This is a genomic window from Pseudomonas sp. FeS53a, assembly GCF_000931385.1.
In the GTDB taxonomy this organism is placed as follows: Bacteria; Pseudomonadota; Gammaproteobacteria; order Pseudomonadales; family Pseudomonadaceae; genus Metapseudomonas; species Metapseudomonas otitidis.
Window position 1 is genome coordinate 57672 of sequence record NZ_JYFT01000002.1, and the last position, 55241, is coordinate 112912.

The 55241-nt window shown below is 68.3% G+C and carries 53 protein-coding genes (2 of these 53 cut by a window edge); 11 read left to right on the plus strand and 42 right to left on the minus strand.

Going from position 1 to position 55241, the window contains the following annotated elements:
- The 4 genes in view from SZ55_RS00150 to SZ55_RS00165 are tightly spaced (at most 4 nt apart) and all read right to left on the minus strand, a layout consistent with a single transcriptional unit that may run on beyond the window.
- Positions 1-724: the 5' end (the start) of an EAL domain-containing protein gene (locus tag SZ55_RS00150; protein WP_044399424.1), read on the minus strand. It extends 920 nt beyond the left edge of the window; only the first 724 of its 1644 coding nucleotides appear in the window; it begins with the start codon at positions 722-724; its stop codon lies beyond the left edge, outside the window.
- Entirely contained in the window at positions 724-1266 is a 543-nt protein-coding gene (locus tag SZ55_RS00155; RefSeq protein ID WP_044399431.1) for a response regulator, read from the minus strand. Before SZ55_RS00155 ends, SZ55_RS00150 begins: the two co-directional genes overlap by 1 nt.
- A gap of 4 nt (positions 1267-1270) precedes the next feature.
- Positions 1271-2620, minus strand: a complete 1350-nt coding sequence (locus SZ55_RS00160) for an HD domain-containing phosphohydrolase (protein ID WP_152644403.1) — start codon at positions 2618-2620, stop codon at positions 1271-1273.
- Entirely contained in the window at positions 2613-3899 is a 1287-nt protein-coding gene (locus tag SZ55_RS00165; protein ID WP_236692368.1) for an ATP-binding protein, read from the minus strand. The genes SZ55_RS00160 and SZ55_RS00165 overlap by 8 nt, the downstream gene beginning before the upstream one ends.
- A 120-nt stretch (positions 3900-4019) precedes the next feature.
- Here SZ55_RS00165 and SZ55_RS00170 point away from each other — a divergent pair, with 120 nt between their 5' ends.
- Positions 4020-4697 carry a DUF6901 family protein gene (locus SZ55_RS00170; protein WP_052807490.1) on the plus strand — a complete coding sequence of 226 codons (678 nt, stop codon included), beginning with the start codon at positions 4020-4022 and terminating at the stop codon, positions 4695-4697.
- Here SZ55_RS00170 and SZ55_RS00175 read toward each other — a convergent pair.
- From SZ55_RS00175 to SZ55_RS00195, 5 genes are all read right to left on the minus strand, one after another.
- Positions 4682-6016 carry an ATP-binding protein gene (locus SZ55_RS00175; protein ID WP_044399442.1) on the minus strand — a complete coding sequence of 445 codons (1335 nt, stop codon included), beginning with the start codon at positions 6014-6016 and terminating at the stop codon, positions 4682-4684. The two genes, SZ55_RS00170 and SZ55_RS00175, sit on opposite strands and share 16 nt — an antisense overlap.
- Before the next feature lies 1 nt (position 6017).
- Positions 6018-6620: a chemotaxis protein CheC gene (locus SZ55_RS00180; protein ID WP_201774854.1), complete on the minus strand. Its 603-nt coding sequence runs from the start codon at positions 6618-6620 to the stop codon at positions 6018-6020.
- Positions 6620-6979, minus strand: a complete 360-nt coding sequence (locus SZ55_RS00185; protein ID WP_044399448.1) for a response regulator — start codon at positions 6977-6979, stop codon at positions 6620-6622. The genes SZ55_RS00180 and SZ55_RS00185 overlap by 1 nt, the downstream gene beginning before the upstream one ends.
- Before the next feature lie 143 nt (positions 6980-7122).
- A complete protein-coding gene (locus SZ55_RS00190; RefSeq protein ID WP_044399456.1) occupies positions 7123-7512 on the minus strand; it encodes a nuclear transport factor 2 family protein in 390 nt (129 codons plus the stop codon).
- 10 nt (positions 7513-7522) lie between these two features.
- Positions 7523-8224 carry a DsbA family protein gene (locus SZ55_RS00195; RefSeq protein WP_044399462.1) on the minus strand — a complete coding sequence of 234 codons (702 nt, stop codon included), beginning with the start codon at positions 8222-8224 and terminating at the stop codon, positions 7523-7525.
- 232 nt (positions 8225-8456) lie between these two features.
- Here SZ55_RS00195 and SZ55_RS00200 point away from each other — a divergent pair, with 232 nt between their 5' ends.
- Positions 8457-9011 (plus strand): hypothetical protein, encoded by a 555-nt coding sequence (locus SZ55_RS00200; protein ID WP_044399465.1) that lies wholly within the window; start codon positions 8457-8459, stop codon positions 9009-9011.
- A 69-nt stretch (positions 9012-9080) separates the two neighbouring features.
- Here the strand turns inward: SZ55_RS00200 and SZ55_RS00205 are convergent, their stop codons facing one another.
- The 4 genes from SZ55_RS00205 to SZ55_RS00220 form a co-directional block, all read right to left on the minus strand.
- Complete coding sequence (locus tag SZ55_RS00205; protein ID WP_044399468.1) at positions 9081-9389, minus strand: YgaP family membrane protein; 309 nt, start codon at positions 9387-9389, stop codon at positions 9081-9083.
- 131 nt (positions 9390-9520) lie between these two features.
- Positions 9521-9772 carry a hypothetical protein gene (locus tag SZ55_RS00210; RefSeq protein WP_044399471.1) on the minus strand — a complete coding sequence of 84 codons (252 nt, stop codon included), beginning with the start codon at positions 9770-9772 and terminating at the stop codon, positions 9521-9523.
- A gap of 151 nt (positions 9773-9923) precedes the next feature.
- Positions 9924-12002, minus strand: coding sequence for an LTA synthase family protein (locus tag SZ55_RS00215; protein ID WP_044399475.1), 2079 nt, complete (start codon positions 12000-12002; stop codon positions 9924-9926).
- 249 nt (positions 12003-12251) lie between these two features.
- Positions 12252-12959: a lipoate--protein ligase family protein gene (locus SZ55_RS00220; RefSeq protein ID WP_044399478.1), complete on the minus strand. Its 708-nt coding sequence runs from the start codon at positions 12957-12959 to the stop codon at positions 12252-12254.
- 239 nt (positions 12960-13198) lie between these two features.
- Here SZ55_RS00220 and SZ55_RS00225 point away from each other — a divergent pair, with 239 nt between their 5' ends.
- Both SZ55_RS00225 and SZ55_RS00230 read left to right on the plus strand, forming a co-directional pair.
- Positions 13199-14377: an HPP family protein gene (locus SZ55_RS00225; RefSeq protein ID WP_044399480.1), complete on the plus strand. Its 1179-nt coding sequence runs from the start codon at positions 13199-13201 to the stop codon at positions 14375-14377.
- A gap of 97 nt (positions 14378-14474) precedes the next feature.
- Positions 14475-16421 carry an isoleucyl-tRNA synthetase gene (locus tag SZ55_RS00230; protein ID WP_044399482.1) on the plus strand — a complete coding sequence of 649 codons (1947 nt, stop codon included), beginning with the start codon at positions 14475-14477 and terminating at the stop codon, positions 16419-16421.
- A gap of 9 nt (positions 16422-16430) precedes the next feature.
- Here SZ55_RS00230 and SZ55_RS00235 read toward each other — a convergent pair whose 3' ends face one another.
- From SZ55_RS00235 to SZ55_RS00255, 6 genes are all read right to left on the minus strand, one after another.
- Positions 16431-17294 carry a LysR family transcriptional regulator gene (locus tag SZ55_RS00235; RefSeq protein WP_044399492.1) on the minus strand — a complete coding sequence of 288 codons (864 nt, stop codon included), beginning with the start codon at positions 17292-17294 and terminating at the stop codon, positions 16431-16433.
- A gap of 331 nt (positions 17295-17625) precedes the next feature.
- On the minus strand, positions 17626-18063 hold the full coding sequence (locus SZ55_RS00240) for a hypothetical protein (protein ID WP_052807491.1): 438 nt from the start codon (positions 18061-18063) through the stop codon (positions 17626-17628).
- A 190-nt stretch (positions 18064-18253) separates the two neighbouring features.
- Positions 18254-18835: a hypothetical protein gene (locus SZ55_RS27815; RefSeq protein WP_152644405.1), complete on the minus strand. Its 582-nt coding sequence runs from the start codon at positions 18833-18835 to the stop codon at positions 18254-18256.
- 151 nt (positions 18836-18986) lie between these two features.
- Positions 18987-21245, minus strand: coding sequence for a bifunctional acylase PvdQ (pvdQ, locus tag SZ55_RS00245; RefSeq protein ID WP_082078084.1), 2259 nt, complete (start codon positions 21243-21245; stop codon positions 18987-18989).
- A gap of 54 nt (positions 21246-21299) precedes the next feature.
- A complete protein-coding gene (locus SZ55_RS00250) occupies positions 21300-22634 on the minus strand; it encodes a lysine N(6)-hydroxylase/L-ornithine N(5)-oxygenase family protein (protein WP_044399495.1) in 1335 nt (444 codons plus the stop codon).
- 112 nt (positions 22635-22746) lie between these two features.
- Positions 22747-23226, minus strand: a complete 480-nt coding sequence (locus SZ55_RS00255) for a sigma-70 family RNA polymerase sigma factor (RefSeq protein ID WP_044399498.1) — start codon at positions 23224-23226, stop codon at positions 22747-22749.
- 178 nt (positions 23227-23404) lie between these two features.
- On the opposite strand from SZ55_RS00255, the gene SZ55_RS00260 reads away from it, so the two are divergent.
- From SZ55_RS00260 to SZ55_RS00275, 4 genes are all read left to right on the plus strand, one after another.
- A complete protein-coding gene (locus tag SZ55_RS00260) occupies positions 23405-24427 on the plus strand; it encodes a FecR family protein (protein ID WP_044399503.1) in 1023 nt (340 codons plus the stop codon).
- Positions 24428-24547: 120 nt separating this feature from the next.
- A complete protein-coding gene (locus SZ55_RS00265) occupies positions 24548-25678 on the plus strand; it encodes an efflux RND transporter periplasmic adaptor subunit (protein ID WP_044399507.1) in 1131 nt (376 codons plus the stop codon).
- A complete protein-coding gene (locus tag SZ55_RS00270; protein ID WP_044399509.1) occupies positions 25675-27639 on the plus strand; it encodes a MacB family efflux pump subunit in 1965 nt (654 codons plus the stop codon). Before SZ55_RS00265 ends, SZ55_RS00270 begins: the two co-directional genes overlap by 4 nt.
- The gene (locus tag SZ55_RS00275) at positions 27636-29036 is read left to right on the plus strand and encodes an efflux transporter outer membrane subunit (protein ID WP_044399512.1); all 1401 of its coding nucleotides are present in this window, start codon (positions 27636-27638) and stop codon (positions 29034-29036) included. The genes SZ55_RS00270 and SZ55_RS00275 overlap by 4 nt, the downstream gene beginning before the upstream one ends.
- 5 nt (positions 29037-29041) lie before the next feature.
- On the opposite strand, the gene SZ55_RS00280 is transcribed toward SZ55_RS00275, so the two are convergent.
- The 23 genes from SZ55_RS00280 to SZ55_RS00390 all read right to left on the minus strand — a co-directional run bounded on the left by SZ55_RS00280 (position 29042) and on the right by SZ55_RS00390 (position 52596).
- Entirely contained in the window at positions 29042-30295 is a 1254-nt protein-coding gene (locus SZ55_RS00280; RefSeq protein WP_082078103.1) for an OprD family porin, read from the minus strand.
- Between the two features lie 109 nt (positions 30296-30404).
- Entirely contained in the window at positions 30405-31613 is a 1209-nt protein-coding gene (locus tag SZ55_RS00285; protein WP_044399515.1) for a benzoate/H(+) symporter BenE family transporter, read from the minus strand.
- A 36-nt stretch (positions 31614-31649) separates the two neighbouring features.
- Positions 31650-32975: an MFS transporter gene (locus tag SZ55_RS00290; protein WP_044399518.1), complete on the minus strand. Its 1326-nt coding sequence runs from the start codon at positions 32973-32975 to the stop codon at positions 31650-31652.
- A gap of 89 nt (positions 32976-33064) precedes the next feature.
- Positions 33065-33820 carry a 1,6-dihydroxycyclohexa-2,4-diene-1-carboxylate dehydrogenase gene (locus SZ55_RS00295; RefSeq protein ID WP_044399521.1) on the minus strand — a complete coding sequence of 252 codons (756 nt, stop codon included), beginning with the start codon at positions 33818-33820 and terminating at the stop codon, positions 33065-33067.
- A 99-nt stretch (positions 33821-33919) separates the two neighbouring features.
- Positions 33920-34933, minus strand: a complete 1014-nt coding sequence (benC, locus tag SZ55_RS00300) for a benzoate 1,2-dioxygenase electron transfer component BenC (protein ID WP_044399523.1) — start codon at positions 34931-34933, stop codon at positions 33920-33922.
- 24 nt (positions 34934-34957) lie between these two features.
- Positions 34958-35446: a benzoate 1,2-dioxygenase small subunit gene (gene benB / locus SZ55_RS00305; RefSeq protein ID WP_044399525.1), complete on the minus strand. Its 489-nt coding sequence runs from the start codon at positions 35444-35446 to the stop codon at positions 34958-34960.
- Entirely contained in the window at positions 35443-36801 is a 1359-nt protein-coding gene (gene benA, locus SZ55_RS00310) for a benzoate 1,2-dioxygenase large subunit (RefSeq protein WP_044399965.1), read from the minus strand. The genes benB and benA overlap by 4 nt, the downstream gene beginning before the upstream one ends.
- Before the next feature lie 211 nt (positions 36802-37012).
- Entirely contained in the window at positions 37013-37975 is a 963-nt protein-coding gene (locus SZ55_RS00315) for an AraC family transcriptional regulator (RefSeq protein WP_044399968.1), read from the minus strand.
- A 180-nt stretch (positions 37976-38155) separates the two neighbouring features.
- Entirely contained in the window at positions 38156-39505 is a 1350-nt protein-coding gene (locus SZ55_RS00320) for an MFS transporter (protein ID WP_044399527.1), read from the minus strand.
- A 272-nt stretch (positions 39506-39777) separates the two neighbouring features.
- Entirely contained in the window at positions 39778-40620 is an 843-nt protein-coding gene (locus SZ55_RS00325; RefSeq protein WP_044399529.1) for an IclR family transcriptional regulator domain-containing protein, read from the minus strand.
- A 245-nt stretch (positions 40621-40865) separates the two neighbouring features.
- A complete protein-coding gene (locus SZ55_RS00330) occupies positions 40866-41795 on the minus strand; it encodes an AEC family transporter (RefSeq protein ID WP_044399530.1) in 930 nt (309 codons plus the stop codon).
- A gap of 2 nt (positions 41796-41797) precedes the next feature.
- Entirely contained in the window at positions 41798-42865 is a 1068-nt protein-coding gene (zapE, locus tag SZ55_RS00335; protein WP_236692369.1) for a cell division protein ZapE, read from the minus strand.
- Between the two features lie 13 nt (positions 42866-42878).
- A complete protein-coding gene (gene pcaG, locus SZ55_RS00340; protein ID WP_044399537.1) occupies positions 42879-43484 on the minus strand; it encodes a protocatechuate 3,4-dioxygenase subunit alpha in 606 nt (201 codons plus the stop codon).
- A gap of 12 nt (positions 43485-43496) precedes the next feature.
- Positions 43497-44219: a protocatechuate 3,4-dioxygenase subunit beta gene (pcaH, locus tag SZ55_RS00345; protein ID WP_044399542.1), complete on the minus strand. Its 723-nt coding sequence runs from the start codon at positions 44217-44219 to the stop codon at positions 43497-43499.
- Positions 44220-44345: 126 nt separating this feature from the next.
- Positions 44346-45290 carry a pca operon transcription factor PcaQ gene (gene pcaQ / locus SZ55_RS00350; protein ID WP_044399544.1) on the minus strand — a complete coding sequence of 315 codons (945 nt, stop codon included), beginning with the start codon at positions 45288-45290 and terminating at the stop codon, positions 44346-44348.
- Between the two features lie 96 nt (positions 45291-45386).
- On the minus strand, positions 45387-46340 hold the full coding sequence (locus tag SZ55_RS00355) for a fimbrial protein (RefSeq protein WP_044399547.1): 954 nt from the start codon (positions 46338-46340) through the stop codon (positions 45387-45389).
- Positions 46341-46490: 150 nt separating this feature from the next.
- A complete protein-coding gene (locus SZ55_RS00360) occupies positions 46491-47090 on the minus strand; it encodes a LysE family translocator (protein ID WP_044399550.1) in 600 nt (199 codons plus the stop codon).
- A gap of 47 nt (positions 47091-47137) precedes the next feature.
- A complete protein-coding gene (locus SZ55_RS00365) occupies positions 47138-47974 on the minus strand; it encodes an AraC family transcriptional regulator (RefSeq protein WP_044399553.1) in 837 nt (278 codons plus the stop codon).
- Between the two features lie 99 nt (positions 47975-48073).
- Positions 48074-48997: a pyridoxal-phosphate dependent enzyme gene (locus SZ55_RS00370; protein WP_044399556.1), complete on the minus strand. Its 924-nt coding sequence runs from the start codon at positions 48995-48997 to the stop codon at positions 48074-48076.
- A 72-nt stretch (positions 48998-49069) separates the two neighbouring features.
- Positions 49070-49333, minus strand: a complete 264-nt coding sequence (locus SZ55_RS00375; RefSeq protein WP_044399558.1) for a hypothetical protein — start codon at positions 49331-49333, stop codon at positions 49070-49072.
- Positions 49334-49457: 124 nt separating this feature from the next.
- Positions 49458-50663, minus strand: a complete 1206-nt coding sequence (locus tag SZ55_RS00380; protein ID WP_044399561.1) for an MFS transporter — start codon at positions 50661-50663, stop codon at positions 49458-49460.
- A gap of 108 nt (positions 50664-50771) precedes the next feature.
- Positions 50772-51668 (minus strand): LysR family transcriptional regulator, encoded by an 897-nt coding sequence (locus SZ55_RS00385; RefSeq protein ID WP_044399564.1) that lies wholly within the window; start codon positions 51666-51668, stop codon positions 50772-50774.
- Between the two features lies 1 nt (position 51669).
- Complete coding sequence (locus tag SZ55_RS00390) at positions 51670-52596, minus strand: LysR family transcriptional regulator (RefSeq protein WP_044399567.1); 927 nt, start codon at positions 52594-52596, stop codon at positions 51670-51672.
- Between the two features lie 85 nt (positions 52597-52681).
- Between SZ55_RS00390 and SZ55_RS00395 the strand changes: the two genes are divergently transcribed.
- The 3 genes from SZ55_RS00395 to SZ55_RS00405 form a co-directional block, all read left to right on the plus strand.
- Positions 52682-53611, plus strand: a complete 930-nt coding sequence (locus tag SZ55_RS00395; protein WP_044399570.1) for a carbon-nitrogen hydrolase family protein — start codon at positions 52682-52684, stop codon at positions 53609-53611.
- Between the two features lie 78 nt (positions 53612-53689).
- Positions 53690-54187, plus strand: coding sequence for a methyltransferase family protein (locus tag SZ55_RS00400; protein WP_044399573.1), 498 nt, complete (start codon positions 53690-53692; stop codon positions 54185-54187).
- A gap of 85 nt (positions 54188-54272) precedes the next feature.
- Positions 54273-55241 carry the 5' portion of a GGDEF domain-containing protein gene (locus SZ55_RS00405; protein ID WP_044399576.1) on the plus strand. Its footprint extends 219 nt past the window's final position, so only the first 969 of its 1188 coding nucleotides appear in the window; the start codon lies at positions 54273-54275; its stop codon lies off the right edge, out of view.

A 55241-nucleotide genomic window follows, 5' to 3' on the forward strand; every position in this document is an offset into this window, starting at 1 on the left:
GGGCATCGGCGATGGCGCGCCCCAGCACCCATTGCCCGAGCCCCACCATCAGCCCCAGCCGCTCCGCCACCGGGATGAACTTGTCCGGCCCCAGCAGGCCGCGGGTGGGGTGCTGCCAGCGCACCAGGGCTTCGTAGCCGCAGACTTCGCCGGTCTGGCAATCGATCTGTGGCTGATAGTGCAGCACCAGCTGCTCTTCCCGCAGGGCGGCGCGCAGTTGGCCGCAGAGTTCGGCCTCGCGTCGGGCAGCCACCAGGCGGGCTTCGTCGAGGTAGCGGTAGCGCCCGCCGCCTTCGCGGCGTGCTTCGCGCTGGGCCAGCTCGGTGCGGCTGTAGAGGCTGGCGAAGGTGCGGTCGCGTACCCAGGCCACCGCCAGGCCGACGCTGGCACGCAGGTGGAACACCTGCCCGGCCAGTTCCAGCGGTGCTTCCACCAGGGCGCAGAGGGAGGCGCCGAGGCGGTCGGGGGTGTCGCGGCCATCCGGCACGCCCAGCAGGAAGCTGTCCGGGCCGTTGCGCCACAGCCATTCGCCATCGCGCAGGGCCTCTCGCAGGCGGTCCTCGAGGTGCAGCATCACCAGGTCGCCGGTTTCCAGGCCGTGGTGGGCATTGAGGATGTGGAAGTCGTCGAGGTCGATCAATGCCAGCAAGGCACCCGGGGCGCAGGGTCCCTGGGCGGCAATCCTGTCCGCCAGGGAGGCGGAAGCAGGCGTTTGGATGTCCATCAGCGAGGCTCCGGTTCGCTCTCGTCCTCGAGCAGGATGGCGCCGTCCTCGCTCCGGGCGACGGCGAAGATCTCGGGGTGTTCCTGGCGCATCTTCCGCAGGTGCGCCTCGTGGGCGTCGATGGCGTGTTGCTGTTGCCTGACCCGTTCGAGCAGCGCCTTGCGCTCGACCTGGCTGTGCTGCAGTTCGAGGCAGGTGTGCAGGGTGCTGCGCAGCTCGTAGGCGTCCCAGGGCTTGGAGATGAAGCGGTAGACCTCGGCCCGGTTGATGGCGCGCACCAGCGTTTCGCGGTCGCTATCGCCGCTGAGCAGCAGGCGCAGGGCGTCGGGCTGCAGCTGCTTGGCGAACTGAAGGAAGGCGATGCCGTCCAGCTCGGGCATGCGCAGGTCGGAGAGGATCAGCTCGTAGGTGTTCTGCGACAACGCCTCCAGGGCTACCTGGGGGTCGGTGAAGGCGTCGAGTTGCCAGCCCTCTCCGCGCAGTTCGCGGCAGATGGCATTGACCACGGCGGGCTCGTCATCCAGCAGCAGCAATCTGGACATGGCATCACTCCAGGTGAGCGCGGGGCTTGGCCGCTTCAGGCTCACGGACGAACAAGGTGTAGGAAGCCGATTCGATGCCTTCGAAGGCAATCAGCTTGCGGATCAGCAGGTCCGAGAGGACCTTGCCTTCGTTGAGCAGCAACATGCCGTTGTCGGCGTGGAGGTTGCGCGCCAGCACCATGCCGGGCTCCAGCTGCCGGGTGTCCACCGCCCGCACGCCCGGGTCGCCGATGGTGACGTCGGGCATGACCGTGGAGCAGATGGTGATGAAGCGTTCCACCAGCCCCGGGTCGTAGAGCCGCTCGGCGTACTTGCGGATGAACAGCAGGGCTTCGTCGCGGTTGAGGCGGCGCTCCAGCACCAGGCCGCATTGCAGTTCGACGAAGTCCACCGCCAGCTTGAGCATGCGCGAGCCCAGGGGGATGTCGTTGCCCCGCAGGTGGTCGGGGAAGCCGGAGCCGTCCCAGCGCTCCTGGTGGTGGCGGATCAGGCGGGCGGCGTCGTGCAGCGGCTCCAGGGCCATCAGCACCGATTCGCTCTGAGAGGGGTAGCGCCGGTAGAGGTCACGGTCCTTGCTGTGCATCAGGTCCGAGGGGCCGGTGATCAGCGCATCCGGCAGGCTCAGCTTGCCGATGTTGTAGAGGGCGGCGGCCATGCTCAGGTCGCGGGCCTGGTCCTCGGGCATGCCGAGGTCGGCGGCGAAGGCGCGGATCAGGGCGATGATCTGCTGGTTGGTCTGTTTCTCCCGGGGCAGGCGCTGGTTGACCAGCAGGGAGAACACTTCGGTGCTGAGCACGTAGCTGCGGCGCAGCTCCTCGTAGGCGAGGTCGAGCATGTCGGCCGTCTGCTGCAGCTCGGCGGTGCGCGCCTGGACGCGCTTCTCGAGGTTCTCGTTGAGGCTCTTGAGCTGCTGGTTCTGCTCCTGGGTCAGTCGCTGCAGGCGCTCGCGCTCACGCTCGGCGAACTGGTAGGCCAGGGCCTGGCGGATGGTCAGCAGCAGTTCTTCGTCGTTCCAGGGCTTGCTCAGGTAGCGGTAGATCTGCCCTTCGTTGATGGCGGTGATGATGGTGTTGATGTCGGCATAGCCGGTGAGCAGCACGCTCATGCAGCCCGGGTCACGCTTGTGGATCTCGGCCAGCAGCGTGGCGCCGTCCATGCCGGGCATGCGTGCGTCGGACACCACCAGGTCGATGGGCTGGGCCTCGAACAGCTGCAGTGCCTCGTCACCGCTGTGGGCCATGACCAGGTCGTAGGGCTGTCCCCGGAGCAACCGTCGGAGGCTGTTGAGGATGTTCTCCTCGTCGTCGACGAGCATGACGCGCGGGCGCGGCAGGCTGTCTTGTACGTCAGTCATGGTGTGCTCCTCCACGGGTTTCTCCCTGGTGGATCGGCAGGCGGATACGGAAGGTCGAGCCCTGGCCCACCTCGCTGGTGACGGTGAGGCTGCCGCCGTGCTTCTCCACGATGCTGAACGATAGCGCGAGTCCCAGCCCGGTGCCCTTGCCGACGGGTTTGGTGGTGAAGAACGGGTCGAAGATCTGCATCAGCTGACTCTCGGGGATGCCGCAACCGCTGTCGCTGACCTCGATCAGCACTTCGTCGCCGATGCGCTCGGTGTGGATGACGATGTGCCCGAAGCTCTCGATGGACTGGGCGGCGTTGACCAGCAGGTTCATCACCACCTGGTTGATCTGTGCGGGTATGCATTCCACCAGCGGCAGGTCGCCGAAGTCGCACACCACCTCGGCCTTGTACTTGATCTCGTTGTTGACCACGTTGAGGGTGCTGCGGATGCCATCGTGCAGGTCGGCGGGCACGAAGCGCTCGTCCCCGCTGTGGGAGAAGTCACGCAGCGAGGAGATGATGCGTTTGACCCGCTCCACGCCATCGGCGGACTCGCTCAGCAGCCCGTTGATGTCGTCGCGAATGAAGTCGTAGTCGAACTGGCTCTTCAAGCGCTCCAGCTCCAGGCCGCCCCACTCGCTCATCTGGTCCACCAGTTGCAGCAGTTGCTGCACATAGCCCACCAGGGTCTTGAGGTTGCTGGCGACGAAGCCCACCGGGTTGTTGATCTCGTGGGCCACACCGGCGGCGAGCTGGCCGATGGCGGCCATCTTCTCCGACTGCAGCAGCTGGCGATTGGCGGCCTGCAGCTTGATGCTCAGCTCGTGCAGCTCGCCATGCTTGCTGCGCAGTGCGATCAGGGCATGCTGCAGCGCCGGGTTGGCCGCCGCGCGGCTGCTGTCGAAGATCGCCAGGCCGTAGATCGCCTCGCCGGGGTCGGACTCGATGCGGTACAGCAGGGTGGCCTGGAGCATCGGCAGCGGTGTCGGCTCGTCATCGTCCGGCTGGGTGCTGAGCAGGATCAGGTAGGGCTGGTCGTGCCAGATGGTCTGCACCGGCTGGCCGCCCTGCCGGATCTGGTCGAAAAGACCGTGCCAGCGCGGCGTGTCGACTTCGGGGAAGGCCTCCACCAGGTGCATGCCGACGATGCCGGAGAGGTCACGCGAGCAGCGCTGGTGGATGAAGGGGTTGCAGTAGAGGACCCGTTGCGACCCGTCCAGCAGCAGGAAGCCGGCGGGGATCTGCTCCACCGCTGCGACCATCTGTTGCTGGAGAACCGTCGAGCTCATGGGAGAGCACCTGTTCACATCGGGCCTAAGCTGAGTATAGGCACGCGGATTGTAGATGATGGCAATTTGACGTCAGGCTACTGTCACTTCGTCGGAAACCGTTTCACGCCGGGAGGTCCCATGCACGCGACGAATTCCCTAGCGCACTACCACCTGACGTTCGAGGACGGTGCCGAAGTGTCGCTGGAGGCGCCCTCCCCCCAGCCGGACCCCGCCCCGGAATGGGCGCGGCTGGAACACTGCCAGTGTCGCAACTGCCCCCTGCGTGCCGAGGTCACTCCGTACTGCCCCTTTGCCCTGGCCCTGACGGCGCCCTTGCGTGCACTGGAGGGAAGGCGCTCGTTCGACATGGTGAGAGTGAGCATAGACTGGCACGGCCGCCACCTGGAGCAGGTGACCTCACTGCAGCGGGTGCTCAGCTCGCTGATCGGCCTGATCGGTGCAACCTCGGGATGCCCGCGCACCCGGCTGCTGGCCCCGATGGCGCACTTCCACCAGCCCTTCAGCGGTGCGGGGGAGACCCTGTTCCGGGCCTTGGGCACCTATTTCATCGGGCAGTACCTGCGTCAACGGCATGGAATGAGCGCGAACTACGACATCGACGGCCTTCTGGCGATGTACCGGGCCCTACGCGAGGTGAACCTGGGATTGGCCGAGCGCCTGCGCTCCGCCAGTCGCGCGGAACAGAGCGTCAATGGCCTGGTGCTGCTGGATGTGCTGGCAGCCGAAACCCTTGAGAACCTGCAATCACCGGAGGAGATGCTGGGCGAGCTGTTCGCGCCCTACCTGGAGACCTGAGGCGAGGCTGGCAGCTCGCCGGGGGGCTGGCGCACCGGTAGCACGACGCGGAAGCAGGCCCCGCCCTCGGCAGGCGACGTCACGCTGAGCGTGCCGTGGTGGCGCTCGATGATGTTGTAGGAAACCGACAACCCGAGCCCGGTGCCCTTCCCCACCGGCTTGGTGGTGAAGAAGGGTTCGAAGATGCGCCGCCGGAGGTCTTCCGGCACACCGGGTCCATCATCCTGGATGTCGATGAACACCGCGTCGCCCTGGGTGCCGGTGGTGAGGGTGATGGTGCCGTGATCGACGATGGCCTGGGCGGCATTGACGATCAGGTTGAGGAACACCTGGTTGATCTGCGAGGCGATGCATTGCACCGGCGGCAGCTGGCCGTAGTGCTTGACCACCTTGGCCTTGAACTTGATCTCGTTCCAGATGACGTTCAGCGTGCTGTCCAGCCCATGGTGCAGGTCGGCCATCTGCCACTCGCCGTTGTCCACGTGGGAGAAATCCCGCAGGTCCTTGACGATGCGCTTGACCCGCTCCAGCCCATCGCAGGACTCGTTGAGCAGGATCGGCGTGTCCTCGCGCAAGAAGTCGTAATCGGCGGCCTGCTTCAACGCCCGGCACTCGCTCACCAGGGCCGGATCGCCACAGGTCTCGATCTTCGCTTGCAAGCCGTCCACCAGCCCCATGAGCTGCTCCAGGTAACCGCGCAGGCTGTTGAGGTTGGAATAGACGAAGCCCACCGGGTTGTTGATCTCGTGGGCCACACCGGCGGCAAGCTGGCCGATGGCGGCCATCTTCTCCGATTGCAGCAGTTGCGCCTGGGCCTCTTCCAGGCGGCGGATCAACTGCGCCTGTTGCTCCTTCTCCACTTCCAGCAGGGCATTGAGGCGCTCCAGATCCTGCTGGCGGGCGGCGGTGTCGGTAGCATCGGCAACGGTGATGCACACCGCCGCCGGTTCGCCCTGCTCGTTCTCCAGGGGGAAGAAGGTGCAGTTCTGGTACATGCTCGACAGCTGGCTGGTGATCGGCCGGGTGCCACCGAAGGGGAACAGGTGCGGGCGCTGCTGCCAGGTGGTGAAGGCCAGGTTGCGCAGGGTCAGTACCCCGCGCACCTTCTGCCGCAACCAGCGCTCGGGCAGCTCGGGAAACAGCTCGAACAGCGAGCGTCCGACCGCATCCTCCGGCATGCGCCCACCGTGGATGACCATGAAGCGGTTCCAGAACAGCACGCGGCAATCCGCGTCCACCACCAGTACCCCCAGGTTGATGTTCTCCAGCACGGTTTCCAGCACCGAGGAGGACGGACCCGGGGAGCCTGGGGCGCTCATGTCACAGCTCGCTCAGCAACCGGTCGATGACCGCCAGCACGCTGCCCACCGTCTCCTCGGCGATGCACAGCAGCAGGTCACAGCTGAACTCGCAGGCCTCGACCTCGAAGCGGATCTCCATGATCAGCGCCCGATGGTCCTGCAGGGACTTGGCGCCCAAGGCGTCCTGAAAGGACGCGTGGCGAGAGAACACCGAGGGGGCGCCATAGCTCACCGGGATCTCGAACTGCTGTGCGAGGCTGTTGATGCAGGCGCCACTGAGGATGTTGGTGACGTCGAGCATCAATTCCTCGCGCTGCTGGGTGTCGTGCTCGTCATAGCCCATCAGGTCGGCAAGCTGATCCGCACCGTGGCAGCCGAAGCAGACGAACGCCTCGCCGCGCATCTGCCCGAGGAAGGACTGGCGGGTGACGTCCACGACACCATCGCCACCGAGCGCATCAGGAACCTGGGCATCGCTGAGGCTGAAGGCGCTGTGGATGCGGGGCACCGAGAGCACCACGAAGGTGTCGGTCAAGCGTGCCAACTGGTCGGCGGCCTGTCCCATGGCCACGTTCATCAGCTCCTGCAGCGCGTCGCGCTGGTCCTCGGTGAGCATGTCCATTACACGACTCCGATTTCATGGAGAACAGCCTGCATCGCTTCGCTGGTGATCGGCTTCTTAATGAAGGCCGCCGCGCCCAGCTCCATCACCCGCTGCCGGGCCAGGGGCTGGATGTCGGCGCTGACCACGATGATGATGGCCTCCGCCTCGGACTTGCGCAGGCGCTCCAGGGTTTCGAAACCGTCCATCACCGGCATGGTCAGGTCGAGGAAGATGATCTCCGCCTGGCCGGCCTCGTAGGCGGCGAGCACTTCCTGGCCATTGGCGGCCTGGCTCACCTCCTCCGTCAGCAGCTCGGGGAGGGCTTTGAGCACCAGCTTGCGGGAAAGGCTGGAATCATCGGCTATCAGGACTTTCATACACGTGCCTCCAGTGGAGAGAGGTCCCTGTGAGTGAGCGTAGTCCAGCGATGTCATTTTGATGGCGTCAATCGTCGGACAGTCAGACCAATCCTCGTTGCTACCAGTGTGGCCGGCTTCGACGAATGCGCCACCCCGAGGCGTCAGGCCATGGCCTGGGCCACCCGCAGGGTGTCGGTGAACTGCTCGAAGGCCGTGATGCGGCCGCCTTCGAGTTGCCAGTGGTGGGCCACACGCGCCGCCATGGCCTTGCCGGTGGTGCGGTGCACGCCCCGGTAGGTGCCGATGCCGACGATGCTGGCACCGCCATCCACCAGGGCATCCAGTTCGAAGCGGTAGCCTTCCCAGTCCCGCGCCAGCACGCTGAACACCTGGGCCACCACCTCCTCCGGGCCGACCCAGGTGCCGGCACAGGGGAAGCCGTCCATCTCGGTCCAGCGCACATTGGACGCGACCTCCGCCAGCATGCCGGTCAGGTCGCCGCGTGCCGAAGCCTCGTAGTGGTCGGCAATGATCTGCAGGTTGCTCTTCATCGTTCTCACCTCACACGCAACCGTCGAGCCCGCAGCTCGGGCCATCCACCGCCTCGGCGACCGAGGCAGCCCCCTGCGCCTGGAGACGCTGGGCCAGCCACGCACGCCACTGGGCCGGCTGGCCGAGGAAGGCCGAGGCGTCCACCCGCTCGAAGCGGCCGTGCACTTCCAGCAGGAAGGACGGGAATCCGCTCAACCCATGGCGCGCCATCTGGCGACGGGCTTCGCTGATGTGCCCGGCCACGTCATGGGCCAGCGCCTGGTCGAGGGCGCTGCGGAACGCTTCCGGCTCCAGGCCGAGTTCAGCCGCCAGGGCCACCAGCACCGCCGCCTCGGCAATGCGTCGTCCCTCGCCGTAGTGGGCCACTTGCAGCAGCGCGAGCATGTCCAGGCCCTTGCCGGCCAGGGTGTCCGCCGCCAGCACGGCAGCGATGGCCGGCAGCGAGTCGAACACCGCCTCCGGGTCCCGCAGCAGCCCGTCCAGGTAGGCGTCGCCGAATACCTGGCCGGTCATCTGGGCGATGTGGCGGTCATGGGGCAGCACATGGCCCCGCCATTGCTCGCCGCCGTGCTGGCGGGCCGGGCCGGCGAGCATGCCGCCGCCGTGGGCGCGCACCGGCAGCACCGCGCGGGCAGCCGCCACCAGGGGCGCGGCGCCGTAGCACCAGCCGCAGAACGGGTCATGGAAGTAATGCAGGGTGGCAGTGGCCATGGGCACCTCCGAAATCGGGAAAGACGGCCTTCTGGCCGGGGTGCGCCACTGTATTGGCTCTGCTTCGGTAGATAAAACCCGAAAGGATCAAATGATTGTTGCAGCCACCGAGCAGGTGCAGCCTCTGTTCCCGGTATCGGCGAGGCTGTCACAGCGCGTGCACCTGGCTGTCATGTGGCCGTCACAGGACTCGGGCAGATTCGCGTCTCACCATTACCGGGGAGGAACCGCAATGCCCAACACCAAGACCTTCATCCGCAGCTTCAGCCTGGCCCTGGTGGCCGCGGCGCTCGGCGCCTGCGCCACCCAGCCGGCCGCGCCGGCCAAGGTGGAGGCCCTGAACAACGAGGACTGGTACCAGATCCGTACCGAGAAGGAACTGTTCGTCTTCGACGACTACGCCACCTACCGCAACTACGTCGCCAACGGTGCCGCCCCCGTGCGCAAGGACACCGGCAAGCAGGACGGTTTCGGTCGCGAGATCATCCTGGTGCTCAAGGCCGAGGACCAGGGCAAGGAAGCCAAGACCAGCGCCCAGCGTTTCCTGGATGTCAGCCTGCCGCCGGCCCAGCCCTTCTACGGCGAGCTGCGCGACGAAGACGGCATCATCTACGTGTTCAGCCGCTACGGCGACATGATGGACATGTACAAGATCGGCGAGCCCACCTTCAGCTACGTCGACATCGGCGGCGGCCCCGATGGCCAGCGCGTGGTGTACGTGCTGATCAAGGAAGAGCCCAAGCCCGAGAAGCTGATCGCCCAGTTCCGTCGCAACTACGGCAAGTAAGCACCCACCAGAGGTGTAACGGCAGCGCCCTGGCGCTGCCGTTTTCGTTTCCGGCCCTGGAGGCCGCCATCACCCTTTCGCTTGTGCCTTCTCCCAGGCTGCCAGCTTGCCGGCGGCTTCCTCGATGCGAGCCCGCAGTGCCTCCAGCTCTGAATGGCGCTCGGCGATCACCCGCTTGACCGGGCAGTGACCGCTCAGACCCCGCGCCAGCACCACGGAGCCCAGGGCGGCGCGCAACCAGCCTGCCGGCCCACCCCGGTGCACGCCGGAACCCAGCATGGCCACGCCGGTGCCGATGCAGAACATCCGCTCCCAGCCCTGCACGTTGCCGGCATCAGGGGTGGCGGTATCACGGGATTGCGGCTCGAAAGCGACCATGGTCGATCCTCCTGGCCCGGGCAAAGTCATGCCGGGCGGTTGTCCAGACAGGCAGCACCGGCGAATCCGGCGCCCTCCTTCTCAACGACCGCCCGAAGCCCGTTCCGGTTCAGGCAACGGGACGAAGCGCCTCAGCCGAGGCGCATGCCCTGGTCCAGGCTGCGGTCCACCAGCCAGCGGCCGTGGGCGATGGATGCGCGGCGGGCGTTGTCCTCCTCGGCCAGGAAGGCGGCATCGGCGGGCAACGGGATACGTCGGGTGCGGTGGCCGTCCGGCGCGGTGATGTGCACCCCGCCGGCCCAGGGGGTAGGAATGCCGGGGTGCTCGATAAGGTGGGCGGTGATCACATGGTCACGGTAGGTGCAGTGGTTGCTGGCGTTCATGGCGCGGCCTCCTCTGGGGCGGAAGGCCCGGTGGAGCCTTCCCGGTGGGTCCGGCGCCGGGTGGACGCCGGACCTTCACCTTAGGCCCGCCCGCGCGCTGAACGCGCGGCAACCGACGAAGCGCACAGGCAGGTCGTTTGGCAACGGCCGGCTAGCGCTTCGGGTCCTCCAGGCCGGCGGTATTGCCCTGCAGGCTCTTGGTGGCCACTTGCAGGAAGGCTTCCAGGCGCTCGCTCAGGGCCTTGACCGCTGCCGGGTCCTCGATGCGGCCGGTGTTCTGGCCTTCGCTGTTGAGCTGATAGCGGAACAGCTGCGGCTCGCCACCACGGGGCTGCATCAGCACGCGGTCACCGCTGACGATGGCCACGGTCTGGTCGCTGCCGGAGGGCTTGATCACACCGAAGCCCTTGTCCTCCGGCGCCAGGCTGAGCAGGTCGCGGCCCCAGCACTGATGGCGGGTCTCGCCCCCCAGGCGGCCCATGATGGTGGGCACGATGTCGACCTGGCTGCCCACCACGTCGGTGCGCGCGCCGAATTTCTCCTGGATACCGGGGCCGATCAGCAGCAGCGGCACGTTGAAGCGGTACAAGTCCATATCGGTGAGCTGCTCGGGCGCGCCGAAACCATGGTCGCCCACCACCACGAACAGGGTGTCCTTGTAGTACGGCGACTGCTTGGCCTTCTCGAAGAACTGCCCCAGGGCCCAGTCGGAGTAGCGCATGGCCGTCAGGTGCTCGTCGCCGGAGCCGAAGCCGGTCACAGCCGGTACCGGCAGCGGGTTGGGCAGCGCATAGGGCGTGTGGTTGGAGAGGGTCTGCAGCAACGCGTAGAAGGGCTTCTTGCCGTAGTTGTCACGCAGCTCTTGGGCGGCGCGGTCGAACATGTCCTGATCGGAGGCGCCCCAGGTGGGGTCGAACACCACCGGGTTGACGAAGTCATTGCGCCCGATGAAGTTGCGCATGCCCTGGTTGCCGAAGAACCCCATCTGGTTGTCCCAGCCGAAATCACCGTTGTAGACGTACAGGTCGTCGTACTGGCGGGCGCTCAGCAGCTGCGGCAGGCCGGTGAACTTGTGGGTCCCCTCCTGCTGCTCCATCAGGTACTCGTAGCCCGGCAGGTTGGGGAAGCAGGCCATGGTGGCGAACATGCCCTGGTGGGTGTGGGTGCCGTTGGAGAAGAAACGGGTGAACAGCAGCCCTTCCTTGCTCAGGCGGTCGAAGTTCGGGGTGATGTCGCCCTTGCCACCCAGCGCGCCGACATAGTGGCCGGCGAAGCTCTCCATCAGGATCACCACCACGTTGCGGATCGGCAGGGTGCGCTCGGCCTCGGGCGTCAGCACACGGCGCACGGCAGCGGTGGCCGGATCCACCAGGCGATCCTGCGGGGTCAGCAGCATCTCGCGCACCACCGAGAGCGCCTGCTCATCCGGCAGGGTGGCCTTCCAGACGTTCTCGTTGGTCTCCGAGAAGCGCGCCTGGGCGGCGTTGACCAGCATCAGCGTGCCGTTCAGGCCCAACTGGTTGGCGAAGGCCGAATCCGTGGTATTGGCATCCCCCCAGCGCAGCGGCGGGCCCTGGCGCAGGGTGCCACGGGCGGCGACCACGGCCAGCACCAGGCACAGGCCGAACACGCCGACACGCACGTACCAGGGCGCTACACGGCTGCGCCCGCCCAGGCTGGGCGAGGCCTCAAGCGCGGCACCGGCGGGCCGGGTGGCGCGATCCAGGCGCTTGAACAGCCTGAACAGCAGCCAGGTCACCAAGGCCCACGCCAACAGGTAGCGCACCACCGGGAAACCGTACCAGAGCATGCTCATCACGGTCTTCGGGTCCTGGCTCATGTACTGGAACACCAGGCTGTTCAGGCGCTGGTGGAACTCGCGGTAGAAGTCCAGTTCCAGGATGCCGAAGAACAGCGTCAGGCTGGCGAACACCGTCAGCCAGGCCAGGTGCAGCCGGCGCAGCGACATGGCCGTGACGAAGGGGATGGACAGCAGCAGCGGCGCCAGGGCGTAGATGGTCAGGCGCAGGTCGAAACGGAAGCCGTTGATGAAGGCCTCGACGAAGGTCGAGGCCGGGGTGCTGCCGATCAGTTCGCGGTTGTAGATCAGCAAGGCCCCGCGCAGCAGCGTATAGAGAACCAGGAAGACCAGGCCGGAATAGACGGTGAAGGCCAGGTGACTGCGCAGCGTGGGGCGATACGGCCCGATCGGGCTACGGCTTGAGCTCATGGGGGCGGTGTCCATCCATCGAGAGAATGCGAACGGGCCCGGCGGGTTGGGTGAAGGCGTCACGCGCAGTGGCTGGCAGGAACCCATGCGGCGCCGTCCTGGCGGTTGTAGCGGATGCTCCGAGCGGGTCCGGCACAGCGGCGGCGGGTGCGGCGCCTTCAGGCAGCCTGCAGTGCGGGCACTGGGGAGCGGCGATGATAGTGCCTACCCGGTGGGGGCTGGGAAGGCCCTGAAGCAACTTTTTTCACATCAGGCTTCCGGCAGGGCAACTCCGCCTTCCGCCAGCGTCCGCCGCATACCGGGCAACAAGGTCGACAGGGCATCCCAGGGACGCTCCAGCTGTTCGGCCAAACCCACGTGGCTCGCGGCCTCGCAGCGATCCGGCAGGCCACACCCCGCATAGAAGGCATTGACCACCGCCACCATCGCTTCACGCTCGTTCTCCACCAGCATCGCCCCGTGCACCAGCACCACGTGGCGCCCGTCCTGGCTGCGGCGGCGCCAGCGCTGGGCCGTCCCCACCAGTTTGCGTGGGCCCAGCCGCACGTTGTAGCGCCCATCGCAGAAGGCCCCGGGCACCTCGCCGATGCCCGGCTCCAGCCCCTGCCCCGCCAGCCAGTCACACAAGGGGCGGCACAGGCGCAGGTAGGCGGTCTCGATCCGGGTCAGCTCGCTCTCCCCGGTCGGCACCGCATAGGCCAGGGCGATGTTCAGCACGCCAGGTGACTGCGGCACCGGCTCGCCGCCGGTATCCCGCAGCGAGACCGGCCAGTCCAGCGCCTCGCAGCGCGCCCGCGCCGCTTCGAAGCCGGGCAGGCGGCTCATGCGCACGGGCATCACCAGGGCACGGCCCAACGGCCGCCAGAGCAGTACGCCCGCGTCCCGTTCCCCTCGGTGCACCTGCTCCAGCAGCGCACGCTCCGCTGCCAACCCCGCCTCCACGTCCAGCCGCTGCATCACGCCCCTCCTCTATCTGGTTCGCATCGCATGCTACGCCGCCACGGCTCGCCTTGCCGGGCATTTGAATTCAAAAAAACTGCACTCAAGCTGCAATAACATTCATTGGCAGCGATGGATCACGCCCCCGTAGGATGCGCCCCGTTCGCCTCGTCGCGCTCCGGCGAGGCCACCGATCCCGCGCACGCAGTGGGACTTCCCTGGGGGCCGCTCCGGCCCCCTTTTTTACGAGACTCGTCATGCCCCCGGAAAGTCGCTGGCGCCGCTGGTCCAGGCGCCTCGCCCCCGTCCCCCGTAGCGCACCGCCCACCGAATGGCTGCGCGCCTCCCTTGGTGCCTGCGTCGGCCTGGCCCTGTGCTGCCTGGTCACCAGCCACCTGTTCAGCCTCGACGTCACCCTGCGCCTGGCCGCGCCCCTGGGCGCCAGTTCGCTGCTGCTGTTCGCCGTCTCCAGCAGCCCCCTGGCCCAGCCCTGGTCGGTGTTGCTCGGCAACCTGGTGGCGGCCCTGGTGGGCACCGCCTGCGGCCTGTGGATCGACCACACGGTGCTGGCCGCCACCCTGAGCATGGCCTTCACCGTCCTGGCCATGTACAGCCTGCGCTGCCTGCACCCGCCGGGCACCGCCCTGGCGGTGGCCGTGGCCCTGGGCGGCCCGGCATTCGAAGCCCTGGGCTTCGGCGTGGCCTGGCCGGTGCTGATGGGCTCGGCGGTGCTGATCATCAGCGCCCTGGCCTACAACCGCCTGACCCGCGGCGCCCTGGTCAACGCCCCGGCGCAACCGCGCAACGACAGCCACCTCACGGACGACCCGCTGCCCAGCGAGCGGGCCGGCTTCGCCGAAGCCGACCTCGACCAGGCCCTGGCGGACTTCGGCGAGTTCGTCGACATCACCCGCGACGACCTCGAACGCCTGCTGCGCCAGACCGAACGGGTCGCCCTGCGACGCGGCATGGGCCGGGTCACGGCCGAACACATCATGTCCCGCGACCTGCGCACCCTGTCCCCCGATGCGAGCCTCGCCGACGCCTGGAAGCTGTTCCGCCAGCATCGCATCAAACTGCTGCCGGTGCTGGACGCCGACGGCGCCCTGGTGGGCGTGGTCACCCCCACCGACCTGCTGCACCACGGCCATCGCGACCCGTCCGTCTCGCTGCTCGCCCGCCTGCGCCCGCAGCAGGTACGCGTGCGCCAGCTGATGACGCGGGAGGTGCGCAGCGTGCGCCCCGGCACCGACATCGGCGCCCTGGTTTCCCTGCTCTCCGACCAGGGCCTGCACGGCCTGCCCGTGCAGGACGAACAAGGCCGACTGGTGGGCCTGGTGACCCAGAGCGACCTCATCGGCGGGCTCTACCGGCACTGGTTGAAGGATGCGACCCCAGCGCCGCTGACACACGGGGCATCACGCAAGTCCGCCTGACCACGGCACCCGGGTGGCTCGATGCGGTCCAAGCGGCGATGAATACGCCACTTCGCTGGCGTACTATGCCCAACCGCTCTCCGAAACCGTGGTACCGATGCCTGCCGATGCTCCCCTGACCGCCCTGCCCACCGTCCTGGCCGGCCCCCTGCTGCGCCGCGCCGAGCCCCGGCGCCTGGTGTTCTGGCTGGTGGCCACGCGCCCGTTGCAACCCGTCCTGCTGCTGGAGGCCGACGGCCAGGCCCAGCACCACAGCCTGGACGCCCGGCAATGCCGCATCCTTGCGGTGGGCCGGCACGCGCATGTGCACCTGATCGACCTGCGACTGGTGGCGCCCCTGCCCCAGGACACGCCCATCGCCTACGACCTGCTGATCGACGGCCAGGGCATTGCCGAGTGGGCGCCGCACTTGCTCTACGGCGAGGCCACCCGGCCTGACTTCGTGCTGCGCTCGCGCATCGACCACCTGCTCCACGGCTCCTGCCGCAAGCCTCATCACCCTGCCCCCGACGGGCTGCTCTGCGCTGACCGCCTGCTGGCCGAAAAGCCCCTGCCGGAACAACGCCCGGCGCTGCTCATGCTCAGCGGGGACCAGATCTACGCCGACGACGTGGCCGGGCCGATGCTGTGCGCCATCCACTCGCTCATCGAGCGCCTGGGCCTTTACGGGGAGTACCTGGAGGGCGCCGTGGTGAGCGACAGCGAAGCGCTCTACCAGCACCCCGCCAGCTATTACCGGCGCGCCGACCTGCTGCCGGCCCTGGAGAGCAACGAAACCCTGCGCGCGCGCTTCTTCGGCGGCGCGCGCAAGCCGATCTTCACCAGCAGCAACGCCGAGAACCACCTCGTCACCCTCGCCGAGGTGCTGGCCATGTACCTGCTGGTCTGGTCGCCGGTGCCTTGGACGCTGGTGGCACCGCAGATGCCCGCACTCGGCACGTCCGAAGCGGAGCGCTACCACCTCGAAGCCACGCGCCTCGAAGGCTTCGTCGCCGGCCTGCCGGGCGTGGCGCGGGTGCTGGCGCACCTGCCGACGCTGATGATCTTCGACGACCACGACGTGACCGATGACTGGAACCTCTCCGCCCAGTGGGAGCAGACGGCCTACGGCCACCCCTTCTCCCGCCGCATCATCGGCAACGCCCTGCTCGCCTACCTGCTCTGCCAGGGCTGGGGCAACGACCCGGACGCCTTCGACGAGCTGCAGGATGACCTCGCCGCGCTGTGCGCCAGCCCTGATCCCCATGGCCGGCTGGACAGCACGCAGCTCGACGGCCTGATCGGCCGCCTGCTGGCCTTCAACGGCTGGCAGTACGAGCTGGACACCCAGCCGCCCCTGCGGGTGCTGGACACCCGCACCCGCCGCTGGCGCAGCGAGGTCGACCTCAAGCGGCCGTCCGGCCTGCTGGACTGGGAGGCCCTGTGCGAACTGCAACAGGCGCTGCTGGGGCACCCCTCGGCCATCGTCGTGTCCCCGGCCCCGGTGTTCGGCGTGAAGCTGATCGAGGCCGTGCAGCGGGTCTTCACCTGGCTCGGTCACCCGCTGCTGGTGGACGCGGAAAACTGGATGGCCCATCGCGGTGCCGCCCAGGTGATCCTCAACATCTTCCGTCACTCACGCACGCCGGGCAGCTACACCATCCTCTCCGGCGACGTGCACTACTCCTTCGTCTACCGCGTGCTCATCCGCCATCGCCAGCAGGGCCCGCAGATCTGGCAGATCACCAGTAGCGGCGTGAAGAACGAATTCCCCCACCGCCTGCTGGACCTGTTCGACCGCCTCAACCGCTGGCTCTACGCGCCCCGCTCGCCGCTCAACTGGTTCACCCAGCGCCGCCGCATGAAGGTGGTGCCCCACACACCGGCCCACAGCCGCGCGGGGGAACGCCTGTGGAACGGCGCCGGGTTGGGCCAGGTGTTCTTCGATGCCGAGGGGAGGCCGACGCGGGTGTTCCAGCTCAATGCCAACGGCACCGCACCCACCGAGTTCCTCGAAGACCGCGACGACGTCAGCGACGCCCATCCCCTCGCGCGGCGGGCCTGAMCCCGCCGCTCAGAGCACCGCATCCCAGCGCTGGGACCAGTCGATGTCGTCGGCCACCACCTCGCGCAGCACGCCGATGGCCTGCTGCAACAGCGCCGAATCACGGTCACGGGAATAAACGAGGTAGGTCGGGTAGGTGAACTCCGGCGCCCGCTCCACCCGCTCCAGCACGCCGCTGTCCAGATAGCTCTGCACCACCCGCGTGCGGAAATAGCCGGAGCCGCCGTTCTGCAGGATGAACTGCAGGGCCAGCGGCCCGAGGTTCACCGAAACCGCAGCCCGCGCCAGGTCAGGGAGCGCCGCATCGTGCTGCTGGCGGAAGCGCGGGCCCCAGTCCACCTGCACGTAGGGTTCGGGCGCACGGCTGGAACGGATCTGCACCAGCTTCTCCTCCAGCAGCAACTCCACCTGCATGCCCGGCCAGTACTCGGGCTGGTAGACCAGTGCCGCATCCAGCAGCCCCAGTTCGATCTGCTGCTGCAGGTGCTGGCCGGCGGCAACCTCCACCCGTACTGCGTGGGACGGAATCCGCTCACGCAGGCGGGTCATCCAGCCCAGCAACAGCGGGTTGCTCAGGCTCACCTCACCGCCGATGGCCAGCAGGTCGCGGTAGCCCTTGGGCAACGGCAGGTCACGCCGGGCGGCCTCCCAGGTCTTCACCAGTTGCGTGGCGTGCCCGACGAACACCTCCCCCTCCGGCGTCAACCGCGCCCCGGCCCGGTTGCGCACGAACAGCCGGCAGCCAAGCTGCCCCTCCAAGTTCTGCACCCGCGCGGTGATGGCAGTCTGGGTCACATGCAAACGCTCCGCCGCCGAGACGAAGCTGCCGCTGCGGGCGATTTCGAGAAAGGTACGTGCCAGGTCGATATCCATGGCAATCCCCGGGCTATTGAAGGGTGGCTATCTTAGCGGGTCGGGGATGGGAGTAGGCTCGCGAACCAAGCAATCACGCAGCCTGAAAACTTCAGCTTCATCAGACCCACTCGTCGTTCATTTCAGATTCGCACCGGGAAAAACATGGAAATGCGCAAATCTCTTATTACTAGCAAACGAAGACATCCCACTCATCACCAGCAATACATAGCCAAGACCCTAAAACCAGATTTTCGCCCACGCCATAGCCCACCCCTCTACTTCACGCCGAAAATCTCTTGACCACCCTGAGCCGTGTAGTCAAATGGAAAAATCAGGCCCTTCCGGTTCATCAGCCGTTCAGCCTCTCAAAAAAATCTTCCAAGATTCTTTTAACTGGCAGAGAAGCCTCACCTAATAAATATTCAGCCCTGGACGACAACTCTTCTCTTGTACGCCCATCCACTCCTGAAAGATCCAACATTCTTAGCGCATCAAAACAGCAAACCCGCAAATCCTCATCATCCGTACTGACAATACGCAGAATAACTTCAATCTCGTACAAGACCTTAAAATCGCCCAAGCACTCCACAAGCCTCTTCTTCCAGAACACGCCCTTATCTTTTAAATCATCCAGAAGCAGCTCCCAATCCCCCTTATCAAACTCCCTCAAAACATCAGCAGCCTCCAAAATCCCACAGTCATACCAATAATCACCGGGGTATCGCTCCAAAGAAAAATCAACTATGCAACCTTCAAGCTTTCCATACAAACCCTCAACCTGACTCATGTAATTTCGAACCTCCTTGTAACTTGAGCCCACGTAGTTTGATTGCCTCGCCATTCGAGATACAAGCTTTGCTCCTACGCCACCTCAAAGCTCTCGCAATGCAAAATTCGTCGTCAATCAACGATTACCCCCATTAAGTCGAGCCACCTGAAATAGACAACCAAAACACATCACCCCGCCACACCAAAAATCATAAAATACAAAAACTATTTAACTCACCCAAAACATCCTCCTCCAAGGCACTAAATTCACTAACAGAAAAATTGCTAACCCTATCAAACAGCTTGTGACAAACGAAGAGTTCACCACCATCTTCCAAGATCATCCTAAGACCAACCTCATTGGGCAAATCCCCATACATGACGTTCCGCGCCTTACACTTGACAACAAAAATTTTGACCACCTTCTTTCCGGAAACATCACGCCATATGCCACCACAGAACCGCCCATCATCGTTAGCAACTGGAAAAAATTCATCATTACTCTCAAGACTTTCCTCATGAAGATTTCCATTCACATCCTGCTCCAGCCAAACAACCACAGAATTTTTTGCTTCATCACTGGACATACCAACCACTTCACCAGATTCCAAATAAATGAGTAGCGGACCCTCTGTATAAGAGAAGACCTCAGAGTCTTCCAGATTGCACTCTATTGCCGACTCCTCAGGCGACCACCAACTGAAACGCGCCACCTTCCGTATTGGCGCCCCCATGATCAACCTCAAAACCTCTTGCGCTAAAGAAGGCACACTCTCACCACGAAGAATCATTACTCCCCCACTAAAGGCGACTTAATAGAATCAGAGCACTCTTTGGCAAAGGTCGCTCAACGCAGACTTTGACTCTGCAGCACCCACAAAAAACTCAGCCAGCGCATAGCGCTGGCTGAGTCGAGGTTTTACCAGAACGTGCCGCCAAGCATCACTCGCGCTGCAGCACTTTGCGCTCCAGTGCCGGGTCAGCATCGATTTCGCTGTCGCTGAAGGGCAGCGGCTGCCAGGGGTTATTGGCGAACAGGGCGGTCTGGTCGGCGTAGTGGGGGGAGCCGGGGTCGCTGGACTGGGAGAAGGCCAGCAGGCCTCGGGCGCGGGGGCCGTTGGCGTCGAAGGTGACCAGTTGCAGGTAGCTGGTGCCGCTGACCACTTCCAGGCGGTCGCCCTGGTGTTCGCTCTGCATGGCGTTGTAGACGCCCAGGTGGCCGTCGGCGCCGGGCATGGGGAAGGTTCGGGCGCCGCGGGTGGCCTGGTGCAGGTCGCCCCAACGGGCATCGCCGGGGGCGACCGAGGCGGCCAGGGCCTCGCTGGCGGCCACCAGGGCCTGGCGCAGCGGTTCGCGGGCGGCCGGTGCGATGCCGCTGGGGGTGTCCAGCGGGCGCGCGGGGTCGAAGGGGTGCTGCCAGCCGTCGTCCAGTTCGAGGAAGGCCTGGGCCGCCTGCTGGAACACCAGCATGCCCAGGCCGCTGTCCACCCGCGCCTTGCTATCCCAGTCGGCCAGGGCGCCGCAGGCACGGCTCAGGTCCGCTTCGCCGGCGTGGGCCTTGCACAGCGCCAGCAGTTCCGGCAGCAGCTCGCCGGCCAGGCCCACCTGGTTGTCGGTGACCATTGCCGCCAGGTCGTCCGCCCGCAGCGGCTGCTGGCCTTGCAAGCGCCCCAGGGCGAAGCGGGCACGGGGAGAGATCGGCGTTTCCCGGCTCACCAGGGGCGAGTAGCCCACCAGGGGGCTCGCCGGGTTGGTCAGCCAGGCGCTGTCGTTGGAGTTCTGCACGAAGTCCTCGCGCAGCAGCACGGGCAACTGCGCGGCCGGGGTGATGCCGGCCTGGGCGGCCCCGGCTTCCCGTTGCCATTCGCAGGCGCTGCGATTGCCCTGCAGGGCAGGCAGGCCCTGCTCCGCCAGTTGCGGGATGACGCACTCGGCGAGCTGCCGGGGCTGTAGGTGCGGCACCACGGATTGGTTCATGTAGAGCGCGCGGCCCCGGTCATCCACCGCCAGGGTGTTGACCCAAGGAATGCCCTGCAGGCGCTCGACGCTGGCGCGCAGGGCGTTCACGTCGCGGGCCTGGTTCATCGCGTACCACTGCTGCAGCACGCGGGTGTTGCCGAGGTTGGCGTCACGCAGGGCCCAGGCCTCGCCGGCCGACCAGTCCAGCTTGCCGGGCCAGTTCAGCAGCGGGCCGAAACGGGATTCGTAGAGGTCGTGGGACTGGGTGACCAGCTCACCGGACGGCTGCCGCACCCGGATCTGCAAGCGCGTGCGGGTCATGGGCTCGTAGCGGCCGTCGACGCGGTAACGGGTCGGGTTCTTCGGGTCCAGCTCCAGGCGGTACAGCGTGAAGTGCGCGGAGGTGTCCACGGTGTGGGTCCAGGCCAGGTGCTGGCTAAATCCGATGTTGACCACCGGCAGGCCGGGCAGCGCGGCGCCCATCACGTCGAGCTTGCCGGGGATGGTCAGGTGCAGCTGCCAGAAACGCAGCGCCCCGCTCCAGGGGAAGTGCGGGTTGGCCAGCAGCATGGCCGGGCCGTCGGCGCTGCGCTGGCGGCCCACGGCCACGGCGTTGCTGCCCCGGTCCAGGCGGAAGCCTTCGACCCGCGCGAGGGTATGGCCGCTGTTCCGAGCAGCCTGTTGGCGCCCGGGCGGTGCAGCGCCCACCACGGCTTCGGCGAACTGGCCGACACCGCCTTCCACCAGCAGGCGCCGGGTCAGGCGGACCAGGTCATCCGCTTCGATGGGGCGCAGCCAGGCCTGCCCGAGGCAGTGAGTGCGGCCTGCGTCGGCTTCGCCCAGGTAGCGGTTGAAGCCCTCGGCATAGCCGACCAGCAGCTCGGTCACCTCGTCGGTCTGGGCACGGCGGAAGCTGGCGACCCGCTCGGGGGCGTTCAGCCAGGTGAAGAACAGGTCGGACGGGACGTTGGCCAGGCCGGAGGAGGACTGCCCGTCCGCGCCGAACCAGCGGGCCCGCTCACCTCGCGCGGTGATGATCTCTTCGGCCAGCAGGCAGGCATTGTCGCGGGCGTAGGCATAGCCGATGCCGCGCCCGAGGCCACGTTCGTCAGCCGCGCGGATATGCGGCACGCCGTGGGCGGTCCAGCGGATCAGGGTGTCGCCACCGGCATCGGCGGCATGGGACAGGCACGGCGCCAGCAGCAAGGCTGCGGCCCCGGCGACAAGGGTGCGCATGGGCATCGGGGGTTCTCGCGGAGAAAGTGAACGCGCCGGACGAAGCCGGCGCGGGGGTGGTCAGCCGGCGATCGCGTAGCTCGGCGCGGTACGCCCGGCAGCGCCGGCGGGCTCCAGGTGCTGGTGCAGGGAGGCGGCGATCTCGTCGGCACGGATCGGCAGCACCGACAGCAGGGTATCGCTGAGGCCGTGGCTGGCCTGGCAGAAGCCCTGCATGTACAGCGCGGGGCGGAAGGAGTCGTCGGTGCGCAGGCGGTAGTCGCGGGCCACCTCGAAATCGCCCAGCCAGGGCACCAGGGGTTCCAGCAGCTCGCGGTGGGCCTGGCGTTCGTACCCCGTAGCCAGCACCACCGCGTCGTAGCGGTGGCTGCTCTGCTCGCCGGTGGCGATGTGGCGCAGCACCAGTTCGATGCCATCGGTGGTGGCGGTGGCACGCTCCACGGCGCTGAGGTTGCGGAAGGCATGGCGGCGCGAGCCGGAGACCTTCTGCCGGTAGAAGATGCCGTAGATGCGCTCGATCAGGTCCAGGTCCACCACCGAGTAGTTGGTGTTGTGGTACTCGCGGATCAGCCGCTCACGCTCGGCGGTGGGCTGGCTGAAGATCAGGTCGGTGAACTCGGGGGAGAACACCTCGTTGACGAAGGGGCTGTCATCCGCCGGCTTGAGGGCGGAGCCCCGCAGGATCACGTCCACCTGCACGTTCGGGTAGCTGTCGTTGAGGTCGATGAAAGCCTCCGCAGCGCTCTGCCCGCCGCCGACGATGGCGATGCGCATCGGCTGGCCGCTGGCGCACGGCTGCTGCTGGATGCGCTCCAGGTACTGGGCGTGGTGGAACACCCGCGCATCGCCCTTGAGGTGGCGGAAGGCCTGGGGCACGCGCGGGGTGCCGCCGGCGCTGAGCACCACCGCGCGGGTGGTGCGTACCTGGGACTGGCCGTTGGCATCGCGGGAGACCACCCGCAGCGCCTGCACCTGGTTGCCCTCCAGCAGCGGCTCCACCGCCTGGACTTCTTCGCCATAGCGGCACTGGTCGGCGAACTGGCCGGCGACCCAGCGCAGGTAGTCGTTGTACTCCATGCGGCAGGGGTAGAAGGTGCCGAGGTTGATGAAGTCCACCAGGCGGTCGTGCTGGCGCAGGTAGTTGACGAAGGAGTACGGGCTGGTGGGGTTGCGCAGGGTCACCAGGTCCTTGAGGAAGGAAATCTGCAGCTCGCTCTGGTTCACCAGGGTGTTGCCGTGCCAGCGGTAGTCGGCCTGCTTGTCGAGGTACAGCGCGTCCAGGGCGCCCTGCCCGCTGGCGGCACGCTCCTGCAGGGCGATGGCCAGGGCCAGGTTGGAAGGGCCGAAGCCGATGCCGATCAGGTCGTGGATGGCGGTGTTGAGGGGCTGGGTCATGTCCTGTGTCCTCTGCTGGCGGGCCGTCGCGGACCGCGGCTGTCATGGGGGACGGCCCGGTGGCCGCCTGCTGACAAGGAACGAGGACTGGGCAGGGAAATTTACCGGCGGCTCAACCGGCCTCCCACTCGCGCATGCGCAGCCGGCAGTGCTTCATCGCATTGACGATGTGCTTCTCCACCAGGCTGCGGGAAATCGCCAGGCGCTCGGCGATCTCCCCGTGGGACAGGCCTTCCAGCTTGCGCAGCAGGAAGGCATCGCGGCAGGCCTGGGGCAGTTCGTCCAGGGCCCGCCCGAGCATCGACAGGCGCTGATCACGGGCCAGCAGGCGCTGCGGCGACGGCGCGTGGAAGCGCTCCTCCTCGTCCAGCACCTCCAGCGGCTCGTTGCGGCGGATGACGCTGCGCCGGTGTTCGTCCACCACCAGGTTGAGTGCCGTGCGGTAGAGAAAGGCCCGTGGCGATTCGATGCGCTCTTGACTCGCACGCTCCATCACCCGCAAATACGCGTCATGGGCGACATCCGCTGCTGCCTGGCGGTCTCCGAGCCTGGACTGTAGGAAACGCAGCAGCTCCCGATAGTAGTTTTCCAAGGCGTCCCCCGGCCGCGTTCCACGCGGCCACACCAGTTGAGCGAGATCAACGCCCATCGTCCTACGATGCTGGCAGTCTGAAATGAACTAAATTTATAATAATTCTCATCAAGATTTAAGCCTCAACGACGGATCGCCTTCAGATCACCATGGAACCCAGGTCAAACCGGTAAGCCCGATGAACAAAGCCACCTCCCCCGCCCCCAGCGATCCCCTGGTCGAAGTCGCCGCCCACTGGTGCATGCGACTGCACGCCGAGGATTGCACCGCCGAGGAGCGCGCCGAGTTCCAGGCCTGGATCGACAGCGACCCGGCCAACGCCCTGGAATACGCGGAAATGCTGGAGATCTGGGAGCTCAGCGCCCACCTGCCGCCCAGCACCGCACCTCTCGGCAAGGCTGCACGCCCGACGCCACCCCGGCCCGCCCCGGCCCCGCAGCAGCGCCCGGCCACACCCGTGCGGCGGCGCGGCTTCCTCGCCCGCCACGCCCGCGCCCTGGCATTGGCGGTGGTCGGCCTGCCCCTGGCGGCCTACAGCGGCTGGCTGGCCGGCTGGGTGCCGGACAGCTACCACCGCTACAGCGCCGATGCGAGCATCCAGCGCTTCACCCTGGGCGACGGCAGCGAAGTGGAGCTGAACCTCGGCAGCCGCCTGAGCTACGCCAGCTTCATCGACCAGCGCCGGGTGGACCTGTCCCGTGGCGAAGCCTACTTCCACGTCAGCCGCGACCCGCAGCACCCCTTCGTGGTGAATGCCGGGGCCGGCTCGATCACCGTCACCGGCACCCGCTTCAACGTCTGGACCTACCAGGACAACGTCGTGGTCACCGTCACCGAAGGCTCGGTCAAAGTGCGCAGCGCCCGCCACGGCAACGACAGCAACCTCTCCCCCGGCATGCAGGCCGCCTTCCGCCCTGGCGACCTGCAGCCCCGCGTCGGCGCGGCAGACCCCGGCAAGGCTCTGGCCTGGCGCGACGGCAAGCTGGTGCTGGACGACCTGCCCCTGGCCGACGCCCTGCCGCTGATCAACCGCTACCTCGACCACCCCCTGGTGCTCGGCGATGCCAGCGTCGGCGAGCAGCGCATCGGCGGCATCTACAGCACCCAGGACATCGGCAACCTGGTCAAGGCGCTGCCCAAGGTGCTGCCGATCCGCCTGGCCACCCAGGACGACGGCCGCGTGGTGATCCACGCCCGCTGAGCCGGCGCCCCTGGCCATCCCTCCGGACTAAATCCCCCGGACCTCCATCCGTTTCCCAGGCAGCCCTCCGTGGTCGTCACACCGGCGGTCGCGGGTCGTCAGCCAGCCCGGAAGCCCCGCATGCCCACACCTCGACAGCTGCTCGCCGCGCCCCTGCTCGCCCTCCCCCTGCTGGCCCTGGTGGCCTGGACCCAAGCCCCACGGCCGGCCCACCCGGACAGCGTCGCCGTCACCCTGGCGGACCTGGAGAGCAGCGTCAGCGCCCTCGGCACCCTGCAGCCCCGGCACTACGTCGATGTCGGCGCCCAGGCCTCCGGGCAGATCCTCAAGCTCCACGTGGAGCCCGGCGACAGCGTGCGCCAGGGCGACCTGCTGGTGGAGATCGACCCGTCCACCCAGCAGGCCAAGGTGGATGCCGGGCGCTACTCCATCCAGACCCTCGAAGCCCAGCTCGCCGAACAGCGCGCCCAGCACGACCTGGCCAACCAGCAGCACGCTCGCCAGCGCACCCTGCTCGCCGGCGGCGCCGGCCGTGAAGAAGACCTGCAGGTGGCCCAGGCCCAGGTCCGCGCCACCCGCGCCCGCATCGACATGATCCGCGCCCAGATCGACCAGGCCCGCGCCACCCTGCGCAGCGACGAAGCTGAGCTGGGCTACACGCGCATCTATGCGCCCCTCTCCGGCACCGTGGTGGCCCTGGACGCGCGGGTCGGCCAGACCCTCAATGCCCAGCAGCAGACCCCGCTCATCCTGCGCATCGCCCAGCTTTCGCCCATGACCCTCTGGGCCCAGGTATCCGAAGCCGACATCGGCCGCATCCAGGCCGGCATGCCCGCCTGGTTCAGCACCCTGGGCGGCGGCGGACGGCGCTGGGACGCGAAGGTGCGGCAGATCCTGCCGCTGCCGCCACGGCCCCTGGAGCAGCTCAGCCAGGGCGGCGGCAGCCCCACCGCCGGTGGCGGCCGCGTGGTGCTCTACACCGTACTGCTGGACGTGGACAACCCCGACGGCGCCCTGATGACCGACATGACCGCCCAGGTGCAGTTCGTCGAAGGCCATGCCCGCAACGCCCTGACCATCCCCCTGGCGGCCCTGCGCGACGGCGACCGTGTGCGGGTGGTGAACGAGCGCGGCGCCGTCGAGGAACGCCAGCTGCGCATCGGCCTGCGGGACCGCATGCGCGTCCAGGTGCTCACCGGCCTGGCCGAAGGCGAGCGGCTGCTGGTAGGCGACGAGGCCCACGAAGGATGAACGGCGAACCGCCCCTGCTGGAACTGCAGGACGTCCGCAAGCGCTACGGCGGCAACGGCGCCCCCGAAGTGGAGGTGCTGCGCGGCGTCTCCCTGCGCATCCAGGCCGGCGAATACGTAGCCATCGTCGGCGCCTCCGGCTCCGGCAAATCCACCCTGATGAACATCCTCGGCTGCCTGGACCGCCCCAGTGACGGGCACTACCGCTTCGCCGGGCGCGACGTGGCGCAGCTCGACGCCGACGCCCTGGCCTGGCTGCGCCGCGAAGCCTTCGGCTTCGTCTTCCAGGGCTACCACCTGATCCCCGCCGCCTCCGCCCGCGAGAACGTCGAAGTGCCCGCCCTCTACGCCGGCACCCCCGCCCCGCAACGCGCCGCCCGCGCCCGTGACCTGCTGCAGCGCCTGGGCCTGGGCAGCCGCAGCGACAACCGCCCGCACCAGCTCTCCGGGGGCCAGCAGCAGCGGGTCTCGATCGCCCGTGCGCTGATGAACGGCGGCCACGTGATCCTTGCCGACGAACCCACCGGCGCACTGGACAGCCAGAGCGGCGAAGACGTCATGCACCTGCTCGACGCCCTGTCCGCCGAAGGCCACACCCTGCTGCTCATCACCCATGACCGCCAGGTGGCGGCACGGGCCCGCCGGGTGATCGAAGTGCGCGACGGGCAGATCCTCAGCGACAGCGGCACCGCCCCCGCCATCAGCCCCCGGGCACGGCCCGCCAGCCAGCTGCGCGAACGCCTGGAGCAACCCAGTCTCGCCCCGGCCGGCGCCTGGGCCGGCGAATTGCTCGATGCCCTGCGCGCCGCCTGGCGGATGATGGGCGTCAACCGCTTCCGCACCGTACTGACCCTGCTCGGCATCGTCATCGGCGTCGCCTCGGTGGTGGTCATGCTGGCCATCGGCGAGGGCAGCAAGCGCCAGGTCATGGCGCAGATGGGCGCCTTCGGTTCCAACATCATCTACCTCTCCGGCTACCCCCCAGCGCCTCGGCTGCCGGAGGGGATCATCACCCTCGACGACATCGCCGCGCTGTCCACTCTGCCCCAGGTGCGGCGGATCATGCCGGTGATCGGCGGCGAACTGCTGGTGCGCTACGGCAACCGCGACATCACCCCCTACGTGCGCGGCAACGGCGTGGACTTCCCCGAGATACTCAACTGGCCGGTGGCCAGCGGGCGCTACTTCGACGCCCGGGAGGAAGCCGAAGCGGCGCCGGTGGCGGTGATCGGGCAGAAGGTGCGCGACACCCTGTTCCCCGGCCTCGACCCGGTGGGCCGTGACCTGCTCATCGGCCAGGTGCCGTTCCGCGTCATCGGCACCCTGGTGGCCAAGGGCGCCAGCTCCGGCGACGAAGACGCCGACAACCAGGTGGTGGTGCCCTACTCCGCCGCCAGCATCCGCCTGTTCGGCAAGCCCGACCCGGCGTTCGTCGTGGTCGCCGCTGCCGACGCCAGCCGGGTGCAGGCCACCGAAGCGGCGCTGGACCGCTTGCTGCTGCGCCTGCACCGGGGCGTACGGGACTTCGAGCTGACCAACAACGCCGCCCTGATCCAGGCCGAGGCCAGCACCCGCAACAGCCTCTCGCTGATGCTCGCCGCCATCGCCGCCATCTCCCTGCTGGTGGGTGGCATCGGCGTGATGAACGTGATGCTCATGACCGTGCGCGAACGCACCCGCGAGATCGGCATCCGCATCGCCACCGGCGCCCGCCAGCGCGACATCCTCCGCCAGTTCCTCACCGAGGCCTCGCTGCTCTCCATCACCGGCGGCGGGCTCGGCCTGCTGCTGGCCGGCCTGGTGGGCGGCCTGCTGCTGCTCACCGACGTGGCCCTGGGCTTCTCCCTGCTCGCCGCCCTCGGCGCCTTCGGCTGCGCCCTGGCCACCGGCGTCCTGTTCGGCTACATGCCGGCCCGCAAGGCCGCGCGCCTCGACCCGGTAACCGCACTCACCCAACCATGACCGACGCCAAGCCCCTCCTCGCCCTGCTGTGCCTGACCCTGGCCGCCTGCACCCGCCAGGCGCCGGTCGAACCCGCCGCCCTCACTCCGCCGCCCCGGTGGCAGGCAGCCGTCCCGGATGCGGCCGTCAGCGCCCGCGACTGGTGGCGTCACTTCAACGACCCGGCCCTGGAGCGCCTGGTCCAGACGGCGCGCGCCGACAGCCACGACCTGGCCGCCGGCCGCGCCCGCCTGCGCCAGGCCCGGGCCGCCGTCACCCAGGCCCGCGCACCGCTGTTGCCTGAACTCAAGGCGGACCTCAGCGCCAACCAGCAACGCCTGCTGCGCGGCCCGGGTTACAGCCAGTTGGATGCCAGCCGCGAGCAGCCGCGCTACCACAGCTTCGGCGGCCTGCTGAACACCAGCTACGAACTCGACCTGTGGGGCGGCAAGGCCGCCGCCCTGGCCAGCGCCGAACAGGGCTACGCCGCCAGCCGCTTCGACCAGGCCGCCCTGGAGCTGACCCTGGAAAGCGCCGTGGCCAGCGCCTACCTCACGCTCCAGGCCCTGGCGGAGCAGCAGCGGATCGCCCGGCAGAACCGCGACAACGCCCGCCAGGTCCTGGCGCTGGTGCAGACCCGGCATGCCGCCGGTGCTGCCGGCACCGTGGAGCTGGCCCAACAGCAGGGCCTGCTGGCCGCCCGCGAACGCGAGCACGCACGCCTCCGGCAACAGCAGCAGGAGGCCCGGGTCGCCCTCGCCGCCCTGCTCGGCCAGCCCGTGCAGCAGTTGCAGGTCAGCGACCAGGGCTTCGAACGCCTCGCCAACCCAACCCTCGACCCCGGCCTGCCCAGCGCGCTGCTGGCCCGGCGCCCCGACATCGCCGCCGCCGAAGCCCGCCTGGCCGCCGCCGAGGCCGATATCACCGTGGCCCGCGCCGCCCTGCTGCCGAGCCTCAGCCTCACCGCCGCCCTCGGCAGCGGTGCCGACCAGTTCCCCGACCTGCTGCGCAACCCCTACACCAACCTGGGCGTGGCCCTCAGCGCGCCGATCTTCAACGCCGGTCGCCTGGACGCCGTGCACCAGCAACGCCAGGCGCGCCAGGCGGAGCTGCTGGCCACCTACCGGGGCGCCATCGTCAACGCCTTCGCCGACGTCGAACGCGCCCTGCTGGCCCTGGAGGGCAGCGCCCACCAGCAACGCTGGCAAGCCGAAGAGCGCGACCGCGCCCGGCAGGCGTTCGAACTGGCCGAACGCCGCTACCGGGCGGGAGCGGAGACCTGGCTGACGGTGCTGGAGACCCAACGCAGCCTGTTCCAGGCCGAAGACGCCGCCATTCAGGTGCGCCTCGCGCAACTGCAGGCCAGCGTCAGCCTCTACAAGGCCCTCGGCGGCGGCTGGCAGCCGCCCGAGGGCTGAGATGATCAGAACAGCGTCCAGGTGTAGGAAAGCACCAACCGGTTCTCGTCGATGTCGGTGCGGTAGTTGGAACGCGCCATCACATTGCGCACCCGCACGCCCAGTCCCTTGAGCACCCCGCCCTGCACGACGTAGCCCAGGTCCAGGTCCCGCTCCCGGTCCTTGCCCTCGTAGCCCTGCCCCGTATCGACGTTGCGACCGCTGATATAGCGGGCGCTGGCCACCAGGCCGGGGACGCCCAGGGCAGCGAAATCGTAGTCGTAGCGCAATTGCCACGAACGCTCATCGGTGTAGGCGAACTCGTAGGTGGGCACCTCGTTGCCCAGCGGGCTGACGTTGGCAAACACGCGCGGAAACGGGCTGTCGCCGTACATCGCCTGGTAGCCGACATAGAGGGTGTGCCCACCCTGCCTGGCCGAAAGCAGCGAGAAGAATGCCCGGTTGTCGAGCGCACCGATCAGCCGCTTACCGTCCTCGGTGGCGCCGAAGTAACCGAGGTTCGCCCCCAACACCCAGTCGCCCATGGGCTCGCTGTGCTTCAGCCCCAGGAAATGCTGCCGGTAGAGGTCTTCCAACTGGGCGTACCAGAGGCTGGCGGTGGTCTGCTTGCCATTGAAGGCATAGTCGGCGCCGGCATAGTTGAACGCGTCGCTGCGGGCCTGCCGCTGGGGCTTGTGGCCCAACATCGCCTGCAACTTGTCGTCGCCGGCCTCGTTACGCAGGTGGGTGCCGGTCAGGCGGCCGCCTTGCAGGGTGAGGCCGTCGATCTCGGTCGAGGTCAGGCTCGCACCCTGGTAGCTGGGCGGCAGCAGGCGGATGTCGCTGAATACCAGCACCGGCAGGTTGGGTTGCAACTCACCCACCTTCAGCTCGGTTCTGGACAGGCGCATCTTCGCTGCCACGCCCAGACGGCTGTAGTCATCTGCAGCGCGACCATCCTCGTGCACCGGCAGCAGGCCGGTATTGACCCGGCTGGGGCTGCTGTCGAGCTTGATGCCGAGGGTACCGACAGCATCCAGGCCGAAGCCGACCAGCCCCGGCGTGAAGCCGGACCTGAAGGCAAGGATGAAGCCTTGGGCCCACTCCTCCGCCTTGGACTGTTCCGGCCCCCGGATACCGGAGAAATCACGGCTGAAGTAATAGGTCCGGGCCTGCAGGGTAGCGCTGGAATCCTCAAGGAATCCCGGTTCCGCTTGGGCCAGGCTGGCACCCAGACCGGCGGCCAGCAGAACGTACAGCGTGCTCGATGGATGATTCATGTCGTCGCTCTTGTTGTTATTGGACAGGACGCCACGGCGCACCCCGTTTCCGGGGGCGCAACGCAGGCAAGGGACGTTGGGCGACACGGCGGCATCCGTGTCGGGTGGATCAGGGGTTGGGCTCGGGAATCGCATCCCGCGCCGTTCGGGAGCCTCGGCGGGCCGTCAGCAGCAGGTGGGCGACGATGCCGAAGATCAGCCCCCAGAATGCCGCCGACAGCCCCAGGAAGGACATGCCCGAAGCCGTCACCAGGAAGGTGATCAGCGCCGCCTCGCGGTCCTCCGGCACTGCCATGGAGCCCGCCAGGGACGTGGCGATGGCACCGAACAGCGCCAGGCCCGCCAGGGCCGCGATCAGCTCCTTGGGCAAGGCGCTGAAGACCGACACCAGGGTGGCACCGAAGACGCCCAGCAGCAGGTAGAACACCCCGCCAACCACACCGGACACGTAGCGCCGTGCCGGGTCTTCATGGGCCTCGTGGCTGGTGCAGATGGCGGCGGTGATCGCTGCCAGGGTCAGCCCGTGGCAACCGAACGGCGCCAGCAGCAGGCTGCCCAGGCCACTGGCGGTGATGAGCGGGCTGGCCGGGGTGGGGTAGCCGGCGTTGCGCAGCACCGCCACGCCAGGCACGAACTGCCCGGTCAGGGCCACCATCACCAGGGGCAGCGCGATGTTGAACAGGCCGTGCCAGCTGAAGGCCGGCGTCACCCACTCCGGGGTGGCGAAGCCGATCACCAGGGCCGAGGCCTGCAGCTGGCCGCTGCCGGCGGCGAAGAGGCAGCCCACCAGCAGCACGGCCATCACCGCGTAGCGCGGCGACAGGCGACGGACCACCAGGTAGGTGATGAACATCGCCATGACCATCGCCGGCTGGTCGTCCAGCGCGGTGAACAGGCGGGTGCCGAAGCTGAACAGGATGCCTGCCAGCATGGCTGCCGAAATGGCCGCCGGCAGCTTGCCGACGATGCGGTCGAAGGCGCCGGAGAGGCCCACCGCCAGGATCAGCGCATTGGCCATCACATAGGCCCCCACCGCCTCGGCGGCGCCCACGCCGGGCAGCATGGTCACCAGCAGTGCCGAGCCCGGCGCCGACCAGGCGATGATCACCGGCACCCGGTAGCGCAGGCTGAGCACGATGCCCAGCACCCCGCTGCCGATGGAGATGGCCCATACCCAGGAGGACAGCAGCTCTGCCGGTAGGCCGCCGCTTTCCGCCGCCTGGAACACGATCACCAGCGGGCCTGCGTAGGAGATCAGGGTGGCGATGAAGCCCGCCACCACGGCGGACAGGGAGCAATCCTTGAACAGGCTGGACATGGTGCCTCCGCTTCCGTTGCCGATCGACCGGGCGCGTCAGGCTGCCGGTGCCAGGGGCGCCGCCTTGGGCTGGCGCGGCTGGACGAAGCACATGGCCAGTGCGGCAATGGCACCGGGAATGGCGAACGCCATGAAGTTCAATGGCAGCGGCAGGTTGATGCCCAACAGCGCCCCACCCAGCAGCGGCCCGACGATGGCGCCGTTGCGGCCGATGCCCGAGGCCCAGCCGAGCCCCGTGGAGCGGAACGCCAGGCCGTAGAACTGGGCCGCCGTCGCATACAACAGGATCTGGGTGCCGATGGTGGTAGCCCCGGCGATGCCGATCAGCAGGTAGAGCACCGGGGTCGGGCTCTTGAAGCCCAACAGGCTGATGGACAGCGCCGCCACCACAAAGAAGGCCACCACCACCTTGGGCAGGTTGTAGCGATCCCCCAGCCAGCCGCCGGCAATGGCGCCGAACATGCCGCCGAAGTTCAGGGCCAGCAGGAAGGACAGGCTTGAGCCCAGACTGTAGCCGGCGTTGGCCATCAGCTTCGGCAGCCAGGAGCTGAGGGCGTAGACCATCAGCAGGCAGCAGAAGAACGCCACCCAGATCATCAAGGTGCGCAGGCCACGTCCCTCGCGGAACAGCTCCAGCACCGGGGTGCCCTGGGCCTTCTCGTCGTTGAGCACCAGGGTGTCGTGCTCACCGATGCCGGCCTGGGGGTCGATGCGCTGGAGGATGGCGCGGGCCTTGTCGACCCGCCCCTGGCGCAGGAGGAAGCCGACGGATTCCGGCAGGTACCAGAGGATCAGCGGCAACAGCAACAGGGGCAGCAGTGCTGCGAAGAACATCGCCTCCCAGCCGAAGCGCGGCAGCATGTAGATGCCGACACCGGCCGAGAGCATGCCCCCCAGGGAGTAGCCGCTGAACATCACCGCCACCAGGGTGCTGCGCAGGCGCTTGGGGGCGTACTCGTTCATCAGCGCCACCACGTTGGGCATCAGGCCGCCGATGCCGAGGCCGGCAACGAAACGGCACAGGCCGAATTCGGTGGGCGTATCGGCCAGGCCATTGAGCACAGTGAAGCTGGAGAACAGCACGAAGCAGAGGGCGATGCCCTTCTTGCGGCCGATCCGGTCGGCCAGGGAGCCGAACACCAGAGCGCCGAACATCATGCCGAACAGGGCGTAGCTGCCAAGGGCGCCGGCCTCCAGCGGCGTCAGGTTCCATTCCTTCATGAGCACCGGCAGGACCACGCCGTAGATGAACAGGTCGTAGCCGTCGAAGATCAGCAGCAGCGCGCACCAGCTCATCACCCTCCAGTGGAAGGGGCTGAAGCGCGCGTGGTCGATCACGGAGTGAACGTCGATGTTTCGCATGGCAAGGGTCTCTTGTTGTTTTTATCGTGCAGGGACTGCGCGGCCAGGCGCAGGGCGTCACCCGGCCGGGTTGTTCAGGCTGGGGCTGCTCAGCCCAGGTCACCTCCGCCCACCGGCAGGGTGGTGCCGGTGATGTAGGAGGCCTCGTCGGAGGCCAGGAACAGGATCGCCCCGACCTGCTCGTCGAGGGTGCCGTAGCGCCTCATCAGGCTGCTTTCGAGGGTCTGGTCGACGATCTGCTGGTACCAGGCCTTCTCCTGTTCGCTCTGCTCGGCGCTGTTGCGCGGGATACGCCGGGGCGGCGCCTCGGTGCCGCCGGGGGCGGTGGCGTTGACGCGAATGCCGCGTCCGGCGGTCTCGAAGGCCAGGCACGCGGTGAGTGCATTGACACCGCCCTTGGCGGCGCCGTAGGGGACGCGGTTGATGCCGCGGGTGGCAATGGAGGAGACGTTGACGATGGCCCCCGCCCCCTGCTCCAGCATGTACGGCAGCACCGCATGGCAGCACCACAGGGTGGGGAACAGCGAGCGGCGCACCTCTGCCTCGATCTCCTGTGCCTGGTAGTGCTCGTAGGGCTTGGCCCAGATGGTGCCGCCGACGTTGTTAACGAGGATGTCGAGACGGCCGAAGCGCTCAACGGCAGCGACCGCCACGCGGTGGCAGTCCTCGAAGCGCTCGAGGTCGGCGGTTAGGGTCAGTGCGCCCTGCAGTTCGTGGACCAGCTCGGAGCGATCCACCGCGACGACGCGGGCGCCCTCCTCGGCCAAGCGCTCGGCCACACGCCGGCCGATACCCTGTGCCGCGCCGGTTACCAGCGCGACCTTGTCCTGGAATCTCTGCTTCATGGCAATGCCCCTTCAGTTGGCTGTTCGTTCGCAGGCGCGAGTTCTCTTCACGAGCGATACCGCGCAGCAGCGCTCATGCCTGCCGTGAATCCCGTGGGATCAGGCCGCGCTGGCGGCGAACTTCTCGTAGTAGAAGTTCGCCGGGGTGATGCCCTGCTCGCGGATATACTGGCTGACCGCCTCCACCATCGGCGGCGGCCCGCACAGGTAGATGTCCACGTCGCCCTCGTTGAGGTGCCCGGGTTCGATGTGCTGGGTGACGTAGCCCTTGCGCGGGTAGCCGCTGTCGGGGCTGGCGACGCAGGCGCTGAAGGTGAACCTGGGGATGCGCGTGGCGAAGGCTTCCAGCTTGTCCAGCTCCACCAGGTCCTGGTCATGGGTGACGCCGTAGACCAGGTGCAGCGGGTAGGCGCTGCCCTCGGCGGCGATCTTCTCCAGCATCGCGGTGAAGGGCGCGAGCCCGGTGCCGCCGGCCAGCAGCAGCAAGGGGCGGCGGATGTCGCGCAGGTAGAAGCTGCCCAGCGGGCCGGCCAGCCGCAGGCTGTCGCCGGCCTTGGCCAGGCCGGTGAGGAAGCGGCTCATCAGCCCGCCCGGGACGTTGCGGATGAGGAAGCTGACCTCCCCGTCCTTCTGCAGGGAGCTGAAGGAGTAGGCACGGGTCTGGTCGCTGCCCGGCACCTGGAGGTTGACGTACTGCCCTGGCAGGAAGGCCAGCTGCGCCAGCGACTCGCCCTTGATGGACAGCGCGATGGTGCTGTCGGAGAGCTGGCGGATGTCGCTGATGGCCGCCTCGTAGGTGGCCTGCTGGGTCTTGCAGAGCTGGGAGGCAGCCGGTACGCGTACCACGCAATCGCTCCGGGCGCGCATCTGGCAGGTGAGCACGTAGCCCTGGGCCGCCTCGTCTTCGCTCAGGGCGTCCTCGATGTAGTCCTGCCCCAGGTCGTAGCGGCCGGCTTCGGCGAAGCACTTGCAGGTGCCGCAGGCACCGTCGCGGCAATCCAGGGGAATGTTGATGCCCTGGCGGTAGGCGGCATCGGCCACGGTTTCGCTGGGCGCGGCGTCGATGAAGCGGGTGACGCCGTCTTCGAAGGTCAGTGCGATCCGGTGGGTCATGGGAGGTCTCCGCTGGCCGTGGGTTCAGATGTGGTAGATGTCGATGACCTGGCGCACGTAGTCGTTCTTCAGGACCACCTTCTTCGCCTTGATCAGCGGCTGCCCGGCACGCAGGTCCAGCGTGTAGAAGCTGGTGCCGAAGTAGCTGTCCACGGTCTTGTAGCGAACGCTCAGGGTGTGCCAGTTGAAGCGCACCCGGCACTGGTCGTCGGCCGCGTCGAGGATCTCGATGTTGCTGATGTTGTGGGAGGTCCGGGTGTCCGGCGTGGTGGCGCTGGAGCGCTCGGTGCGGATGCGGAACACGCGGTCCTCCAGGCCGCCGCGGTTGCCGTACCAGATCAGCGAGATCTCGGCCTGCGGGTCGGTGGTCAACGCATCGTCATCGTCCCAGGACGGCATCCAGAAGGTGGCGTCGGCGGCATACAGCTCCAGCCAGTTATCCCACTCCTTGTCGTCCAGGTAGCGGGCCTCCCGGTAGAGGAAGTCGCGAACGGTCGCATAGAGGGCGCTCATTGCAGGTTCTCCACGGCAATCATCTGCTGCTCCGTCTCCAGGGCCTTGCGCAGGGCCTGCTGCCAGTAGCGGTGCTGCAGGACGAACAGGCCCTCGTCCTCGGTGCGCACGCCGGACAGTTCCGGCCTCAGGTCGATCTCCCGGGCCGCCTCGTCCGCCCCCGTCACCCAGTGGGCGGCCCCCCGGGACATGTCGTTCCAGCCCCGGCCGGCGCCGTAACCCTGCTGGCAGGAGCGGAACTCCTCCAGGTCGTCGGGCGTGGCCATGCCGCTGACGTTGAAGAAGTCCTCGTACTGGCGGATGCGTCGGGCGCGCGCCTCGGCGCTCTCGCCCTTGGGAGCGATGCAGTAGATGGTGATTTCGGTCTGGTTCACCGAGATGGGCCGGGCGATGCGGATCTGCGAGCTGAACTGGTCCATCAGGTAGACGTTCGGGTACAGGCAGAGGTTGCGCGAGTTCTGGATCATCCAGTCGGCGCGGGCCTGGCCGAAGTCGCGGGCCAGCGCATCGCGGCGCTCGTACAGCGGGCGGTCCTCGGGGTTGGCCCAGCGGGTCCAGAGCAGCAGGTGGCCGTGCTCGAAGGAGTAGAAGCCGCCCCCGCTCTTGGCCCAGCCGCTGGCGCTCATGGTCTTGACCTGTTCCCCGGCCTCGCGCTGCTTGCGCTGGTTCTGGGTGGCGGCGTAGTTCCAGTGCACGGAGCTGACGTGATAGCCGTCGGCGCCGTTCTCGGCGGTCAGTTTCCAGTTGCCCTCGTAGAGGTAGCTGCTGGCGCCGCGCAGCACTTCCAGGCCCTCGGGGGACTGGTCGACGATCATGTCGATGATCTTCGCCGACTCGCCCAGGTGCTCCACCAGGGGCTTCACGTCGGGGTTCAGGCTGCCGAACAGGAAGCCACGGTAGGACTCGAAGCGCGCGACCCGGGTCAGGTCGTGGGAACCCTCGCAGTTGAAGCCCTGCGGGTAGCCCGCCTCGGCCGGGTCCTTGACCTTGAGCAGCTTGCCGCTGTTGTTGAAGGTCCAGCCGTGGAACGGGCAGGTGTAGCTGGAGCGGTTGCCGCGCTTGTGCCGGCAGAGCATGGCGCCCCGGTGGCTGCAGGCGTTGAGGAAGGCGTTGAGTTGGCCGTCCTTGTTGCGTGTGATGAAGACCGGCTGTCGCCCCATGGTGAGGGTCAGGTAGTCGTTGACGTTGGGGATCTGGCTCTCGTGGGCCAGGTAGATCCAGTTGCCTTCGAAGATGTGCTTCATCTCCAGTTCGAACAGGCGCGGATCGGTGAACATCTCCCGCTTGCAGCGGTAGACGCCCCTCGCCTCGTCTTCTTCAAGCAGGGCATCAAGGAAATCGAATCCCAGGGACATGGCCGGGGCCTCCATTGTTAGGGTTCAGGCCAGGTCAGGTTAGGGATCGGGTGGGGGGCGCTCTATCCGCTTCCTGCAGACCGCTATCCGTTTCCTGCAGGGGCCGGCGTACGGCGTGATGCGGCCAGCCCCAGCCACTGGCGAGGTGCGCGGAAGGCGTGCAGGCAGAACCCCGCCGCGACGCATTCCGGGCGTCGCGGCGGGGTCCCGGTCAGCGCGTGCGGCGCTTGAGGGTGTCCGAAGGCAGTTCGCCGAACAGCGCCCTGTAGGTCTCGGCAAAGCGCCCCAGGTGGAGGAACCCGTAGTCCAGCGCCAGCTCGGTGACGCTGCGCACGGCGCAACTGGGGTCGGCCAGGCTGGCGCGAATGCGCTCCAGCTTCTTCTGGCGGATGTAGTTGAAGGGCGTGACGCCCAGGTGGCGCTCGAACAGGCCATAGAGCGTGCGGGGGCTCATGCTGGCCTGCCGGGCCAGGGAGGCGATGTCGATGTCCTGCTTCAGGTGCTGGTCGATGTGTTCGAGGATGCGCTCGAAGGACGCGGTCTGGGCGCACAGGCGCTGGCGGCTGACGTTGGTCTGCATCAGCGAGAGCATCTTGCTGGCGACGATCTGGGTGAAGTGGTCCTGCACCCTCGGCAGGCCGTCGTCGCTTTCCGCCTCCTCGCAGACCAGGGCAAGCAGGTTGACGAAGCCGTCCAGCTCCTCCGCCCGGTAGTGCTGCTTCAGGAAGCGCACGCCGCTGTCCGGGCGGCGCCAGCGCTGCTCGTCGCAGATGGACTCCAGCAGGTCACGGGGCAGCTTGAGGATGAACTTCTCGCAATCATCCGAGTAGGTCAGGTCCACCGGGTCATCGGGGTTGATCAGCAGCAGCTCCCCCGGCGCCAGGTAGTGCTCGCGCTCGCCGCCCCGGGACAGGCAGTGCCCCTGCAGCAGCACCTGCAGGTGGTAGATGGTTTCCAGCGCCGGCGAGGTGACCCGCACGCTGCCGCCGTAGCTGATGCGGCAGAGGTCGAGGCTGGCGAACTTGCGGTGCATGAGGCTGGCCTGGGGATGGCCGGTGGTGGGCAGGCGGATGCAATGCGAACCGACGTGCTGGTTCACGTATCCGGACACGGCATAGGGGTCGGCACGCTCGAAGACCCCACTGCGTTGACTCAGCAGACGACTCTTCATCAGACAGGCACTCTTGTCGTTGTTGTATGCCGCAGGCGTCATGCCGACTGGCAAGCGCCTGCGATCGTGCCGCGGGATACTAGCAGGTCGCTGGAAAATGCCTGGGCGCCTTCCAGGCGCCTCTTCAACGACCTGCGGGGCACCTGCGTCCGGTGCCCCGCGCGGTGAAACAGTGCCGGCGCCTCAGGTGGCGTCGGCGTGGCTGACCAGGCCCTTCACCAGCACGGCGGCGGTGGCCAGGGCGGCCGGCAGTACCAGGGCGGTGAGCACCTGCTCGAAGTTCCAGCCCAGGCCCAGCAGGGTGGCGCCGATCCAGGCACCGAGGATGGCACCGAAGCGGCCGATGCCGAGCATCCAGGACACGCCGGTGGCGCGGCCCTGGGTCGGGTAGAAGCGTGCCGCGAGGGACGGCATGGCCGACTGCGCGCCGTTGATGCACATGCCCGCCACCAGCACCAGGGTGGCCAGCAGGGTCATCTGGCCCAGGCTCTGGCCGACGAGCCAGGCGAAGACCCCGGCCAGCAGGTAGAACACGCCGATCACCCGGTGCGGGTCGAAACGGTCCATCGCCCAACCCACGCCCACCGCACTGAGCACCCCGCCCAGCTGGAACAGCGCACCGATGGAGGCGGCCTGCTCCAGGCTCGCGCCGCTGTCGCGCAGCAGGGTCGGCAGCCAGCTGGTGAGCAGGTAGACGATCACCAGCCCCATGAAGTAGGTCAGCCACAGCAGCAGGGTGCCGGCGCTGTAGGTGCCGGAGAAGATCACCCGGAACACGTTGCGGCTCTGCACCGTCTGCTGCTCCGGCACGCTGAAGCCGCTGGCCACGGCCACTTCGCTCGGGGCGATGGGCGCCAGCACGCGGCGAACGCGTTCATCGCCCTTGTTGCGCACCACCAGGTAGCGCGCCGACTCGGGCAGCCACAGCAGCAGCACCAGGGTCAGCAGCAGCGGCAACAGGCCGCCGATCAGCAGCAGGCTGTGCCAGCCGAACGCCGGGATCAGCTTGGCGGAGACGAAGCCACCACCGGCCATGCCCAGGTTGAAGCCGCAGAACATGCTGGTCACCAGCAGCGACTTGAGGCGCTCGGGGGTGTACTCGGAGAGCAGCGTGGTGGCGTTGGGCATAGCCGCCCCCAGCCCCAGGCCGGTGAGAAAGCGCAGCACCAGCAGCTGGTCGACGTTGGCGCTGAAGGCGGAGAACAGGCTGAACAGCCCGAACAGGAACACCGCCCCCACCAGCACCAGCTTGCGCCCGAAGCGGTCGGCCAGCGGGCCGGAGCCGAGGGCGCCGAAGACCATGCCGATCAGCGCGGCGCTCATCACCGGGCCCAGGCTGGCGCGGTCGATGCCCCATTCCTGGGTCAGGGCCGGGGCGATGAAGCCCATGGCGGCGGTGTCGAGGCCGTCGAGGAAGACGATGAGGAAGCACAGCAGGACGACGCGCCACTGGTAGGCGGACAACGGCTGGGCATTGATGAAGCGCTGGACATCGAGGGTGCCCGCAACGGGCACGTGGGCTTGGCTAGTCATGCAAGGATTCCTGCTGGGGCCTGGCACCCGCGACCTCTTGCAAGGTGACGACCGGGACCGGCTCGGACTGGACAGGAATGAGGGCGTGCACGGCCGCTCGGTGGCGGCAGGAACGGTCTCTCATTGTTCTTATGGGCCCGACCGCCAGGCGGCGGGCTGTGCAGACGTTACGGAGAGCGCCCCGGGGGTTCAATTCGATAATCGGCAAAGCGTTCGATAGTCGAACAGGTTCAGCCGGGTGGGCGCGGCCTTCCCGGCCGCGCAGCGTCACCTCAGTGGAACAGGCGGGTACTGAGTTCCTTGCTGGCTTCCAGCAGCACCGGCAGGAAGCGGTTCTCCAGCTCCTGGCGGGACACCCGGCCGGCGTGGGTGCCCACGTTCAGCGCGGCCAGCACCTGGCCGGCGGAGTCCTTCAGCGGCACCGCGACGGAGCGCAGGCCCATTTCCAGCTCCTGGTCGATGATCACCCAGCCCTGGCGGCGGATCTCCTCGACGCTGGCGCGCAGGCCGTCGGGGGTGCAGACGGTGCGACTGGTCTTCACCTGCAGGTCGGCGTGCTCCAGGTAGTCATCCAGGGCCGCGTCGTCCAGGGCGGCCAGCAGGATGCGGCCCATGGAGGTGCAGTAGGCCGGCAGGCGGCTGCCGACGCTGAGATCCACCGAGATGAGCCGCTGGGGCGTGGCGGAACGGGCGATGTAGAGGATCTCGTCGCCCTCCAGGGTGGCCATGGAGCAGGCCTCGTGCAGCTGCTCGCTGAGGCGGTCGAGGATCGGCTGGGCCGTCACCGCCAAGGGCGTCGAGGACAGGTAGGCGTGGCCCAGGGTCAGCACCTTGGGCAGCAGCGAATAGGTGCGCCCGTCGGTGGTGACGTAGCCCAGCTTCATCAGCGTGTGCAGGCACCGGCGCACGGCGGCGCGGGGAATCTCGGTGCGGTGGCTGATCTGGGCGATGGTCAGGTGGCGCTTGCGCTCCTGGAAGGCGTGGATCACCGCCAGGCCACGCGCCAGGGAGGTCATGAAGTTGGGGTCCCCGGTGAAGGCCTCGATGCGCTTGGCCGGCGAGGCGACGATGGGCGGCGCCAGGGGGGTCAGGGGAGCACGCGTTTCTTCGGTCATTGTTGTTGTCCTGTGTGGAGTCGCGGTCGCAGCAGGCGGTCGATTATCGAACCGAAGTTCGATAATCGCAATTGACCCCCGACGCAGCCGTCCGTACGTTCTGCGCCGCCGGGGAGCGCGCGGTTCGGTCAGGTGCCGCGCCCTTCCGGGCAGGGCCCTGCCCACAAGGCAGTGCCCACCTCCCCCCGCAGACGCCACCACCCCGGCGCGCTACCCGCGCGCCCGGGGCTGGCACTGTGCAGCGCTCAGTGCATCAGGCCGATGAACAGGCTGATGCTGCCAAAGGCCAGCACGGTGCAGGCCACCAGCGCCGCCGCGCAGCGCCCTTCCTGGCCGAAGCGCTGGCCGAGGATGGGGTAGATGCTCATCATCGGCGCGCTGGCGAAGAGCACCCCGGCCACCTTCAGCATCGGGTCCGTCGGCGGCAGCAGCTGGAAGCACAGCAGCACCACCAGCGGGTGCAGCACCAGCTTGCCGAGGCTCAGTTGCGCCACGTCCGCCAGCAGGCCGCCGGCACGCAAGCCGAGCAGGCTGGCGCCGATGACGAACAGCGCCACCGGGGCGGAGGCCGAGGCCAGCATGTCCACCACCCGCGCCGGCACCGCGGGCAGCCGCACCTCCAGCAGCGCCAGCAGCAGGCCGACGCTGATGCCGATGACCACCGGGTTGCGCAGCAGGCGCAGGAAGGTGTCGCGCAGCGCATCGCGCAGGCGGCTGCCGCCCTGCTGGCCCATCTCGGCCAGGCCCAGGGCCAGGGGGATCATCAGCAGGTTCTCCACCAGCATGTTCAGCGCCAGGGCCACCCCCGCCGAAGGGCCGACCACCAGGGCGACGATGGGGTAGCCGATGAAACCGCTGTTGGACACCGACATCCCCAGCGCGGTGATGGCCGATGCGCTCAACGGCTCACCCCGCACCAGCCGGGTGAACAGCAGGCCGCCCCAGAACACCAGTTGCGAGCCCAGCCCGTAGGCCAGCAGGTAGCCCAGGTCGAGGACCTCGCCCAGGGGCCGCTGCAGCAGCGCGTGGACCACCAGCGCCGGCAGCGCGAAGGTGATGACGAAGCGGCCCATGCCCTGGGCCTGGACCTGGGTCACCAGGCCGAAGCGTGCGGAGAGAAAGCCCAGGCCGATGAGGATGAAGATCGGCGCGGTGATGGCGAGTATCTGCAGCATGTTCAATCCGGAAGGTCGGGGTGCAGCGGGCGCAGTTGCCGGAGCCGGCTGCGGGTTCGTGAGAAGTCCATGTGCGGCTTGCCCCGGCACAGGGCGTCGAGGTCCGCCTCGCTGGTCAGCAGCAGGCGCGTGCCGGCGTCGTAGGCGATGTCCACCAGGTTGACGAAGCGCTGCTGGACGTCGATGGCCTCCTCGCCCAGGCACGGCACCTCGCTGATGGCGAGGTGGCGGAACTGCCGGCACAGCCAGAGGAAATCGGCACTGGAGCGCGGGTCCCGGCAGAGCCTGTCGAAGGCGATCCAGGCCCGGTCAGCGCTTGCAGCCCGGACCGGCAGCGGCCGGTGGTTGACCGTCAGCACCTGGCCATCCGCCGCCTCCAGCCCCAGGCGGGCGGCGATCCAGCCCTCGCCAAAGGCCGACTGCGGCCAGGCGTATTCGCCCCAGGCCTCCCGCTCGCCGCCACGCTGGCGGTAGTCCTCGCCGCCGTCCAGGTGGATCACCTCGAAGCGCTTCTCGATCAGGGCGATGGCGGGTTTGAAGCGCTCCCGGTACAGCGGGTTCGGGCACAGGCCGTCCGGGTGGTAGTTGGAGGTGCACACCAGGCCGACGCCCTCCTCCACCAGCACCTTGAGCAGGCGCCCGAGCAGCACCGCATCGCCAATGTCATGGACGTGGAACTCGTCGAAGCACAGCAGCGGGGCCTCCCCGGCCAGCGCGCGGGCCGCCAGGGCCAGCGGGTCCGGCTGGCCGGCGAAGGCGGCGATGCGCCCCTGCAACTCCTGCAGGAAGGCGTGGAAATGCACCCGCCGCTTGCCCGGCACCGGGGCCGCGTCGAAGAAGGCGTCCATCACGAAGCTCTTGCCGCGCCCCACGCCGCCCCACAGGTAGAGGCCGGCTGGCAGCCGCCGCAGCCAGCCGCTGCGCCCCGCCACAAACGCCTCCAGCCATTGGCCGAGACGGGCAATGGCGGTGCGTTGCGCGGGGTCGGCCCGGTAACCCCGGGCCTCCAGCGCCGACTCGAAGTGCCGCTGGATGCGCTGGCCGATGGGTTCGGTCAGCGCATCGGGCACGGGGGCCGGTTCCCTAGAAGTCAAAGAACACCGTTTCCCCTTCACCCTGGATGCGGATGTCGAAGCGGTAGGCCAGGCGCCCCTCCACCTCGCAGCGGCGCGCCACCAGCGTCTCGCGGCGTTGCGGCTGCTCAATCAGGTTGAGCACCGGGTCCGCCGCGTTGGCCTGGGCCTCGTCCTCGAAGTACAGGCGGGTCTGCAGGTGGATGTTGATGCCCCGGGCGAACAGCGACACGTTGATGTGCGGCGCCATGGGCACCCCGGCGGCGTTCTTCACCACGCCGGGCTTGATGGTGTGCAGGGTCCACTCGCCGGCGTCGAAGGTGGTGGCGGTGCGGCCGAAGCTGTTGAACGGCTTCTCCAGGTCGAAGGCGGTGTCGTACACCCCCTCGTGGTTGGCCTGCCAGAACTCCAGGAAGGAGTCGCGCACCAGGTGGCCGTTGCCGTCGTAGACGTGGCCGATCAGCACGATGTGTTCACCCGGCGCGCCGGGCTTGGCCATGTGGTTCCAGATCTCCTGGTCGCGGGTCGGGTTGCCGGCGGCTTCGAGGGCCAGGCCGATGTGCACGTAGGGGCCGGCGGTCTGGGAAGGGGTTTCCGGCAGCAGTTCGATGGGCATGCGGGTGTCTCCTCAGCGGTTCTCGAAGTGGGTCTTGCGCTGGCCGCGCAGCACGATGTCGAAGCGGTAGGCCAGGCAGTCCATGGGGTTGGCGTTGCCCATGTCCAGCTTGGCGATCAGCGTCTGCACGGCATCGGGGTTGGCGATGCTCTTGACGATGGGGCACAGCGGGATGAGCGGGTCGCCTTCGAAATACAGCTGGGTGATCAGCCGGGTGGAGATGGACGGGCCGCTGATGGAGAAGTGGATGTGCGCGGGGCGCCAGTCGTTCGGGCCGTTGCGCCAGGGGTACGGGCCCGGCTTGACGGTGCGGAAGATGTAGCGGCCCTCGCTGTCGGTCAGGGCACGGCCGACACCGCCGAAGTTGGGGTCCAGGGGCGCCAGGTAGCGGTCGTTCTTGTGACGGTAGCGGCCGCCGGCGTTGGCCTGCCACATCTCCACCAGGGTGTGGGGGATCGGCTTGCCGTACTGGTCCATGACCCGGCCGGAGACGACGATGCGCTCACCGATGGGCAGGCCGCCGTGGTTGAAGTTCAGCAGCAGGTCGTTGTCGTGCTCGCCCATCTTCAGGTGGGAGAAGTCCGGGCCGGTGGTTTCCGACAGTGATTGCGGGATGCTCACCAGCGCCTGGCGCGGGGAGCGCGGCACGGAAGTCTTGTAGTCGGGGGTCAGGGCCTTGGGGTGCCAATTACGGTCGCGGATGACAAAGCGGCTTTCCGAGGGAAGATCGGCCATGTCGGTCTCCTGTTGTTCGAGTTGTGGAGGCTGCCAGGCAGCGGGCGGTTGGCAGTCTCGCCGCTGGGACACGGCCCGTGAACTGAAAAGAACACCGCCAGGCATAACCGCTGGGTTATGGGCGAATCAGGCACCGCCCGACTCCGGGTAGTGGCCGTCCCGGTAGTCCTGCCCCAGCTCGCGCAGCACCTCCACGCACCAGTGGGCGGCCAGGGGCAGCGGCAGCGCGGCGTTGCTGCAGATGCCCACCGAGCCGCCGGGCTCGCGGATGCCCAGGTCCAGCTCCACCAGCTCGCCGCGCCGCAGGTCCAGCTGCACCGCGTCGTAGGGGGCGATCCAGATCGCCTCGCCGGTCTGCACGTAGCGCCGGCTCAGGGCCACCGACAGGGTCTCCAGGCGCTGGCGCGGCTGCGCCACGCCGCACTGCACGAAGAAGGCATCGGCGTACTTGCGGATGGTGGTCCCGGCCAGCGGCAGCACCAGCGGGAAGCCCTGCAGGGCCTCGCGCACCACGGGTTCCGCCAGCAGCGGGTGGCCGGGGCGCACCACCAGGGTCATCGACTCGCTGTACAGGTGCTCGAACACCAGCCCCTGGATCTGCGGGCTGTCGGTCATGCGCCCCACCACCAGGTCCAGCTCGCCCAGGTGCAGCTGCGACAGCAGCCAGGCGCTGGGGCCGGTGATCACGCTGGCCACCAGGGACGGGTGGCGCGCATGCAGGCGGCGCACCGCTTCGGGCACCAGCAGGCTCTCCACGGTGGACAGCACCCCCAGGCGCAGCGTGGCCGACTCATGCTCGCCGCTGCGCAGGCTGTTCACCCCGTCCCGCAGGGCCTGCACGCAGGGCCCGGCATAACGCATGAAGGCCACCCCCGCCTCGCTCAGGGTGACCCCGCCATGGCCACGCACGAACAGGCTGGCGCCCAGCAGGTCCTCCAGCTCGCGCAGGGTCTTGGAGATGGCCGGCTGGCTGACCGCCAGCTTGTCCGCCGCGCGCGCCAAAGTGCCCTGGCGCGCCACTTCGAGGAAGCACACCAGGTGACGGAACTTGATGCGGGTGTCGATGTTCACGGGCAGGTCCAGGCAGGGCAATGCGCGCAAGCCTAGCGTCAGATGCGATGCAGGCCAACCAGATGGTTATGGCTCATGCCTGCTTTGGCGGCGCGATCAGTCGTAGAACAGGGTGACCTCGCCGATGGCCGTCACGCCGCCCGGGGACACCTGGGCCGCGGTCTGGTAGTAACGCGCTATCAGCGGCACCTTGATCGCTCCGCTCTCCTCGGTCTTGCCGGCAACCAGACGCTGGCCGATGGGCAGCACAACACCGCTCCCCGCCTGGACCAGTTGCACACCGACGCCCTGAGCCCCGCCCTGAGCGCGGTTTACCAGCACGTTGGGGACAGAGGTCTCACCGGTAACCACGTAGGACACGCTCAAGCCGCCGTCGCAGTTCAACTCCAGGTTGAACGACCTTGCCAACACGTCCAGCGGCCCCACACCGTGGAAGCGATCCGTGCCCACCGGAGGCAACGACACCAGCGGGCTGACCACCCGGCAACTGCCCCGCACTTGGTTGACGGCCAGGGTGTTGAACAGCAGGCGGTTGGACAGGTGGCTGCCATAGCGGATCTCCACGGGAGGCAATACAACCGAACCGCCAGGCAGTGGGCCACTCTTCAGTTTTACCAGTTGAATCCGGAACAGTTGGGGAGGACTCAACGTGCCAGGCTGGACACTTGAGGCTTCACTGGGCCAGGTAATCGGGCGCGTACCGTTGAGGATACCGGCTGGCTGCAAGCTCGGATCGTAGGACCAGGCCACCCTCACCCCAAGCCCCTCTATACCCGCTTGGTAGACATAGGGACCGGCGTTAATTGAAGACATCGCGCCGCTGTACCCGAAGCGGATGGTAATCGGTGTCGTGCCGCTGCAAGTGACGTGACTGGCCCCCATGTCCATCCACCCGGAGTCAAAAGGGATGGAGCCACTACCCAATGACGCAGAAATCTTCAGGTCCGGAGGAAAAGAGTAAACACTCTGTCGGAGCGTGCCGGTGCAATCCGCCCACGCCGTTGCCGCGCCCCACATGCCCAGCACGCCCACCACATGGGCCAGCAGCACCCCGATACAGCCTCTAGGCTTCGATCTCATAAACCACATTGCTCGTAGGGTTTTAGAGCCAGCGATTCTAGAGAGTTGGCGAGGCCAAAGGCAGTCGACGGAATCGACGGAAAAAGCCACCACCAGCAGACGACTCACGTCAGCACATGCCTACACGCCACCGATCAGCCCCAGGCACGCCGACAGGAACAACAGCACAGCCATGAGGCGGTTGAACCGCCGTTGCGCCTGGCGACCCGGCAGCAGCCGTGCGCTACCCGCCCCCAGCAAGGCCCAGGCCGCCATGCACGGGACCGATACCAGCAGGAACACCAGCCCCAGTTGCAGCACCCGGGTGCCCGGATCGCTGGCCCCCGGCAGGAACACGCCCATCACCACCAGGGCCGTCATCCATACCTTGGGGTTGATCGATTGCAGGCCCATGGCGCCGAGCACACCCAGGGGACGCCCGGCATTCGGATCGAGGTCGCTGCCGGCACTGCGATACAGGCCCCAGGCCAACCAGCAGAGCCAGGCGAAACCCACCGTGCTCATCACATGCTGCAGCACGGGCAGGCGCAGCAGCACCTCCCCAAGGCCAAGGCCGACCAGCACCAGGATGGCCGTGGCCGCGGCGCACGCGCCCAGCACGACAGGCCAGACCCGGCGCAGGCCGAAGCGCGCAGCGTTACCCAGCACCAGCAGGTTGGTGGGGCCGGGGGTGATGGAGGCGACGAAGGCGAAGAGTGCGAAGGGTGACAGCGTGTCCATGGCGGGCTCCAGGGTGGGGAGCCCCCATCTTCCGGCCCGCCGGCCGCTCAGTCTGGAAGGCCCGTGCAGCGTCGGCGGTAGTCCGCCGGGGTCAGCCGGTAGGCCCGGCGGAACCAGCGCCCCAGGTGGCTCTGGTCGGCAAAGCCGAGGGCGCTGGCCACCTCGGCGGGCGTCTGCCCACGAGCCAGCAGCCGCCGCGCCCGGCTCAGGCGCAGCTGGATCAGGTAGGCGTGGGGCGCCAGGCCGAAGGCGGCCTTGAAGGCGCGGCTGAGGCGGAAGCGGTCCACCCCCACGGCCAGCGCCAGGTCGTCCAGGCCGATGTCCTCACCCAGGTGGGCCTGCAGGTAGTCCCGCGCCCGCAACGCCACCAGGGGCAGGCGCGGGTCCTGGCGCTGCTGGCTGCGCCAGTGCAGGTGGTCGGTCATGCGTACCAGCAACTGGTCCACCGCGGCCTGGCGCAGCATGCGCAGCTCCTGCTGGTGCAGGGCGCGAAAGGCGGTCAGGGTCGCCAGCGCCAGCTGCGGATCGCTGGCCAGGGTGTCGGCGAAGCTCGGTTGGCAATGGGCAGGGGCGTCCTCGAACAGGCTGCGCAGCTCGCGTTCCAGCCAGTCCGGCTCCAGGTAGAGCATGGAATAGGTGAAGCCATCCTCGGTGGGCGCATGCCCGTCATGGACCTCCCCCGGCTCCAGCAGGAACACCTGGCCGGGAGTGCTGGTGTGCCGGGCACGCCGGCAATGGAACTGCTGCACGCCCTGCTCGGTGACGCCCACCAGGTAGCTGTCGTGCCAGTGCGGGTCGTAGGCGTGCCCGCGAAAATGCGCGCGCAACGTCTCGATGCCGGTGCCGGCATCCTGCTTGAGGTCGATCCAGTTGCCATCCGCCATGGGCGCGCTCCGCTCAGCCAGGGGGCCATCCTGCACCGCAGGGGGTGCGGCCCGCCATTATCGGCCGCCCAGCGGCGCTGTCTGGAAGATTCGTGCAACTCAGTCGGCGGCCTGGGCGTGCCAGGCGCGGATCTGTTCCAGGCTGGCGGTCACCCCGCCGCAGACCACCACCAGCACGTCGTCGACATCTTCCAGTGCCGGGCATTCCCCGTAGAGCGCCGCCAAAGCCGCGCCGCAGGCCGGCTCCACCAGCAGGCGGTGATCGTCGAGGAAGCGCTCGCAGGCCCGCAGTGCCTCGCGGTCGCTGACCTGGTGGCTGCGCACCGGGTGCAGCCGGGCCAGCTCGGCCGCGCGGTCGCACACGCGGCGCGCAGCCAGGGAGCCGGCGCAGGTGGCCAGCGTGTCCAGGGTCACCGCCGTGCCGGCCTCCCGCGCAGCGGCGAAGGACGCGGCGCCCCGGGTTTCCACCGTCACCACCGGCACATCGTCCCAGCCGTTGCGGCGCAGGCCCTCCACCACGCCGCTGAACAGGCCGCCACCGCCCACCGAGAGCACCACGGCGCCGGGCCGGGGGCCCTGGCGCACGGCCTCGTCCACCAGGCTGGCGTGGCCGCTCCAGAGCAGCGGGTCATCGAAGGGGTGGATGAAGGCGTCTTCCGGGCCCACCAGGGACAGCGCCAGTTCGTTGGCCTCGTGCCAGGCGGCGCCGTGCACCCGCAGGTCCGCGCCTTCGCGGCGCAGGGCTTCGCGGGCGCGCTCCGGTGTGTTCTCCGGCACCACCACCGTCACCGGGACGCCCAACTGGCGCCCGGCAAAGGCCATCGCCAGCCCGGCATTGCCCCCGGAGGAGCAGATGAAGCGCCGCTTGCCCGCCCGCGCGTGCACCTCGCAGGCGGCACCGACGCCACGGATCTTGAACGAACCGGGCGGCTGCAACGCCTCCAGCTTGAGCCGGACGCGCCGCCCGGCGGCTGCGGAGAGCGGGTGGGAGTGGATCAACGGGGTTTCGATGTGCAAAGCCATGGCAACGCTCGGGCAGGAAGGACCCGCCGAAGGTGCCGCCCGCCAGCGGGCCGGTCTTGTACGTTATTGCGCTCAGGCCCGGCGACGCAGGGTGCCGAAGCACAGGCGCGCGCCCACGGCGCCTTCGAATTCCTCCGCCAGGACCCGGCTGAGGGCCCGCACCGCCGGGGCGCCATCCAGCTCGCGGGCCGGTACGCAGAGGGTGAACACGTCGCCCAGGGCGCGGTGGGTGAATTGCAGGGCCAGCTCCGCCACGCCGTGGCGGGAGACCTCACAGCGGTAGTCCGGCAAATGGAGGGTGAACAAGCGGGCTATGTCGTCCTTGGCCAGTTTCATCGGTTCGCTCCCTGCGATCGTTTCAAGAGCCGACCCGGCGGGTCGGGATACAGGAGCCTAGGCCAGCCGGCAGCGGAATGTTGTCGGCTGGTTCAAGGAAAATCCGCTGGCACTGGTCCGCCAGTCAGACGGGGGTCACCCGTGGCCGGCCCACCAGGGCGAAGGCCAGCAGCGCCAGCGCCGGCAGCCCCGCACCAAGCCCGGCAACCAGCAACCAGCCGCCCTGTTCGTAGGCCAGGCTGGCCACCGCCGAGCCGAGGGCGCCGCCGATGAAGATGCTGGTCATGTACAGCGCGTTGAGGCGTCCGCGGCTGCTGGCATCCAGGGCGTAGACCTCGCGCTGGCCGAGCACCATGTTCATCTGCACGGCGAAGTCCAGCAGCACCCCGGTCAGCGCCAGCCCCACCACGCCCAGGGGCAGGCCCGGCAAGCCGGGGATGAAGCTCAGCACCGCCAGCCCCATCGCCAGGAACGACAGGCGCTGGGTGTGCCCGGCGTCCGCCAGGCGCCCGGCGATGGGGGCCGCGATGGCGCCGATGGCCCCCACCAGGGCGAACAGGGCGATCTGCGACTGCGAAAGGCCGTGGACCCGCGCCAGTTCCACGGGCGCCGTGGTCCAGAACAGGCTGAACGCGGCGAACAGCAACGCCTGGTACAACGCCCGGCGACGCAGCACCGGCTCGCGCTGGAGCAGGTGCCAGAGGGAGGCCAGCAACTGGCCGTAGCTGGCCTTGTGGGCCGGGCGATGATCGGGCAGCGCCACGCGCACCACTCCGGCGATCAGCAGCATCAGGCCCGCCGCCGCGAAGAATACCGTGCGCCAGCCGAAGTGGTCCGCCACCAGGCTGGACAGCGGCCGCGCCAGCAGGATGCCCAGCAGCAGGCCGCCCATGATGCCGCCCACCACCCGGCCACGACTGGCCTCGGGTGCCAGGTGCGCCGCCAGGGGGATCAGCATCTGCACCGACACCGAGCTGAAGCCGATCAGCGCCGAAGCCAGCAGCAGCCCGCCCGGCCGCTCGGTGAAACCCACCGCCAGCAGGCTGAAGAAGGTCACCGCCAGGGTCGCCAGCACCAGCCGGCGGTTCTCCAGCAGGTCCGCCAGGGGCACCAGGAAGAACAGCCCCAGGGCATAGCCGACCTGGGTCAGGGAGACGATCAGGCTGGCGCCGTGGCTGGACAGCCCCACATCCGGGGCGATCAGCTCGATGATCGGCTGGGCGTAGTAGATGTTCGCCACGATGGCGCCGCAGCACAGCGCGAAGAGCATCACCAACCCGCGCCCCAGGGCATGGGCAACGGGTGAGTGGGCAAGGGTCTGGGTGTTCATCGCAATCCTCGGGTTGGCAGGGAACCTGGCGCCAAGGTTATGCGCCCCGCCCCAGCGACTGAATCCGCCCCCGCCGCAACATGGCGTTGCGTGCGGCGCAACGGAGCTTCACAACTGCTCCGCCACGAACGCCATGAACGCGGCGATGCGCCGCGAACCCCGGTGATTGGGCAGGTACAGGGCAGTCACCTGGGGCTGCGAGTCGTCCGGGTTGACCGACCAACCGGGCAGCAGCTCGCACAGGCGCCCGTCCGCCAGCTCCGCCTCGGCGAGCCAGTCGGGCAGCAGCGCCAGGCCGGCGCCGGCCAGGGCCGCATCACGCAACACGTCGATGTTGTTACTGCGCAGACGGCCGTGCACCGGCACCGGCAGGCGCGTCCCGGCGGCGTCGTGGAAGGTCCAGCACTGCCGGGCGCGGCCGAAGTCGAAGCGCAGGCAGTCATGCCCGGCCAGCTCCCGGGGGTGCTCCGGCGTGCCGCGCTGGGCCAGGTAGCCGGGGCTGGCCACCACGCGGCGACGGAACTGCCCGAGGGGCCGCGCCACCACGCCGTCCATGGGCGCCGGCACGCCGAGGCGGATGGACACGTCGACACGCTCCCCCAGCAGGTCGACGATCTCGTCGGTCAGGGCCAGGTCCAGCTCCAGGCGCGGGTACTGCTGCAGCCAGGCGCCCAGGCGCGGCGACAGCCGGTGGCGGCCGAAGGACACCGGCGCGGAGACCCGCAGCGGCCCGCTGGGCTCGTCCCCGCCATCGCTCACGGCGGCGTCGGCCTCGGCCAGCTGTTCGAGGATCTGCCGCGCGCTGAGGTAATAGTTGGTGCCCGCCTCGGTCACCGTGACCTGGCGCGGCGAACGGTTCAGCAGCACTGCGCCCAGCTCGCGCTCCAGCCCGTCCACCGCGCGGGTCACCGAGGAGGTGGCCAGCCCCAGCTGGCGGGCAGCGGCGGAAAAGCCCCGGCAATCGACGGTGGCGACGAACAGCTTGAGGGCCAGCAACTTGTCCATCTCAGGCTCCTTGGGACGGGGTCAGGGGGAAGCAGTCCTCGATGGCCTCGCGGACCAGCGCCACGGCGCGGTCCTCCAGGGCGCGGGATCGCCAGCCCAGCTCGATGGGGTAGCGCCGCAGCGCCAGCGGGCAGGCCAGCACCCGCAGGCCGCTGACGCGGGCCACCGCTTCGGCGGCATGGGCCGGCACCGTGGCCAGGGCCGGCGTGCCCTTGAGCAGGTAGGGCAAGGCGGCGAAGTGGGTGGTGGAGGCCAGCACCCGGCGGCTGCGCCCGAGGGCGGCCAGGGCCTCGTCGACGATGCCGATGAAGCCGCCGGAGGAAATCAGCAGGTGCGGGCTGGCGACGAAGCGTTCCAGGTCCAGCGCCCCGGCATCGCCGAACCCCTCGGGGTCGACCACGCAGGCGTAGCCGCCCTCCCCCAGCAAGGCGCGGCTCAGGCCCTGGCTGGTGATGCCGCCGGAGGTGATCGCCAGGTCCACCTGGCGCTCCATCAGCGCGGCGTTGACGATCTGGCTGTGGGTCTGGCGGAAGATCAGCCGCAGCTGCGGCGCCCGCCGCGCCACCTGGGCCAGCAGCCGGGGTGCGAGGGCGATCTCGAAGTCGTCGGAGAGCCCCACCGTCACCGAGCGTCCGCTGAAGTCGCCGTCCTCCGGGGCCACCAGGTCCAGGCTCTGGCGCACCCGGTCCAGGGCCTCGCTGATCACCGGCTTGAGCTGGTCTGCCAGCAGGGTCGGCGCCAGGCCGCGCCCGGTGCGCTGGAACAGCGCATCGCCGTAGAGCAGGCGCAGGCGCCCGAGGGCCGCGCTGACCGCCGACTGGGTCAGCCCCAGGCGCACCGAGGCGCGGCTGGCGCTGCCTTCTTCGTGGAGGGCCTCGAAGACCTTGAGCAGGTTCAGGTCGGCCTGTTCGATATTCATGCGCTTCATATCGATTAGCAGCGAATCGCCATTCATTGCGGGAAGCGGGGCTTATAGCATCCCCGCCATCCCTCACCAAGCAAGGACCCACGCCATGCCCCGCCGCACCGTCGCCGCCCTGCAGATCGGCTCCCTGCCGGAAGGCAAGCAGGCCACCCTGGACCTCATCCTCTCCTACGAACAAGCCATCCGCGACGCCGGCGCCGCCCTGGTGGTGATGCCCGAGGCGCTGCTGGGCGGCTACCCCAAGGGCGAGATCTTCGGCACCCGCCTGGGCTATCGCCTGCCGGAGGGGCGCGAGGCCTTCGCCCGCTACCACGCCAACGCCATCGACGTGCCGGGCGCCGAGACCGAGGCCCTGGCCGGCCTCTCCGCCCGCACCGGCGCCAGCCTGGTGCTGGGGGTGATCGAGCGCGCGGGCAGCTCGCTGTACTGCACGGCGCTGTTCTTCGAGCCTGGCGAAGGCCTGGTGGCACGGCACCGCAAACTGATGCCCACGGGCACCGAGCGGCTGATCTGGGCCAAGGGCGACGGCTCCACCCTGCCGGTGGTGGACAGCGCCGCCGGCCGCCTGGGCGCCGCCATCTGCTGGGAGAACCACATGCCGCTGCTGCGCACCGCCATGTACGCCAAGGGCGTGGAACTGTGGTGCGCACCGACGGTGGACGAGCGCGAGGTGTGGCAATGCTCCATGCGCCACATCGCCCATGAGGGCCGCTGCTTCGTGATCAGCGCCTGCCAGGTGCAGCCCTCGCCCCGCGAGCTGGGCATCGAGGTGCCGGGCTGGGATGACGACCGCCCGCTGATCCAGGGCGGCAGCGTGATCGTCGACCCGCTGGGCGAGGTGCTCGCCGGCCCGCTGCGCAACGCCACCGGCCTGCTCTGCGCCGAGGTGGACACCGACCAGCTGACCCGCGCCCGCTACGACTTCGACGTGGTCGGCCACTACGCCCGCCCCGACGTCTTCGAACTGCGGGTGGACGAACGCGCCAAGCCCGGCGTGCGTTTCGAACGGGACCAGTGAGGCGCAGGAGGCGTGCTTGACTCTGTAGCCACTCCAGGCTTGATGATGCCGCCTCCCCCACCTCGCAAGGACAGCCCCATGACCCAGACACCCACCGCGCTCCCCCGTGCCCGCTGGCTGGAGCGACGCATCCCGCCGCCGCTGGTGGGGCTGGCCTGCGCCGCGCTGATGTACGGCCTGGCCCAGGTTACGCCGGGCCTGCCCTTCGCCCTGCCCCCGGCGCTGTGGCTGCTGCTCGCGCTGCTGGTGCTGGCCGCCGGCGTGGCGGTCTGCCTGGCCGGTGCCCTGGCCTTCCGCCAGGCCCGCACCACGGTCAACCCGATCCACCCCGAGCGCACCTCGGCCCTGGTCATCCGCGGCATCTACCACCGCACCCGCAACCCCATGTACCTGGGCTTCGCCCTGATGCTGCTGGGCTGGGGCCTGTGGCTCGCCGCGCCCTTCGCCCTGGCGGGCGTGGTGCTGTTCATGCTGTACATCGAGCGCTACCAGATCCCGCCGGAGGAACGCATGCTCGAACAGCTCTTCGGCGCCGACTACCTGGCCTACCGCGAGCAGGTCCGACGCTGGCTTTAGCCCCGTGAAAAGGCGCTCGCGAGGCGATGGACGGCATCGCGGGCGCCCCCTAAACTGGCCGCTCGCCATCACTCCCGCGCGGCCCATGACCCGACTCGAACCCTTCGAATCCCCTGCCCGGCCGCGTACGCGCCACATTCCTCCCGGCCAGATGCCGGCCTTCCGCCGCTACGTGCTCGAACGCCACGGGCGCTTCCTGCTGGCGATCAATTTCATCGCGATGATCGCCTACGACTCCTACGTCCTGGCCGACGCGCTGCTGATCCCGGACATGGCCTGGAACTCGCTGCTGCTGCGCGGCGGCCTGAGCCTGGTCGGGCTGCTCAACATCTTCCTGGTGTTCCGCTACTGCCGGAGCGTGCTGGTGCGGGACATGCTGATGCCGTTCCACGACATCGTCTCCACCGTCGCCTGGTTCGAGCTGCTCAAGGCCAGCAGCTCGCCGGACGTGCCCACCTTCCTCTACGCCTCGGTGGTGTTCATCGTCCTCGGCAACCTGGGGGTGCGCTATTCGTTCCGGGGCATCCTCACCTGCTCGATGATCATCACCGGGGTGATCTTCTGGAACGTTTGGCTGCTCCACCCGGGGAACCCCAAGGCGGTGATGATCTTCGCCCTGGTGTTCGTGCCGGTGCTGATCTTCAGCCTGGCCATCAGCTGGACCAACATCGCCGGGGTGCGCCAGGCCTTCCTGTCCGAGCAGGAGGAGCGCCGCCAGCGCGAGGAGCTGGCGCTGCTCAACCAGCGCCTGCAGGAGATGGCCAGCACCGACGCCCTCACCCGGGTCGGCAACCGCCGCGCCTTCGACCAGCACCTGGACGAGCACTGGCAGCAGATGGGCCGCAACGGCCGCCCCTTCGCCCTGCTGATGGCCGACATCGACTACTTCAAGCCCTACAACGACCACTACGGCCACCCGGCCGGGGACCAGTGCCTGCGCCAGGTGGCGGAGGCCATGGGCAGTGCGCTGCGCAGTGGGCAGGCGGAGATCTTCCGCTACGGCGGTGAGGAGTTCGTGGTGCTGCTGCAGGTCAGCGACGCACAGGAGCTGCTG

What these genes read in the sequence shown, in the direction of transcription:
- SZ55_RS27815 (WP_152644405.1), bottom strand. Translation starts at nt 18,835, where the DNA reads ATGATTCTTCGTGGTGAGAGTGTGCCTTCTTTAGCGCAAGAGGTTTTG.
- SZ55_RS00285 (WP_044399515.1), bottom strand. Translation starts at nt 31,613, where the DNA reads ATGTCCAGCCTGTTCAAGGATTGCTCCCTGTCCGCCGTGGTGGCGGGC.
- SZ55_RS00170 (WP_052807490.1), top strand. Translation starts at nt 4,020, where the DNA reads ATGCACGCGACGAATTCCCTAGCGCACTACCACCTGACGTTCGAGGAC.
- pcaH (WP_044399542.1), bottom strand. Translation starts at nt 44,219, where the DNA reads ATGGCCGATCTTCCCTCGGAAAGCCGCTTTGTCATCCGCGACCGTAAT.
- SZ55_RS00365 (WP_044399553.1), bottom strand. Translation starts at nt 47,974, where the DNA reads ATGGCGGATGGCAACTGGATCGACCTCAAGCAGGATGCCGGCACCGGC.
- SZ55_RS00275 (WP_044399512.1), top strand. Translation starts at nt 27,636, where the DNA reads ATGACCGACGCCAAGCCCCTCCTCGCCCTGCTGTGCCTGACCCTGGCC.
- SZ55_RS00400 (WP_044399573.1), top strand. Translation starts at nt 53,690, where the DNA reads ATGACCCAGACACCCACCGCGCTCCCCCGTGCCCGCTGGCTGGAGCGA.
- SZ55_RS00360 (WP_044399550.1), bottom strand. Translation starts at nt 47,090, where the DNA reads ATGGACACGCTGTCACCCTTCGCACTCTTCGCCTTCGTCGCCTCCATC.
- SZ55_RS00155 (WP_044399431.1), bottom strand. Translation starts at nt 1,266, where the DNA reads ATGTCCAGATTGCTGCTGCTGGATGACGAGCCCGCCGTGGTCAATGCC.
- SZ55_RS00220 (WP_044399478.1), bottom strand. Translation starts at nt 12,959, where the DNA reads ATGCAGCGGCTGGACGTGGAGGCGGGGTTGGCAGCGGAGCGTGCGCTG.
- SZ55_RS00295 (WP_044399521.1), bottom strand. Translation starts at nt 33,820, where the DNA reads ATGAAGCAGAGATTCCAGGACAAGGTCGCGCTGGTAACCGGCGCGGCA.
- SZ55_RS00180 (WP_201774854.1), bottom strand. Translation starts at nt 6,620, where the DNA reads ATGGACATGCTCACCGAGGACCAGCGCGACGCGCTGCAGGAGCTGATG.
- SZ55_RS00325 (WP_044399529.1), bottom strand. Translation starts at nt 40,620, where the DNA reads ATGACCGAAGAAACGCGTGCTCCCCTGACCCCCCTGGCGCCGCCCATC.
- benC (WP_044399523.1), bottom strand. Translation starts at nt 34,933, where the DNA reads ATGACCCACCGGATCGCACTGACCTTCGAAGACGGCGTCACCCGCTTC.
- SZ55_RS00270 (WP_044399509.1), top strand. Translation starts at nt 25,675, where the DNA reads ATGAACGGCGAACCGCCCCTGCTGGAACTGCAGGACGTCCGCAAGCGC.
- SZ55_RS00205 (WP_044399468.1), bottom strand. Translation starts at nt 9,389, where the DNA reads ATGGTCGCTTTCGAGCCGCAATCCCGTGATACCGCCACCCCTGATGCC.
- SZ55_RS00190 (WP_044399456.1), bottom strand. Translation starts at nt 7,512, where the DNA reads ATGAAGAGCAACCTGCAGATCATTGCCGACCACTACGAGGCTTCGGCA.
- SZ55_RS00370 (WP_044399556.1), bottom strand. Translation starts at nt 48,997, where the DNA reads ATGGCTTTGCACATCGAAACCCCGTTGATCCACTCCCACCCGCTCTCC.
- SZ55_RS00330 (WP_044399530.1), bottom strand. Translation starts at nt 41,795, where the DNA reads ATGCTGCAGATACTCGCCATCACCGCGCCGATCTTCATCCTCATCGGC.
- SZ55_RS00265 (WP_044399507.1), top strand. Translation starts at nt 24,548, where the DNA reads ATGCCCACACCTCGACAGCTGCTCGCCGCGCCCCTGCTCGCCCTCCCC.
- benB (WP_044399525.1), bottom strand. Translation starts at nt 35,446, where the DNA reads ATGAGCGCCCTCTATGCGACCGTTCGCGACTTCCTCTACCGGGAGGCC.
- pvdQ (WP_082078084.1), bottom strand. Translation starts at nt 21,245, where the DNA reads ATGCCCATGCGCACCCTTGTCGCCGGGGCCGCAGCCTTGCTGCTGGCG.
- SZ55_RS00160 (WP_152644403.1), bottom strand. Translation starts at nt 2,620, where the DNA reads ATGACTGACGTACAAGACAGCCTGCCGCGCCCGCGCGTCATGCTCGTC.
- SZ55_RS00185 (WP_044399448.1), bottom strand. Translation starts at nt 6,979, where the DNA reads ATGAAAGTCCTGATAGCCGATGATTCCAGCCTTTCCCGCAAGCTGGTG.
- SZ55_RS00395 (WP_044399570.1), top strand. Translation starts at nt 52,682, where the DNA reads ATGCCCCGCCGCACCGTCGCCGCCCTGCAGATCGGCTCCCTGCCGGAA.
- SZ55_RS00215 (WP_044399475.1), bottom strand. Translation starts at nt 12,002, where the DNA reads ATGAGCTCAAGCCGTAGCCCGATCGGGCCGTATCGCCCCACGCTGCGC.
- SZ55_RS00225 (WP_044399480.1), top strand. Translation starts at nt 13,199, where the DNA reads ATGCCCCCGGAAAGTCGCTGGCGCCGCTGGTCCAGGCGCCTCGCCCCC.
- SZ55_RS00250 (WP_044399495.1), bottom strand. Translation starts at nt 22,634, where the DNA reads ATGACCCAGCCCCTCAACACCGCCATCCACGACCTGATCGGCATCGGC.
- SZ55_RS00320 (WP_044399527.1), bottom strand. Translation starts at nt 39,505, where the DNA reads ATGACTAGCCAAGCCCACGTGCCCGTTGCGGGCACCCTCGATGTCCAG.
- SZ55_RS00375 (WP_044399558.1), bottom strand. Translation starts at nt 49,333, where the DNA reads ATGAAACTGGCCAAGGACGACATAGCCCGCTTGTTCACCCTCCATTTG.
- SZ55_RS00280 (WP_082078103.1), bottom strand. Translation starts at nt 30,295, where the DNA reads ATGAATCATCCATCGAGCACGCTGTACGTTCTGCTGGCCGCCGGTCTG.
- SZ55_RS00230 (WP_044399482.1), top strand. Translation starts at nt 14,475, where the DNA reads ATGCCTGCCGATGCTCCCCTGACCGCCCTGCCCACCGTCCTGGCCGGC.
- SZ55_RS00380 (WP_044399561.1), bottom strand. Translation starts at nt 50,663, where the DNA reads ATGAACACCCAGACCCTTGCCCACTCACCCGTTGCCCATGCCCTGGGG.
- SZ55_RS00385 (WP_044399564.1), bottom strand. Translation starts at nt 51,668, where the DNA reads ATGGACAAGTTGCTGGCCCTCAAGCTGTTCGTCGCCACCGTCGATTGC.
- SZ55_RS00390 (WP_044399567.1), bottom strand. Translation starts at nt 52,596, where the DNA reads ATGAAGCGCATGAATATCGAACAGGCCGACCTGAACCTGCTCAAGGTC.
- SZ55_RS00210 (WP_044399471.1), bottom strand. Translation starts at nt 9,772, where the DNA reads ATGAACGCCAGCAACCACTGCACCTACCGTGACCATGTGATCACCGCC.
- SZ55_RS00200 (WP_044399465.1), top strand. Translation starts at nt 8,457, where the DNA reads ATGCCCAACACCAAGACCTTCATCCGCAGCTTCAGCCTGGCCCTGGTG.
- SZ55_RS00235 (WP_044399492.1), bottom strand. Translation starts at nt 17,294, where the DNA reads ATGGATATCGACCTGGCACGTACCTTTCTCGAAATCGCCCGCAGCGGC.
- SZ55_RS00195 (WP_044399462.1), bottom strand. Translation starts at nt 8,224, where the DNA reads ATGGCCACTGCCACCCTGCATTACTTCCATGACCCGTTCTGCGGCTGG.
- SZ55_RS00175 (WP_044399442.1), bottom strand. Translation starts at nt 6,016, where the DNA reads ATGAGCGCCCCAGGCTCCCCGGGTCCGTCCTCCTCGGTGCTGGAAACC.
- SZ55_RS00240 (WP_052807491.1), bottom strand. Translation starts at nt 18,063, where the DNA reads ATGAGTCAGGTTGAGGGTTTGTATGGAAAGCTTGAAGGTTGCATAGTT.
- SZ55_RS00260 (WP_044399503.1), top strand. Translation starts at nt 23,405, where the DNA reads ATGAACAAAGCCACCTCCCCCGCCCCCAGCGATCCCCTGGTCGAAGTC.
- pcaG (WP_044399537.1), bottom strand. Translation starts at nt 43,484, where the DNA reads ATGCCCATCGAACTGCTGCCGGAAACCCCTTCCCAGACCGCCGGCCCC.
- SZ55_RS00165 (WP_236692368.1), bottom strand. Translation starts at nt 3,899, where the DNA reads ATGAGCTCGACGGTTCTCCAGCAACAGATGGTCGCAGCGGTGGAGCAG.
- SZ55_RS00290 (WP_044399518.1), bottom strand. Translation starts at nt 32,975, where the DNA reads ATGCGAAACATCGACGTTCACTCCGTGATCGACCACGCGCGCTTCAGC.
- benA (WP_044399965.1), bottom strand. Translation starts at nt 36,801, where the DNA reads ATGTCCCTGGGATTCGATTTCCTTGATGCCCTGCTTGAAGAAGACGAG.